The sequence below is a fragment of the Streptosporangium brasiliense genome (genome assembly GCF_030811595.1).
GTDB classification, from domain to species: domain Bacteria; phylum Actinomycetota; class Actinomycetes; order Streptosporangiales; family Streptosporangiaceae; genus Streptosporangium; species Streptosporangium brasiliense.
In genome coordinates this window covers 6,891,593-6,947,314 of the sequence record NZ_JAUSRB010000002.1, presented here as the reverse complement: position 1 = coordinate 6,947,314, position 55,722 = coordinate 6,891,593, and the positions used below count along the sequence as shown (strand labels likewise).

The 55,722-nt window shown below is 69.5% G+C and carries 53 protein-coding genes, 8 pseudogenes and 2 riboswitches (2 of these 63 only partly in view); of the genes and pseudogenes, 31 read left to right on the top strand and 30 right to left on the bottom strand.

Annotated elements, in window-relative coordinates:
- Positions 1-408: pseudogene (locus J2S55_RS40500) on the top strand (IS256 family transposase) (its annotated part extends 591 nt beyond the left edge of the window); the annotation flags it as partial.
- A gap of 105 nt (positions 409-513) precedes the next feature.
- On the opposite strand, the pseudogene J2S55_RS40495 reads toward J2S55_RS40500, so the two are convergent.
- Positions 514-762, bottom strand: a pseudogene (locus tag J2S55_RS40495) (transposase); the annotation flags it as partial.
- Positions 763-860: 98 nt separating this feature from the next.
- Between J2S55_RS40495 and J2S55_RS40490 the strand changes: the two are divergent.
- From J2S55_RS40490 to J2S55_RS40480, 3 genes and pseudogenes are all read left to right on the top strand, one after another.
- Entirely contained in the window at positions 861-2,516 is a 1,656-nt protein-coding gene (locus J2S55_RS40490; protein ID WP_306872215.1) for an IS1182 family transposase, read from the top strand.
- Between the two features lie 23 nt (positions 2,517-2,539).
- A pseudogene (locus J2S55_RS40485) lies at positions 2,540-2,788 on the top strand (transposase); the annotation flags it as partial.
- 52 nt (positions 2,789-2,840) lie between these two features.
- Positions 2,841-3,152, top strand: a complete 312-nt coding sequence (locus tag J2S55_RS40480; protein WP_306872213.1) for a hypothetical protein — start codon at positions 2,841-2,843, stop codon at positions 3,150-3,152.
- Positions 3,153-3,217: 65 nt separating this feature from the next.
- Here J2S55_RS40480 and J2S55_RS40475 read toward each other — a convergent pair.
- Positions 3,218-4,032, bottom strand: a protein-coding gene (locus tag J2S55_RS40475) for an IS5 family transposase (RefSeq protein ID WP_370879812.1) whose coding sequence is annotated in 2 segments (ribosomal slippage) — positions 3,218-3,678 and positions 3,678-4,032 — 816 coding nt in all. Because the reading frame shifts where the segments join, the coding sequence is not laid out codon by codon here.
- A gap of 174 nt (positions 4,033-4,206) precedes the next feature.
- On the opposite strand from J2S55_RS40475, the gene J2S55_RS40470 reads away from it, so the two are divergent.
- From J2S55_RS40470 to J2S55_RS40450, 5 genes are all read left to right on the top strand, one after another.
- Entirely contained in the window at positions 4,207-4,788 is a 582-nt protein-coding gene (locus J2S55_RS40470; RefSeq protein ID WP_306871840.1) for a helix-turn-helix domain-containing protein, read from the top strand.
- On the top strand, positions 4,785-5,339 hold the full coding sequence (locus J2S55_RS40465) for a transposase (protein WP_306872211.1): 555 nt from the start codon (positions 4,785-4,787) through the stop codon (positions 5,337-5,339). The genes J2S55_RS40470 and J2S55_RS40465 overlap by 4 nt, the downstream gene beginning before the upstream one ends.
- A 130-nt stretch (positions 5,340-5,469) precedes the next feature.
- Positions 5,470-5,985, top strand: coding sequence for a hypothetical protein (locus J2S55_RS40460; protein ID WP_306872209.1), 516 nt, complete (start codon positions 5,470-5,472; stop codon positions 5,983-5,985).
- 343 nt (positions 5,986-6,328) lie between these two features.
- Positions 6,329-6,499, top strand: coding sequence for an NUDIX hydrolase (locus J2S55_RS40455; protein WP_306872207.1), 171 nt, complete (start codon positions 6,329-6,331; stop codon positions 6,497-6,499).
- Between the two features lie 96 nt (positions 6,500-6,595).
- Positions 6,596-7,867 carry a serine hydrolase domain-containing protein gene (locus tag J2S55_RS40450; protein WP_306872205.1) on the top strand — a complete coding sequence of 424 codons (1,272 nt, stop codon included), beginning with the start codon at positions 6,596-6,598 and terminating at the stop codon, positions 7,865-7,867.
- 2 nt (positions 7,868-7,869) lie between these two features.
- Here the strand turns inward: J2S55_RS40450 and J2S55_RS40445 are convergent, their stop codons facing one another.
- Both J2S55_RS40445 and J2S55_RS40440 read right to left on the bottom strand, forming a co-directional pair.
- On the bottom strand, positions 7,870-8,523 hold the full coding sequence (locus tag J2S55_RS40445; RefSeq protein WP_306872202.1) for a response regulator: 654 nt from the start codon (positions 8,521-8,523) through the stop codon (positions 7,870-7,872).
- The gene (locus J2S55_RS40440) at positions 8,520-9,659 is read right to left on the bottom strand and encodes a sensor histidine kinase (RefSeq protein WP_306872199.1); all 1,140 of its coding nucleotides are present in this window, start codon (positions 9,657-9,659) and stop codon (positions 8,520-8,522) included. The genes J2S55_RS40445 and J2S55_RS40440 overlap by 4 nt, the downstream gene beginning before the upstream one ends.
- Positions 9,660-9,790: 131 nt before the next feature.
- Here J2S55_RS40440 and J2S55_RS40435 point away from each other — a divergent pair, with 131 nt between their 5' ends.
- From J2S55_RS40435 to J2S55_RS40420, 4 genes are all read left to right on the top strand, one after another.
- Complete coding sequence (locus J2S55_RS40435; RefSeq protein ID WP_306872196.1) at positions 9,791-11,185, top strand: MFS transporter; 1,395 nt, start codon at positions 9,791-9,793, stop codon at positions 11,183-11,185.
- Positions 11,182-13,263, top strand: a complete 2,082-nt coding sequence (locus J2S55_RS40430; protein ID WP_306872194.1) for a S9 family peptidase — start codon at positions 11,182-11,184, stop codon at positions 13,261-13,263. Before J2S55_RS40435 ends, J2S55_RS40430 begins: the two co-directional genes overlap by 4 nt.
- Complete coding sequence (locus J2S55_RS40425) at positions 13,260-14,579, top strand: serine hydrolase domain-containing protein (RefSeq protein ID WP_306872193.1); 1,320 nt, start codon at positions 13,260-13,262, stop codon at positions 14,577-14,579. The genes J2S55_RS40430 and J2S55_RS40425 overlap by 4 nt, the downstream gene beginning before the upstream one ends.
- 185 nt (positions 14,580-14,764) lie before the next feature.
- Positions 14,765-15,298 (top strand): hypothetical protein, encoded by a 534-nt coding sequence (locus tag J2S55_RS40420; protein ID WP_306872190.1) that lies wholly within the window; start codon positions 14,765-14,767, stop codon positions 15,296-15,298.
- 393 nt (positions 15,299-15,691) lie between these two features.
- Here the strand turns inward: J2S55_RS40420 and J2S55_RS40415 are convergent, their stop codons facing one another.
- The 6 genes from J2S55_RS40415 to J2S55_RS40390 form a co-directional block, all read right to left on the bottom strand.
- Positions 15,692-16,690, bottom strand: coding sequence for a serine hydrolase domain-containing protein (locus J2S55_RS40415; RefSeq protein ID WP_306872187.1), 999 nt, complete (start codon positions 16,688-16,690; stop codon positions 15,692-15,694).
- A 424-nt stretch (positions 16,691-17,114) separates the two neighbouring features.
- On the bottom strand, positions 17,115-17,519 hold the full coding sequence (locus J2S55_RS40410) for a cupin domain-containing protein (protein WP_306872184.1): 405 nt from the start codon (positions 17,517-17,519) through the stop codon (positions 17,115-17,117).
- A 101-nt stretch (positions 17,520-17,620) separates the two neighbouring features.
- Positions 17,621-19,306 carry a SulP family inorganic anion transporter gene (locus tag J2S55_RS40405; RefSeq protein WP_306875799.1) on the bottom strand — a complete coding sequence of 562 codons (1,686 nt, stop codon included), beginning with the start codon at positions 19,304-19,306 and terminating at the stop codon, positions 17,621-17,623.
- 68 nt (positions 19,307-19,374) lie between these two features.
- On the bottom strand, positions 19,375-19,716 hold the full coding sequence (locus tag J2S55_RS40400) for an ArsR/SmtB family transcription factor (protein WP_306875797.1): 342 nt from the start codon (positions 19,714-19,716) through the stop codon (positions 19,375-19,377).
- Positions 19,716-19,910 carry a hypothetical protein gene (locus J2S55_RS40395; protein ID WP_306872181.1) on the bottom strand — a complete coding sequence of 65 codons (195 nt, stop codon included), beginning with the start codon at positions 19,908-19,910 and terminating at the stop codon, positions 19,716-19,718. The genes J2S55_RS40400 and J2S55_RS40395 overlap by 1 nt, the downstream gene beginning before the upstream one ends.
- 252 nt (positions 19,911-20,162) lie before the next feature.
- A complete protein-coding gene (locus tag J2S55_RS40390; protein WP_306872179.1) occupies positions 20,163-20,402 on the bottom strand; it encodes a hypothetical protein in 240 nt (79 codons plus the stop codon).
- A 107-nt stretch (positions 20,403-20,509) separates the two neighbouring features.
- On the opposite strand from J2S55_RS40390, the gene J2S55_RS40385 reads away from it, so the two are divergent.
- Complete coding sequence (locus J2S55_RS40385; RefSeq protein ID WP_306872176.1) at positions 20,510-20,977, top strand: hypothetical protein; 468 nt, start codon at positions 20,510-20,512, stop codon at positions 20,975-20,977.
- A complete protein-coding gene (locus tag J2S55_RS40380) occupies positions 20,974-21,378 on the top strand; it encodes a GntR family transcriptional regulator (protein ID WP_306872173.1) in 405 nt (134 codons plus the stop codon). The genes J2S55_RS40385 and J2S55_RS40380 overlap by 4 nt, the downstream gene beginning before the upstream one ends.
- Before the next feature lie 15 nt (positions 21,379-21,393).
- Here the strand turns inward: J2S55_RS40380 and J2S55_RS40375 are convergent.
- The 7 genes and pseudogenes from J2S55_RS40375 to J2S55_RS40350 all read right to left on the bottom strand — a co-directional run.
- Positions 21,394-21,711, bottom strand: a pseudogene (locus J2S55_RS40375) (transposase); the annotation flags it as partial.
- A gap of 6 nt (positions 21,712-21,717) precedes the next feature.
- A pseudogene (locus tag J2S55_RS48490) lies at positions 21,718-21,828 on the bottom strand (IS5-like element ISDge16 family transposase); the annotation flags it as partial.
- Positions 21,829-22,184: 356 nt separating this feature from the next.
- Complete coding sequence (locus tag J2S55_RS40370) at positions 22,185-22,457, bottom strand: DUF4158 domain-containing protein (protein ID WP_306872170.1); 273 nt, start codon at positions 22,455-22,457, stop codon at positions 22,185-22,187.
- Between the two features lie 286 nt (positions 22,458-22,743).
- Positions 22,744-23,388, bottom strand: coding sequence for an iron reductase (locus J2S55_RS40365; RefSeq protein WP_306872168.1), 645 nt, complete (start codon positions 23,386-23,388; stop codon positions 22,744-22,746).
- 106 nt (positions 23,389-23,494) lie between these two features.
- The gene (locus J2S55_RS40360) at positions 23,495-24,292 is read right to left on the bottom strand and encodes an ABC transporter ATP-binding protein (RefSeq protein WP_306875794.1); all 798 of its coding nucleotides are present in this window, start codon (positions 24,290-24,292) and stop codon (positions 23,495-23,497) included.
- Positions 24,293-24,303: 11 nt separating this feature from the next.
- Positions 24,304-25,386 carry a FecCD family ABC transporter permease gene (locus J2S55_RS40355; RefSeq protein WP_306872164.1) on the bottom strand — a complete coding sequence of 361 codons (1,083 nt, stop codon included), beginning with the start codon at positions 25,384-25,386 and terminating at the stop codon, positions 24,304-24,306.
- Entirely contained in the window at positions 25,383-26,372 is a 990-nt protein-coding gene (locus tag J2S55_RS40350) for an ABC transporter substrate-binding protein (protein ID WP_306872162.1), read from the bottom strand. Before J2S55_RS40350 ends, J2S55_RS40355 begins: the two co-directional genes overlap by 4 nt.
- 186 nt (positions 26,373-26,558) lie before the next feature.
- Positions 26,559-26,752: riboswitch (cobalamin riboswitch) on the bottom strand.
- A 130-nt stretch (positions 26,753-26,882) separates the two neighbouring features.
- Positions 26,883-27,100, top strand: a riboswitch (cobalamin riboswitch).
- Between the two features lie 118 nt (positions 27,101-27,218).
- Between J2S55_RS40350 and metE the strand changes: the two genes are divergently transcribed.
- Together metE and J2S55_RS40340 are read left to right on the top strand one after the other, a co-directional pair.
- Positions 27,219-29,453 (top strand): 5-methyltetrahydropteroyltriglutamate--homocysteine S-methyltransferase, encoded by a 2,235-nt coding sequence (gene metE, locus J2S55_RS40345; RefSeq protein WP_306872159.1) that lies wholly within the window; start codon positions 27,219-27,221, stop codon positions 29,451-29,453.
- 301 nt (positions 29,454-29,754) lie between these two features.
- On the top strand, positions 29,755-31,233 hold the full coding sequence (locus tag J2S55_RS40340; RefSeq protein WP_306872155.1) for a hypothetical protein: 1,479 nt from the start codon (positions 29,755-29,757) through the stop codon (positions 31,231-31,233).
- 571 nt (positions 31,234-31,804) lie between these two features.
- Here the strand turns inward: J2S55_RS40340 and J2S55_RS40335 are convergent.
- Both J2S55_RS40335 and J2S55_RS40330 read right to left on the bottom strand, forming a co-directional pair.
- Positions 31,805-32,248, bottom strand: a complete 444-nt coding sequence (locus J2S55_RS40335; RefSeq protein WP_306872153.1) for a hypothetical protein — start codon at positions 32,246-32,248, stop codon at positions 31,805-31,807.
- Positions 32,249-32,325: 77 nt separating this feature from the next.
- A complete protein-coding gene (locus J2S55_RS40330) occupies positions 32,326-32,805 on the bottom strand; it encodes a substrate-binding domain-containing protein (RefSeq protein ID WP_306872151.1) in 480 nt (159 codons plus the stop codon).
- An 18-nt stretch (positions 32,806-32,823) separates the two neighbouring features.
- Here J2S55_RS40330 and J2S55_RS40325 point away from each other — a divergent pair, with 18 nt between their 5' ends.
- From J2S55_RS40325 to J2S55_RS40310, 4 genes and pseudogenes are all read left to right on the top strand, one after another.
- Positions 32,824-33,192: an MFS transporter gene (locus tag J2S55_RS40325; protein WP_306872150.1), complete on the top strand. Its 369-nt coding sequence runs from the start codon at positions 32,824-32,826 to the stop codon at positions 33,190-33,192.
- Positions 33,162-33,563 (top strand): annotated as a pseudogene (locus J2S55_RS40320) (hypothetical protein); the annotation flags it as partial. The gene J2S55_RS40325 and the pseudogene J2S55_RS40320, both read left to right, overlap by 31 nt.
- 76 nt (positions 33,564-33,639) lie before the next feature.
- The gene (locus J2S55_RS40315; RefSeq protein ID WP_306872148.1) at positions 33,640-34,755 is read left to right on the top strand and encodes a glycoside hydrolase family 3 C-terminal domain-containing protein; all 1,116 of its coding nucleotides are present in this window, start codon (positions 33,640-33,642) and stop codon (positions 34,753-34,755) included.
- A 2-nt stretch (positions 34,756-34,757) separates the two neighbouring features.
- Positions 34,758-36,430: pseudogene (locus tag J2S55_RS40310) on the top strand (FAD-binding dehydrogenase).
- Positions 36,431-36,889: 459 nt separating this feature from the next.
- Here J2S55_RS40310 and J2S55_RS40305 read toward each other — a convergent pair.
- Positions 36,890-37,576, bottom strand: a complete 687-nt coding sequence (locus J2S55_RS40305; RefSeq protein ID WP_306872145.1) for a GNAT family N-acetyltransferase — start codon at positions 37,574-37,576, stop codon at positions 36,890-36,892.
- Entirely contained in the window at positions 37,567-37,767 is a 201-nt protein-coding gene (locus J2S55_RS40300) for a hypothetical protein (RefSeq protein WP_306872143.1), read from the bottom strand. Before J2S55_RS40300 ends, J2S55_RS40305 begins: the two co-directional genes overlap by 10 nt.
- A 230-nt stretch (positions 37,768-37,997) precedes the next feature.
- Between J2S55_RS40300 and J2S55_RS40295 the strand changes: the two genes are divergently transcribed.
- From J2S55_RS40295 to J2S55_RS40285, 3 genes are all read left to right on the top strand, one after another.
- A complete protein-coding gene (locus J2S55_RS40295; RefSeq protein WP_306872141.1) occupies positions 37,998-38,240 on the top strand; it encodes a hypothetical protein in 243 nt (80 codons plus the stop codon).
- A 259-nt stretch (positions 38,241-38,499) separates the two neighbouring features.
- A complete protein-coding gene (locus J2S55_RS40290) occupies positions 38,500-41,829 on the top strand; it encodes an NPCBM/NEW2 domain-containing protein (RefSeq protein ID WP_306872138.1) in 3,330 nt (1,109 codons plus the stop codon).
- 809 nt (positions 41,830-42,638) lie between these two features.
- Positions 42,639-42,929, top strand: coding sequence for an SbtR family transcriptional regulator (locus tag J2S55_RS40285; RefSeq protein WP_306872137.1), 291 nt, complete (start codon positions 42,639-42,641; stop codon positions 42,927-42,929).
- A 315-nt stretch (positions 42,930-43,244) separates the two neighbouring features.
- On the opposite strand, the gene J2S55_RS40280 is transcribed toward J2S55_RS40285, so the two are convergent.
- The 4 genes and pseudogenes from J2S55_RS40280 to J2S55_RS40265 all read right to left on the bottom strand — a co-directional run bounded on the left by J2S55_RS40280 (position 43,245) and on the right by J2S55_RS40265 (position 47,245).
- Positions 43,245-44,204, bottom strand: a complete 960-nt coding sequence (locus tag J2S55_RS40280) for an alpha/beta hydrolase (protein ID WP_306872136.1) — start codon at positions 44,202-44,204, stop codon at positions 43,245-43,247.
- 159 nt (positions 44,205-44,363) lie between these two features.
- Positions 44,364-44,900 (bottom strand): annotated as a pseudogene (locus J2S55_RS40275) (transposase family protein).
- Between the two features lie 317 nt (positions 44,901-45,217).
- The gene (locus J2S55_RS40270) at positions 45,218-45,829 is read right to left on the bottom strand and encodes a hypothetical protein (RefSeq protein WP_306872133.1); all 612 of its coding nucleotides are present in this window, start codon (positions 45,827-45,829) and stop codon (positions 45,218-45,220) included.
- 975 nt (positions 45,830-46,804) lie between these two features.
- Positions 46,805-47,245 carry a DUF3995 domain-containing protein gene (locus J2S55_RS40265; RefSeq protein WP_306872130.1) on the bottom strand — a complete coding sequence of 147 codons (441 nt, stop codon included), beginning with the start codon at positions 47,243-47,245 and terminating at the stop codon, positions 46,805-46,807.
- 83 nt (positions 47,246-47,328) lie between these two features.
- Between J2S55_RS40265 and J2S55_RS40260 the strand changes: the two genes are divergently transcribed.
- Both J2S55_RS40260 and J2S55_RS40255 read left to right on the top strand, forming a co-directional pair.
- Positions 47,329-47,793, top strand: coding sequence for a hypothetical protein (locus tag J2S55_RS40260; RefSeq protein ID WP_306872127.1), 465 nt, complete (start codon positions 47,329-47,331; stop codon positions 47,791-47,793).
- A complete protein-coding gene (locus J2S55_RS40255) occupies positions 47,790-48,278 on the top strand; it encodes an RNA polymerase sigma factor (protein WP_306872125.1) in 489 nt (162 codons plus the stop codon). The genes J2S55_RS40260 and J2S55_RS40255 overlap by 4 nt, the downstream gene beginning before the upstream one ends.
- A 50-nt stretch (positions 48,279-48,328) precedes the next feature.
- Here J2S55_RS40255 and J2S55_RS40250 read toward each other — a convergent pair whose 3' ends face one another.
- Positions 48,329-48,706 carry a DUF4345 domain-containing protein gene (locus J2S55_RS40250; RefSeq protein WP_306872122.1) on the bottom strand — a complete coding sequence of 126 codons (378 nt, stop codon included), beginning with the start codon at positions 48,704-48,706 and terminating at the stop codon, positions 48,329-48,331.
- A 76-nt stretch (positions 48,707-48,782) separates the two neighbouring features.
- Between J2S55_RS40250 and J2S55_RS40245 the strand changes: the two genes are divergently transcribed.
- Positions 48,783-49,571, top strand: a complete 789-nt coding sequence (locus J2S55_RS40245; RefSeq protein WP_306872118.1) for a TetR/AcrR family transcriptional regulator — start codon at positions 48,783-48,785, stop codon at positions 49,569-49,571.
- Positions 49,572-50,310: 739 nt separating this feature from the next.
- On the opposite strand, the gene J2S55_RS40240 is transcribed toward J2S55_RS40245, so the two are convergent.
- Complete coding sequence (locus J2S55_RS40240) at positions 50,311-51,024, bottom strand: aldo/keto reductase (protein ID WP_306872116.1); 714 nt, start codon at positions 51,022-51,024, stop codon at positions 50,311-50,313.
- Complete coding sequence (locus tag J2S55_RS40235; RefSeq protein WP_306872113.1) at positions 50,921-51,193, bottom strand: aldo/keto reductase; 273 nt, start codon at positions 51,191-51,193, stop codon at positions 50,921-50,923. The genes J2S55_RS40240 and J2S55_RS40235 overlap by 104 nt, the downstream gene beginning before the upstream one ends.
- A gap of 173 nt (positions 51,194-51,366) precedes the next feature.
- Here J2S55_RS40235 and J2S55_RS48485 point away from each other — a divergent pair, with 173 nt between their 5' ends.
- A complete protein-coding gene (locus tag J2S55_RS48485; RefSeq protein WP_370879811.1) occupies positions 51,367-51,717 on the top strand; it encodes a helix-turn-helix domain-containing protein in 351 nt (116 codons plus the stop codon).
- Positions 51,624-52,175, top strand: a complete 552-nt coding sequence (locus J2S55_RS40230) for a transposase (RefSeq protein WP_306872110.1) — start codon at positions 51,624-51,626, stop codon at positions 52,173-52,175. Before J2S55_RS48485 ends, J2S55_RS40230 begins: the two co-directional genes overlap by 94 nt.
- A 7-nt stretch (positions 52,176-52,182) precedes the next feature.
- Here J2S55_RS40230 and J2S55_RS40225 read toward each other — a convergent pair whose 3' ends face one another.
- Positions 52,183-53,154 carry a helix-turn-helix transcriptional regulator gene (locus J2S55_RS40225; RefSeq protein WP_306872109.1) on the bottom strand — a complete coding sequence of 324 codons (972 nt, stop codon included), beginning with the start codon at positions 53,152-53,154 and terminating at the stop codon, positions 52,183-52,185.
- 82 nt (positions 53,155-53,236) lie between these two features.
- On the opposite strand from J2S55_RS40225, the gene J2S55_RS40220 reads away from it, so the two are divergent.
- Together J2S55_RS40220 and J2S55_RS40215 are read left to right on the top strand one after the other, a co-directional pair.
- Positions 53,237-53,911 carry an alpha/beta fold hydrolase gene (locus J2S55_RS40220; RefSeq protein ID WP_306872106.1) on the top strand — a complete coding sequence of 225 codons (675 nt, stop codon included), beginning with the start codon at positions 53,237-53,239 and terminating at the stop codon, positions 53,909-53,911.
- Between the two features lie 91 nt (positions 53,912-54,002).
- On the top strand, positions 54,003-54,788 hold the full coding sequence (locus J2S55_RS40215) for a transposase (RefSeq protein ID WP_306872103.1): 786 nt from the start codon (positions 54,003-54,005) through the stop codon (positions 54,786-54,788).
- Here the strand turns inward: J2S55_RS40215 and J2S55_RS40210 are convergent.
- Positions 54,739-55,722, bottom strand: the 3' portion of a protein-coding gene (locus tag J2S55_RS40210) for an IS110 family RNA-guided transposase (protein ID WP_306872100.1). Its footprint extends 123 nt past the window's final position; only the last 984 of its 1,107 coding nucleotides appear in the window; its start codon lies beyond the right edge, outside the window; the stop codon is at positions 54,739-54,741. The genes J2S55_RS40215 and J2S55_RS40210 overlap by 50 nt on opposite strands.

The following is a 55,722-nucleotide window of genomic DNA, read 5'->3' as shown; positions in this document are numbered from 1 at the left end:
ATCCTCGGCCTGGAGGTCAGCTCATCAGAGGACGGCGCCGGCTGGCTGGCCTTCCTGCGCGGCCTGGTCGCCCGCGGCCTGTCCGGGGTGCAGCTGGTCATCTCCGACGCCCACGCCGGGCTGGTCGGCGCGATCGGCGCAACCCTGCCCGGAGCGTCCTGGCAGCGCTGCCGCACCCACTACCTGCGCAACCTCTTGACGACCGTTCCGAAGTCCGCCCAGCCCTGGGTGGCGACCCTGGTGCGCACCATCTTCGACCAGCCCACCACCGAGCAGGTGCGCACCCAGCACACCTGGGTGATCGACGCCTTGGAAGCCAAGTACCCAGCCGCGTGCGAGCACCTGGACGCCGCCCGAGACGAGCTCCTGGCCTTCACTGCCTTCCCGCGCGAGGTCTGGAAGCAGATCTGACACTGTTGGCGAATCCGCGAGACTGCCTGCGCGGAGAGTGACGGGGTCACGTCCAGCGAAGTGGTGTATGAGTTGATCTTCGCGTGATCCTGTTTCTGCAGGTTAAGCGGTAAGTGTCTGCGGGATGGGGTTCTGTTGCGGTGTGTCGCCGGAGATCACGCGTAGTCGGGTCTTGGCCAGGACGTCCAGACCCATGTAGCGGCGGGCCTCGGTCCACTCATCGGTCTGCTCGGCCAACACCGCACCAACGAGCCGGACGATGGAGCCGCGGTCGGGGAAGATCCCGACGACGTCGGTGCGGCGGCGGATCTCCTTGTTCAGCCGCTCTTGCGGGTTGTTCGACCAGATCTGACACTGTTGGCGAATCCGCGAGACTGCCTGCGCGGAGAGTGACGGCGGTGGGATCATGATCCTTCTGTTAGATCGGGGCTGCTGCCGAGGAGGTTCGGTTGTCCCTGCGCCCGATCGAGGATCATGACATTCCCGAAGAGACCGCCCGCATCTGCGCAGCAGCCTTCCCGAAGGGAAGCCTGCCGATCCGGTTGCGGGACGCTCTGGGACAGGTGTTCCAGGATGCCGAGTTCATCGGCATGTTCTCCCGGCGCGGACGGCCTGCGGTGTCGCCGGGCCGATTGGCGCTGGTCAGCGTGCTGCAGTTCCTGGAAGGGCTGTCGGACCGGCAGACCGCTGATGCAGTGCGGGGACGGATCGACTGGAAATACGCCCTGGGTCTGGAGTTGACTGATCCAGGGTTCGACTTCTCGGTGCTGAGCGAGTTCCGATCACGTCTGATCGAGGCCGGGCCCGATCGGCTGCTCGATCTGATGCTTTTGCGGTTGCAGGCGGCGGGGCTGGTGAAGGCCGGTGGCCGCCAGCGCACCGATTCCACCCATGTTCTCGCCGCGATCCGCGCAGTCAACCGATTGGAACTTGTCGGCGAGACGATGCGGGCCGCGCTCGCCGCTGTGGCCATCGTCGCTCCCAACTGGCTCGCCCCGCTGATCGAGCAGGGCTGGGCCCAGCGTTACGGTCATCGGGTAGAGGAGTACCAGCTACCCAAGGACGACGCGAAACGCCTGGCCTATGCCGAGACGATCGGCGCCGACGGAGATCGGCTGCTTGGCTGCATCGACTCCGACGAGGCTCCGGCTTGGCTTCGTGAACTCCCGGCCATCGGGGTGTTGCGGCGGGTCTGGGACCAGCAGTTCCGCCTCGACGAACAAGGCCGCCGCCGCTGGCGAGAGCCGAAGGATCTTCCTCCTTCGGGCGAGCGGCAAGCCTCGCCCTATGACGACGATGCCCGCTACGGAGTCAAACGCGGCAGCGGCTGGGTCGGCTACAAGGCTCACCTGACCGAGACCTGCGAGCCAGACGTCCCGCACGTGGTCGTGAACGTCGCCACGACCGCCGCGCAGGTCGCTGACAACGACCTGATCCCCGTCATCCACGCCAGGCTCACCGAACGTGATCTCTTGCCGGATATCCATCTGATCGACTCGGGATACACCGGCGGCGAGCTTGTCGTGACCAGCCGGAATACCTACGGCATCGACCTGTTGGGGCCCGCCCGGGAAGATTGCAGCTGGCAGGCCAAAGCCGGGGAGGGCTTCGACAGCTCTGGGTTCACCATCGACTGGCACAACCAGACGGTCACCTGCCCACAGGGTAAGACCTCCACCAGTTGGGCGCCCTGGCGAACCAAGGCCGGCGAGGAGTCCATCCACGTCGACTTCTCCAAGTCCGACTGCACCTCCTGCCCGGTCCGCGCCAAATGCACCCGCGCCAAACGCGAACCCCGTCAGCTCACCCTCCACGCACGCGAAGTCCACGAGACCTTGCAGCGCAACCGGGCCGCCCAACAGACCGAAGCCTGGAAACAGCAGTACGCTCTGCGCTCCGGCATCGAAGGCACCATCTCCCAGGCAGTGCGCGGCTTCCAGCTGCGCAGATCCCGCTACCTCGGCTTGGCCAAGACCCATGTGCAGCACGTCCTGACAGCAGCCGCGATCAACTTCGTCCGCATCGACGCCTGGCTCACCGGCGTCCCTCTATCCACCAGTCGCCGCCACCATCTCGAAAAGCTCCAAACCGCGGTCGCCGCCTGACCACCGGGATTGGCCAACAGTGTCAGATCTGGTCGAACAACCCGCAAGAGCGGCTGAACAAGGAGATCCGCCGCCGCACCGACGTCGTCGGGATCTTCCCCGACCGCGGCTCCATCGTCCGGCTCGTTGGTGCGGTGTTGGCCGAGCAGACCGATGAGTGGACCGAGGCCCGCCGCTACATGGGTCTGGACGTCCTGGCCAAGACCCGACTACGCGTGATCTCCGGCGACACACCGCAACAGAACCCCATCCCGCAGACACTTACCGCTTAACCTGCAGAAACAGGATCACGCGAAGATCAACTCATACACCACTTCGCTGGACGTGACCGCGGCGCAGCAGTGTGCTCGCCGAGTTCGGTCATTTCCTGGGGGATTCTCGGGCGCCCTGGCCCATCCGCGGGTTCCGTGCTGGCTGATCGACCAGGCCGCCACCGACCCTGACTCCTGGCTGCGCGCCAATGCCGCCTCCAACCCCGACCTCAGCGCGCCGCTGCTGGCCGCGCTGGCCGACGACCCCGACAGCACGGTGCGCACCGCCGCCGCCGGCAACGTCCGCCTGCCGACCGCGCTGTTGCACCGGCTGGCGTCCACCGACCCCAGCATCTGGGTCCGGTCTGCCCCCACGAGGTCTTGACGCGGCTGGGACGGGATCGCTCCGCGTGGGTCCGCTAGTGCGCGGCATGGGGCCAGTAAGAACTCCTAACGCAATGAGCTAAGACGGCGCCAGCAGATCAGGGCGCAACCGAAGCTGAGGAAGGCCTCGTGGATGTCGTCGCGAATCTCCCAGCGGATGCGCAGGCGGCGGAAGTGGTGCAGCAGGGCGAAGGGCTGCTCGACGACCCAGCGGTGTTTGCCCAGGCCGGAGCCATGCTCGGTGCCGCGTCGGGCGATGATCGGGCGTATGCCGAGGGCGCGGACCTGCTTGCGGTACTTGTCGTGGTCGTAGCCGCGATCGGCCAGGACGACGTCGGGGCGCCGGAGGGGCCGGCCGCGCTTGCCACGCACCGGTGGAACGGCCTGCAACAGCGGGACGAGCTGGGTGACATCGTTGCGGTTACCGCCGGTCGGGATCGCCGCCAAGGGGATGCCGGTGGCGTCGACGATCAGGTGGTGCTTGCTGCCGGTCCGTCCTCGATCGACCGGGGACGGACCGGTCTGCGCCCCCCTTTTAGCGCTCTGACGTGGGAGGAGTCCACCGAGGCCCGGGAGAGGTCGATGGCATCGGCCGCTCGGAGCCTGGCCAGGAGCACCTCGTGCAGGCGCTGCCAGACCTCGGCCTTGTGCCACTCGTTCAGCCGCCGCCAGCACGTCATGCCCGAGCCGTACCCGAGTTCCTGCGGCAGATGCTCCCAGGCGATGCCGGTGTGCAGCACGAACAAGATGCCCTGCAGCGCCAGGCGGTCATCCAATCGCTTTCGTCCTGGCCAGCGGGCTCGCCGCTGGTGTTTGGGCAGCAGCGGTTCAATAGCCGCCCACAGCTCGTCGCTGACCTCCCACGGCTTCAGCCGCGCCAACGTGCTCACCCTCCCGCTGTCGTTACAGCGAGAGATCAAACCACAACAGAGATCATTCTGTTAGGAGCTATAAGTTCGGTCGGAGCGTCTGGGTCAACCCCTAGTGCTCCATTCCTGAATGGGAGTGGAGATCCCTATCGACCTGGGGTGATGATGGTCTCAGGGGGGATTGCCATGCCGAAACTGCTGTACGCGCGTCCGCCGGTGGACGCCGAGGAGGACCGGCAGATCCGCAAGCTGGCCGGTGCCCGTCATGCCCCGGCCGACTGGATCATGAGAGCGCAGATGATCGTGTTCAGCTGGCAGGGCCTGCGCACCAGCGCCATCGCGGCCAAGCTCGGCTGTCACATGCAGACCGTGCGCGAGCGGATCGAGCGATTCAACGCCGAGGGCCTGGCCGGACTGGGCGACCGGCCCGGGACGGGTCGCAAACCACGGATCACCGAGGTCGAACGCGGACAGCTCATCGCGTTGGCGCGCTCGACCCCGCCCGGACGCCTGACCCGCGACGCGGCCGGCGACCTGGCCGCCACCGACGACAGCGGCCCGGCGCAGTGGACGCTGGACAGCCTGACCGCCGCCGCCCGCGCGCAGGGCATCGTCATCGCGCGCAGCCAGGTCCGCCGGATCCTGCGAGCGGAGAAGGTCCGCTGGCGACACACCCGCTCCTGGACCGAATCGACCGATCCGGACTTCGCCCCAAAAGAGCCACGATCATCGGCCTCTACACCCAGCCGCCGGCCGCGACCACGGTGATCTGCGCCGACGAGCTGGGGCCGGTGACCCCGCGCACCTTCGCACCCGCGCCCGCCTGGTCTCCCGACGGGCACCGGATCAAAGCCAGGTTGGAGTATTCACGCGGCACCGACAAGACCTGGGTCTACGGCGCGCTGCGCATCCGTGACGGCACCGAGCTCACCTTCTGCGCGCCCTCACGCAACAGCGACGGCTGGATCCAGTTGCTGGCCCGCATCGCAAAAGCCAACCGGCGTGGCGCGATCGTCGTCATCACCGACAACCTGTCCAGCCACTTCAGCTGGAAGGTCGGCCAATGGCTGGTCCGTCACCCGCGGATCCGTCAGGTGTTCATCCCGGTCAAGGCGTGCTGGCTGAACCTGGCCGAGGGCTGGTGGCGACTGCTACGCAAGGCGGCGTTCGCCGGGCAGACCTTCGCCGACGCCGTCGAGATCGCCCACGCGGTCGCCCTTGCCACCGCCCAGCTCAACGCCCACGCCCAGCCCTGGATCTGGGGGCGACCACCGCCACGGCCCCGGATCCTGCGCCGCAAGTTCGTCTACCTGCTTTGAGGAACGCAGCACTAGTGCCGCATCAGGCAACGTTCGCCCTGGCGATAGCCCTACGCATGCCCTTCGATCTTGTCTGCGGTACCTGACCGGGGAACACGCTCGCCTGCCACACAGATATCGAATACAGCTCGTGACAGTTGCCCCGCATGGTTATGTGACGGTCATGTTCAGTATCACCGTGTCACGGGCACTCACCGTTGCCGACGTGGTTGCCACATTCGTGGAATTGATCCCGCCTGGCCTGCAGTTGGTGGTTCAGCCGGACGACGCCGATATTCCGGACAATATGGGAGACCTGTGGATACGCCTGGTGGGCAACGAAGATCCGGCGTGGCCGCTTTCCTTGGATGTGCTGGGCGGATACGACTGTGGACTTGGGCCGTACCCTGACCTCCGCGTCGCAGAGCACATGGGAGAGCGACACGGCGTCGACGTTTTGTGTGGCGTCGATCCATCCCTCGTCGATGTCGACCCCCAGGATCCGTACTACCGGCTGGCGCTGGTCGGCGGCCGGTGGTACCTGGCCAGCACTGCCGGCACACGGCTCATGGGACCGTACACCGTGTGTGACGCCGACGGATTCCGGAAGGAACCGGGCGAAGAGCCCGTCAAGCTGATCCGGCAGGTCGTGGTTGACACGCGCTGAGCCGTGATCGACGGCATCCCCTGGGCGGGTGCCGCAGACAAGGCTCTTGACCAGGGGATCACCCGTGAGAGCAAAGAGCAGACAGCACAGGGCAGTTCTGAGTGGCGCTCCAGCAGCGTCCGGGCCGTCAAGCTGTGCAGGTGGTAGAACGAGGCGCCGTCCCGCATCAGTGCGGATCGAGGGGTGTCGTCAGCCCCGTCGCCCAGGGGGATGACGGCTAGAGCGGTCTCGTCGCGGCTGCGGGCGCCCTCCAGGAAGCGATGCAATTCGTCCCCGCCTCCGCTGGGGAAGTCGCAGGGAACCCATCCGGGCGGTGAGTGAACCGCCCTGGGTTCGGTGAGACTTGATCTCTTGCCGGACACCCGAGTGCTGGCGAGGATCCGCCGAGCCGGGCAAGTGCGACGCGCTGGAGTGGCATCCGCTGAACCGGCTGCCCGACGGCATGGTCGACTACCCGGCGGCGGCACTGCGGGAGATCGGCGACGGGCGGCCTTTCGCCCAGTTCGGCTTCTGAAAGGCCACACCAAAGTACGGTCCTGCCGTGGCGAAGGTGGGCTGCGCCCGCCATTGCCTTGATGGGGGAGGGGCGGGCGGCCGAGACTCGGTCGCCATGGAAGAGATGCTGACCGAGGCCGCCCGCCGGATGGGCGTCACCGGCGCGCAGGTCGCCGTGCTCGCCGACGGCGAGTTGTGCGAGGCCGCCACCGGGGTCGCCAACGCCGAGCTGGGCCTGCCGATGGACCCGCGCACGCTGATCCAGATCGGCTCGACGACCAAGCTGCACACCGCGGTGCTGGCGATGACTCTGGTCGACGACGGGCTGCTGGACCTGGACGAGCCGGTCGTGCGCCACCTGCCGGAGCTGCGGCTGTCGGACGGCGCCGCCACCGCGTCGGTGACCGCGCGCCACCTGCTGTCCATGAGCAGCGGGATCGACAACGGGCACTACGACGACCCGGCCGACTACCTGGCGACGCTGGCCGGCATGGAGATGCTGTTCGCCCCGGGCGACGGCTACTCCTACAGCAACGCCTCCACCGTCGTCTCCGGCGCGCTGGTCGCCCGGCTGACCGGGGCGAGCTGGGACGAGGCGTTGCGGCGCAGGGTCTTCGAGCCGCTCGGGCTGCGCGAGTGCCTGACGTTGTGGGAGGAGCTGCCCTATCACAGGGTCGCCGTGGGGCACGCGCCCGACGGCTCGGTGGTGCGGCCGTGGACGTTCTCGCGCGCCTCGGGGCCGGCGGGCAGCACGCTGTGCTCGACGGCCGCCGATCTGGCCAGGTTCGGCGAGCTGTTCGTCCGGGCGGGCGCCGGCGTGTTGTCGGCCGAGGCGTGCGCCGCCATGCAGGTGCCGCAGGTGTCGCTGCCGACCAGGAGGTTCGCCGACAGCTGGTGTCTGGGGCCCTACCAGCGCGACTTTGGCGGGACGACCGTGCTCGGCCACAGCGGCACCAATCTCGGCGGCTCGTCGACGCTGCTGTGGGTGCCCTCCACCGGCGTGGTCGTCGCGGTGGTGTGTAACAGCCCGCACGCGGGCTATCCGCTGGCCGTCGCCGTGGCCGCCGAGGTGCTGGGGGCTCGGCCCGCCGACGTGGAGCCCGTCACGCGGCTCACGGCCGACGCGGGGCCGTACGAGGGCCGGTACGCCGCCTGCGACCTGCGCTACGAAGTGACCGCGGTGGACGGGGTGCTGACCGTCACGCTGGAGGACGTGGCCTCGGGCGCGCTCAGCCCGCCGGTGGCGCTGCTGCCGCTGGACGAGCACCGGTTCCTGCCCGAGCAGGACCTGTCCGGCGGGCGGGGCTGGGATCTGGCGTTCGTGGTCAGGGACGGGCGGGCGGTGCGCCTGGTCAGCGGCGGCTTCGCCGCCCGCAGGGTCGTCTGAGCTCAGGCTCGGCTGACCAGGCCGGCGTCGTAGGCCAGCAGCGCGGCCTGGGTGCGGTTGGTGCAGCCGAGCTTGCCGAGCAGCCGTGACACGTATCCCTTGACCGTCGTCTCGCTCAGGAACAACCGGCTGCCCGTCTGGGAGTTGGACAGCCCTTCCGCCAGGCAGACCAGCACCTCGGTCTCGCGCTCGGTCAGCCCGTCCACCAGCGCCCTGGCGGCGCGCCTGGCGGGCTCGCCGGGCGCGAAGGCCGACACCAGGCGCCTGGTCAGTTCGGGCGAGACGACGGCGTGCCCGTCGGCGGCGACCCTGACGATGCCGGTCAGATCCTCGGGGTCGGTGTCCTTGAGCAGGAAGCCGACCGCGCCCGCGCGCAGCGCCCTGACCGCGTACTCGTCCAGGTCGAAGGTGGTGAGCATGATGATCTTCGGCGGGTGGGGCAGCCGGCAGGCGCGTTCGGCCGCGGCCAGGCCGTCGACGCCGGGCATCCTGATGTCCATCAGCACGACGTCCGGCGCCAGCCGGACGATCGCCTCGATCGCCTCGGCGCCGTCGTGCGCCTCGCCCACCACCTCGAGATCGTCGGCGCGGGACAGGATCGCCCGCAGGTGGGCGCAGACCATCCGTTCGTCGTCCACGAGCAGGATCCTGATCATCGGGCGCTTCCCCTTCCCTTTCCCGGCAGTGTCGCCAGCACTTCGAATCCGCCGGTCTCGGTCGGGCCGGCGGTGAAGGCGCCGCCGACCAGCTCCACCCGCTGCCGCAGGCCGAGCAGCCCGGTGCCGGACGGCGGCAGGCCGAGGCGCAGGGGATCGGCGGGCGCCGGGTCCGCCGCGCGGTTGCGCACCTCGACGCGGACCCCGCCGTCGTGGTGGCTCAGGCGGACGGAGACCCGTGCGCCCGGCGCGTGCTTGCGCGCGTTGGTCAGCGCCTCCTGCACCACCCGGTAGGCGGTACGGCCGAGCGGGGCCGACACCTCGATCTGCTCGTCCTGGCTCAGCGACACCGGCAGCCCCGAATCGGCGACCAGGCGGGTGACGTCGAGCAGGGTCGGCGGCGGGGCGAGGTCGGCGGGCTGCCGGTCGTGCAGCACGCCGACGACCTCGCGCAGTTCCCCGAGCGCGCGCCGGCCCGTGGCGCGTAGTTCCTCGGCCGCGTCGCGCACCTCGGGCGACGGCGCGGCCATCCGAAGGGACCCCGCCTGCAGCACCATCAGGCTGACGTGGTGGGTGACGACGTCGTGCATCTCGCGGGCGAGCCGGGTGCGCTCCTCCGCCCTGGCCTGCTCGACCAGCAGTCGCTGCTCGCGTTCGGCCCGTTCGGCCCGCTCGGCGAGCGCCGTGTTGAGCCGCCGCTGACTGTCGGCGTAGAGGCCGAGCAGCGTCGCGGGGATGACCACCAGGCCGCAGATCGCGATGAGGTGCAGGGCCGTGGCGAGATCGGCGGCCTCCCACAGGTGGGTCAGCACGAGCAGCGCCAGCCCGGTCACCGCCACGAGCAGCCGCCGATCGCCGCGGTGGGCGCCGAGCGCGTACAGCGCGAACGGCATGGCCACCGGCACCTCGATGAAGCCGAGCGGGATCATCGCCAGCGCCACCGCGAGGGGGAAGCGCCGCCGCCCCAGCAGCGCGGCCGCACCCGCGACCTGCACCCACAGCCCCTGCCACGGCACGTCGGGCACCAGCGCCATGGGCACCGCGCCGCTGATGGCCAGATCGCTGCCGACGCCCACCACGCCCACGGCCACGGCGAGCGCGACGTCCCCCGACAGCCTTCTGACCCGCGCGTTCATACCGCACACGCTACCGATCCGCATGGGCGGGCCGGATCCGACGAAAGTAGGGTGCCATCGCCTACGATCGCCACGGGGAAGCCCCCGTTCGGCGCTCGTGCGCGCGTGCCGTACCGCGTGATCCTCGATGCGTGAACGATCTTCCAGGCGAACACGCCTCCTTGAGCAGGCAGGACGCACGCGCGGTCCTGGGCGTCACCGGCAGGGAGGGCGACACCGCTCCTCTGCTGCGCACGCTCAGGGAGCACGGCACCGGCCTGTCGTTCCTGGTCGCGATGACCGTGCTGGCCGTCGTGGACAGCTTCCAGACCCAGGTGTTCGGCGTGCTGGCACCCGAGATCGCCGCCTCGCTCGGGATGGACGCGGGCTCGCTGTCGGGAATCGTGGCCGCCCAGGGCGTGGCGGCGGGGCTCGCTCCGTTCGCGGTGGCCGCGCTGCTGCGCCGCTACCCCCACCGGGTACGGCTGGCGGTCGGCACCGGGTTCGCCTGGAGCCTGACCACGCTGTTCACCGGGTCGGTGGCAGGACCGCTCTCGCTGGCCGCGCTCATGCTGGTCAACGGGGCCACCACCGGCACGGTGGCGGTGCTGCATCCGCCGCTGCTCGTGGACGCCTACCCACCGCCCGCCCGCATACGGGTGATGTCGCTGTACTCCGCCTCGTCGCCGCTGGCCGGCGTCCTGGGGCCGCTGGTCGTCGCGGCGCTGGTGTCGTGGCTCGGCATGGACTGGCGGGCGGTGTTCGCGACGCTCGGCGGGCTGTCGCTGGCGGCCTGCCTGTACGCGCTGCGGTTGCGCGAGCCGGTTCTGGGCCGCTGGGACGTGGCCGAGCTCCAGGCCAGGTCGGGTGCCCCCGCGCCGGCCGCGGACGAGGGGACGACCGGCTTCGGGGCGGCGCTCGTGCGGACCCTGCGCGTCCCGACCATCCGCCGGATGTGCGTGGGATTCACCGCGATAGGGGCGCTGGCCGCGCCGTACGGCGTGGTGGTCTCGACCCTGCTGGAGCAGGAGTACGCGCTCACGCCCGGCCAGCGAGGGCTGTTCACCGGTGCCGCCGCGGCGGTGTCGATCGCAGCGCTGGCCGCCTTCGGGGCCAGGGCGGAGGCGGCCTACCGGGCGGGACCGGCGCGGTTCATGGCGCTGTCGGGCGGGGCGCTGGCCGCGGCCGCCACGGCGTTCGCCCTGTCCGCGGTCGCGCCGGCGCTGTGGCTGCTGCTGGCCCTGCTCGCGCTGGGCCAGGCGTTCCTGGCGGTGATCGGGCCGTGCCTGTTCATCGGCGCCCTCTCAGTCGTCCGGCCCGCCGACCGGCCGCACGCCATGGCCGCGCTGGGGCTGATCGTCGCGGTCGGCGGCCTGGCGGGCGCGGGGCTGCTGGCCCTGGCCACTGCCTTCCTCGACCTGCGCGGCGCGCTGCTGTTGCTGCTCGTCCCCGCGGCCCTCGGGTCGTGGTTCATCGCGACCATCCGCAAGACCCTCATGGGCGATCTCGACGCCCTCATCGACCACGCGATCGGAGAGACCACATGATCGACGCCTATCGCCGCGCCGAGGCGCTGCACGTCTCGCAGGAGGCGAAGCTGGTGCACCGCTCGGCCGTGACGCCCGTCTGGGAGGAGGACTCCTTCTGGTATCTGGTCGGCACGTCCGAAGGCCCGCGCCAGGTCCGGATCTTCCCGGAGCGGAAGGAGCGGGTGGAGGGCCCGGCGACCCCTCCGGCGGCCGAGCCGGCCCTCCCGCCCGAGCTCACCGGCGCCCAGACCTCGCCCGACGGCCGCTTCACGGTCACCTGCGAGGCCGGCGACCTCCTGGTGAACGGCGCCCCCCTCACCCACGACGGCGAACCGGGACACGCCTACGGCCTGCCGAGCGACCAGAACCGGCTGCCGATCGTCGCCACCCAGCAGGGGATGACCACACCCCCGCTGCTGGCGTGGGCGCCCGACGGCCGCAGGTTCATCACCCACCGCGTCGACCAGCGGCACGTGCCCACGCTGACGATCACGCAGTCGTGCCCTCCCGGGGGCGGCCGGCCGCTGGCGCACACGATGCACTACGAGATGCCCGGCGACCCGCTGCCGACCTTCACGCACGCGATCTTCGATGCGGAGACGGGCGAGCGGGTCGACGTCGCCGTCGAGCCGCTGGCCTTCACCCACGACGCCCCGCTCAACCTGGGCCGGATCTGGTGGGAGGACGACGACACGCTGTGGATGCTGTACGGCACGCGCGGCCACCGGGGCGCCGTGCTCTACCGCGTCGACGCCAGGACGGGCCGGGCGGAGATCGTCCAGGAGGAGCACGCCGAGACGGTGATGTACACCGCCCCGACGATCGTCGAGCCGCCGCTCGTGCGCACCCGCGGCGACGAGGTGCTGTGGTACTCCGACCGCTCGGGCTGGGGCCACCTCTACCTGTACAGGGGCGGCGAGCTCGGCAACGCCGTCACCGCCGGCGAGTGGCTCGTCCGCGAGCTGCTCCAGGTCGACTGGACGGCCAGGCAGGTGCTGTTCCTGTCGGGCGGGCACGGCTCGAACCCCTACGACCGCCGTCTGTGCCGGGCCGACCTCGACGGCGGCGGGGTCACCGTGCTCACCCCCGAGGACGGCGACCACCACGTGCACGTCTCCTCCGACGGGCGCTGGCTGGTCGACACCTACGCCACGCCCGGCACGCCGAGCGTCACCGTGCTGCGCGACACGACGGGAGCGGTCGTCATGGAGCTGGAGCGGGCCGACCTGACCCTGCTGGAGAAGGCCGGATGGCGGGCGCCCGAGCGCTTCACCGCCAAGGCCGCCGACGGCGTCACCGACCTCCACGGCCTGCTGTTCCTGCCCGGCGACTTCGACCCGGGCAGGCGGTACCCCATCCTCGACTCGATCTACAACGGGCCGCAGATCGCCCGGCAGCTCCGCACCACCCTGCGCGGGTACACGCTCGACCCCTGGCTGCTCGATCCCGCGGGCGGCGCGCCCTCGCTGGCCGCGCTCGGCATGGCGGTCGTGGTGCTCGACGGGCGCGGCACGCCGTACCGGGGGAAAGCCTTCCAGGACGTCTCCTACGGCGACCCCGCGGTGTCGGCGGGGTTGGAGGACCACGTGGCGGCGATCACCCAGCTGGCCGCCGAGCGGCCCTACCTCGACCTGGAGCGGGTGGGGGTCATCGGGCACTCCGGCGGCGGCGCTGCGACGGCCAGGGCGATGCTGACCCATCCCGGCTTCTTCCGCGTGGGGGTGGCCTCGGCGGGCGACTACGAGCACGACGGTTACTACGCGATCTGGGGCGAGACCTACCAGGGGCCGCCGCCGCAGGACTACGCCGCCGGCTCGATGCTGCCGCACGCCAGCAGGCTCGCCGGCAAGCTGCTGATCATCTTCGGCGAGATGGACGACAACTGCCATCCCGGCCTGTCGCTGCGCCTGGTCAACGCGCTGGTCGAGGCCGACGCCGACTTCGAGATGCTCATGGTCCCCAACGCCGCCCACGGCTACCTGCACGCCGAAGCACACGTGCTGCGCCGCCAGTGGGACTTCCTCACCCGCCATCTGATCGGCGCGGAGCCGCCGGCCGGATACCGCATCGACCCTACGTTCGGAGCCGCCGCATGAGCCTCGACCTCCCTGACCTGCAGGACGATCTCGACGCGCTGGCCGGCGCGCACGGCATAACCGGTGCGGTCCTCGCGTTCGCCGCCGGCGACGAGGTGGCCATGGCCGCGACCGGGGTGCTCAACACCCGCACCGGCCAGCCCGTCACGACCGGCTCGCTGTTCCAGATCGGCTCGGTCGCCAAGGCCTGGACGGCGACGCTGGTGCTCCAGCTCGTCGGCGAGGGGCGGCTCGACCTCGACCAGAGCGCGCAGTCGGTGCTGCCCGAGCTCACGCTGCCCGAGCCGGTGACGATCCGGCAGCTGCTCGCGCACACCGGCGGGTTCGAGGGCGACGTCTTCGTCGACACCGGAAGGGGTGACGACGCGATCCAGAAGCTGGTCGCGCTGCTCGGCAAGGTGCCGCAACTGTCGCCGCCCGGCGCGATCTGGTCCTACAACAACGCCGGATACGTCATCCTCGGGCGCGTCGTCGAGGTCATGCGCGGCCTGCCGTACAACCAGGCGCTGCGCGCGCACCTGATCGGCCCGCTGGGCCTGACGCACACCGCCACCAGCGCCGACGAGGCCATCCTGTACGGCACGGCCGTCGGGCACGCCCACGGCGAGCCGGTCTCGACCTGGTCGTTGATGCGCTCGAACGACCCGGCGGGGGCCAGCCTGGCGATGAGCGCCGGCGACCTGCTGACCTTCGCCCGCGCGCACCTGGCCGACGGCGCGGGGATGCTGCCCGCGCCGCCGGCCAGGATGATGCGGGAGCCGCAGGTCGTCCTTCCCGACCTCGGCAGGCCCGCAAGTTGGGGGCTCGGCTGGGAGCTGCAGGAGTGGGCGGGCGGCACGGTCGTCGGGCACGACGGCTCCACGCCGGGTCAGGCCGCGACGCTGAAGCTCGTGCCGGAGGCGGGGGTGGCCGCGGTGCTGCTGACCAACGGCGGCGACCCCGACCCGCTGGTGGCCGAGCTGCTCACGCCCGTGCTCGGCCGCCTGGCCGGGGTCAGCGCGCCCCCTCCTGTGGCGCCGCCCGCCCCGCCGCTCCCGTTCGACGTCGATCGCTATGCCGGGCGCTACGCCTCGGACGTGACGGCGTGGGAGGTGACGGGCGACCCCGAGGGCCGGCTGTGGGTGACCGTCACGCCGCTCGGCGCGATGGCGGAGCTCGGCGAGCCGCAGACCTTCGAGCTGGCCAGGCTGCGCGCGGACACGTTCGTGTTCGCGCAGGCCAGGGGCGGAGTGCATGCGGCGGTCGCGTTCATCGGCGAGGGCGAGCGAGCCGGCTATCTGCACACGGGGCGGCTGAACGTCCGCGATTCCCTGTGAGGAATTGTCGGTGTTCCTCCCGTTCCCGAGGATCGGGAGGAACGCCGACACGAGGAGAAGCGGTGACCGATATCCGTGCCCGTGCCCAGGACCTGGCCGACCGCTACGTCGCGCTCTGACTCGAACCGGACGCCGAGCTGCGCCGCAAGGCCGTCCAGAAGCTGTGGGCCGAGGGCGGCGAGCATGTGCTCCACCCGCCGCAGGAGATCCGGCAGGCCGCCCACGACCTGGGTTTCGAGCCCACCACCCTCGAAGCGCACGGGTACGACGCGATCGAGACCAGGGGGGCACGCAGCTATGAGCAGTCCGTCGCGACGGGGCAGTTCACCTTCAGGAGCAGGGGCGACGCCGTGCGCCTGCACGACGTCGTCACCTTCCAATGGGAATCGGTGGACCTCCGCGACGCGGGCGCGGTGACGGGCGGTGGCCTCGAGGTCCTCGTACTCGACGAGGACGGCCGTATCGTCACCGACTACATGTTCCCGACGAGGGCGCCAGGACGCCAGCAGCGCCGCCGTGGCGGCGTCCGCAGGCAGGAACGCCTCCAGCTTCACCTCCGCCACGGTCACGTCGAGCGCGGTCGCGAACGTCGTGATCGTGGTCGTGAGCCGCAGCTCCTGTGGGCGGCCGAGTTCTTGGCACCCACAGGGACAGATCGACACTCGATGACACCACCGAACAGTGAGCCCTTTTCGTGCGCCCAGCAGAGCAGGGGGTGAAGCCGTGACGTAGCGGTGGATCCTGTTGTCCGTAAGCTCGTCGTCGCTTGCCGGTAGAAGTCCGCTCCAGGTAGCTGCCCTGCTGAGCTTGCCGCACCCCTCGTGCACGTCCTGATCAGTTGATCCTTTGAGCGCGCCACCGATTGGTCCAGCGGTTCAGGTCTTCCTCACGGCCGTGTTGCCTGTTGCGCCCGATGAGGAGCGCCGCGATCATGGCCAGGGCCAGCAGTGCCCACTGCGACGGCGGCCACGCCGATCCAGGAAGCCGCACTGCTGATGACGTTGAGCGCCTCTGGCGCACCAGGCACGTCGTTGGCACCGGCGATGACGCGGCCGGCCCCCCACACCAGCACTCCTCCAACGGTCATGACCACCGGGATCCGCCAGGGGCGGTCAATCGAAGGTGAGCGCGCAGAAGGCCCTGCGGATACGAGAGAGGGGTTTGCGGTCCCTGCTGTAGTACAGCTTGTTGGTCAGCAGAACGGCCCACCGATTCTGTTTGCGAGAGATCCACATGCCGGTGCCCGTGAAACCGTAGTGAACATAGATGTCGGCTTCAGGGGCGGTGCCGGAGGCGGGATACCAGAACAGGCCGCGGGCCGGGGCCAGGTCGCCGGTGTGGATCTGGAGGGACTCGGCTACCCAGGCGGCGCCGAAACCGACCGGATCCGATCCGGGGGTGGGGGCCAGGAGGTGGCGCTGGAAGAGCGCCAGGTCGTCTGCGGTGGAGAAGACGCCGGCGATGCCGCATACGCCGTTGAGCAGGCGGGCGGAGAAGTCGTGGACGACGCCTTTGAGGTGGACGCCGGTGTCGGGGTCGAGTTCGGTGGGGGCGCACCGCCCGATGAGCTCGCACGCCAGGGGGCCGAAGCAGGTGCCGGCCATGCCGAGCGGCTGCCAGATGCGGTGCCGGGCGAGGCGGTCCAGCGGCCGGCCGGACAGGTACTCGGCGAGATAGCCCAGAACCAGGGCGGCCCGGTCGGTGTAGTCGACGGCTTCGCCGATCGGGCGATGCAGTTCCTCGTGCAGGACACCGTCGCGGACGGCTTGCGGGTCGGTGCCGTACAGGTGCTTGAGGTTGGCACGCAGCGGCATGCCGGCGGTGTGGGTGAGCAGATGCCGGGCGGTGACCTGGCCGAGCGGATGGCCGGCGACCTTTGGCCAGAAGGTGGCGAGCGGGTCATCCAGCGGCAGCGCGCCGGCTTCCCAGAGGGAGCCGATGCAGGCCCAGACGGCGAGGATCTTGGTGAGGCTCGCGACGTCGAACAGGGTGTCGGGCCGCATCGCGGAGGCGGGGTCGGTGGGGTCGGCCAGGCCGCAGGTTCCCGACAGGAGCGTGCTGGTGGCGTCGCCGATGGCCCATACCGCGCCGGGGAAGACCCGCTCGCGCACCCATCGTTGAGGAGCTGGGTGATCTGGTCACGCGGGTGGGTCATGGATACTCCTCGAAGTCGCCGACGCCGTGGTTGCCGATGAGGTGTGCCCGCTCAGATCATGGGGGGTGCTCAGCGCGGATACCCCAGTACGGGCCGCCCGGGGCCAGGGCATGTGGCTGGTCCGGGGCGAGCGGGTGTTCATCTCGCTGAAGGTAGTACGGCCGGCGCTGGTATCGAGGGGGATAGGCCGCCTCCCTGCTCTGTCATGACGGCCTCTTTCTCCGAGGTCGATACGGCTGCTCTGCTACCGGCCGGTCAGCAACCAGTCGTGGCGAATTTGCCAACAGGCCGCTCAGCCTCGCCGGATCCGATCAACGGCAGACTTTCAAGAGCAGCCGGGAAGATGGTCGTGCTGCCGCGTGGTCGAAGCCCTGATGTGTCTACTGAACCGGGGCGACTCCAGGCGACCGAGCCTCATCGTGTTGTGTCACTGCGTAGCCGGGTACGGACGGCCACCGAACCGTCAGCACCACCGACTCTTCTTCTGCGAACCAGGAGTGGTCGACGCCGTGACCCCACACGACGAAATCACCCTGCTCTTGCAGGAGAACGCTGCGACCGGGGAGTTCGACACGGAAGCGACCGCTGATGAGCACCAGGAGCGCCGTTCGTTCCTCACCTCTCACCCATTGCAGCCGTTCGTCGCCACGCGGGTGGAGGCCCCATTTGATCTCTACGGCCTCGCTGTGGCGAGGATCATCGGTGTCCTTGAAGTGCCCGAGGAGCCACCCCCGGTCCAGCGCCGCATCCTTGCCCGCGTTGCCCACGTACACGCTGTCGCCCATGCGTCCGGACGTTAGCAGCCGCCCGCGTAAGCGCAATCGGTGCTTTCGCAGGCAGTCCCGAGAAGCTCAGCGGCTCTCGAACCTCGGGATGCCCCTCTCCTTCAGAGGGGGCGCCGCACCCGCCCCCGAGTACGGCCGTCACCGTGGTCGCCGGCGCCGGCCGGGGCGTGGCTGTCGACGGGCAGGAGCCCCACCTGGCGCAGGTGATCACGGGCGGCGGCGATGGCCTGCGGAGTGGTGGTCAGGACGCGCCCGGCCTCATCGAGGCGCGCAATGACGCCGAGCGCCTGCAGGGCCTGGTGGTGACCGTCACGGATGCCGGAGATATAGACGGTGATGCCACGACGCTCGAGCCGGGTGATCGCATCGCCCAGGACGAGCGCGCCGCTGGCGTCGAGGGTGGTGACCCGGGACATGCGCAAGATGACCGCTGAGACGTCGGCCACTTCCGACAGTTCCAGCAGGAAACGGTGGGCGGCGGCGAAGAACAGAGGACCGTCCAGGCGGTAGGCGACGATGTGCTCGGCGAGCAGGGCGTGCTCTTGCTCGGTGTGGTCGCCGGACAGGTCCGGACGCAGCGGCATCACGTCCAGGCGGACGTTATGGGCGATGGCGCGCAAAGCCAGTGCGCCGGCGACGATCAGGCCGAGGATGACCGCGGCGACCAGGTCGAGGGCCACGGTGGCGACGGCGGTCAGCGCCAGCACGAGCGCGTCGCTGCGGGTGGAACCGATCATGGCCTTGACCGAGCCGACCTCGACCATGCGCACCGATGTGGCCAGCAGCACGCCGGCCAGCGCGGCCAGCGGGATGCGGGCGACCAGGTCGGCGGCCAGATAGACGATCACGGCCAGAATGCCCGCGTGGGCGAGTGCGGCCAACCGGGAGTGGGCGCCGGAGCGGACGTTGACCGCGGTGCGGGCGATGGCACCGGTAGCCGGGACGCCGCCGAACAGCGGGACGAGGAGGTTGGCCAGACCTTGGCCGAACAGTTCGCGATCCGGGTTGTGGCGGTGGTTGACGCTCATGCCGTCGGCCACGGCGGCCGACAGCAGCGACTCCAGTGCTGCCAGGGCGGCGACCGCGACCGCGGGGGCGAGCAGCGAGCTCAGCGCGCTCGCATCGAAGAAGGCCAATGACGGGGCGGGCAACCCGGCGGGTAGCTGGCCGATCCGGGCCAGCGGCAGGCCGGCCACTTCGGCGGCCAGGGTGGCCGCCGCCACGGCGAGTAGGGAGAACGGAACGGTGGGCCGCCAGCGCGCCCCCGCCAGCATCAGCACGGCCACCGCCAGCGCGACGGCGGGCGCCCACCAACCGGGGCGGGCGGCGAAGTCTTGAACGGCCTGCCAGGCCACGGCGACGACCTTGTCGCCGGCGGGGGTCGGCACGCCCAGGGCAGCCGGCACCTGCTGTAGGCCGATCACGCAGGCGATACCGATGGTGAAGCCCTCCACCACCGGCGCCGGCACCAGAGCCATGTACTTGCCCGCCCGGCCCAGAGCCAGAGCGATCAGTATCAGCCCGGCCAGCACCCCGACCGTCAGCACTCCGGACGCGCCGTGCTGGTGCATGATCGGCACCAGCACCACCGTCATCGCTCCGGTCGGCCCCGAGACCTGCAGACCCGAGCCGCCGAACAGCGCGGCCAGCGCACCCGCGACGACCGCGGTGGCCAGGCCGGCCTCAGCACCCATCCCGGAGGAGATGCCGAACCCGAGCGCCAGTGGCAGGGCCACGATCGCCACCGTCAGCCCGGCCAGCAGGTCACGGCGGGGACCTCGGCCCATCACGGCCAGCTCACCGCGTTCGGGCAGCACTGAACGCACCCGGGACCAGCTCGAGGAGACAAAGGAGTTCACGAGGCGCCGGTCTCCGTCTGTTGTAGTTCACTCAGCAGCTCATGCTGCCCGGTGAGCATCTGCGTCAACAGGGTGCGGGCCGCGCGCAGCAGTTCGGCCACGTTCCCGCCGGCCAGAGCGTAGACAACGGTAGAACCCTCGCGATGAGCGTTGACCATGCCCGAACGGCGCAAAACGGCCAGGTGCTGCGACAGTCCGGTCGCCTCCACCTCGATGGCGGCCAGCAGATCCCGCACCGGCATCGGTCCGTCCTGCAACAGTTCCAACACCCGGATCCGCACCGGATGACCCAGCAGCCGAAACAACTCCGCCTTCGCCTCATACAACGGCACCGACATCACGCAACCGACCCTTCACCCGGCTCAGCCGAGCCGACCGGGACGCCATGCCTACGGGCGGTATGCCGCGCCTCCTCCCATTCCGCCTCGGCCAGCATCACCTCCTCGATATCGCCACTGAGACGTGCCGCCGCCAATGCCGCGTCCGCCCGCCGGACGCGATCTCGCACCGCGGCGGCAAAAGACTCACTCACAGCACCCTCCATCTGATCTATCCCGGTGAACCCTTATCAGGATGTACTAAATTGCGAATATTCGCAATTTAGAGATCACGAATGATGAGCTGGATTCCGCTATCACGTACATGAGCCATCCGCGATCATGGTCACCGACCAGGGGGGTGCGGTCCAGCGCGGCGAGCATGGCGCGCAGGCTGGGTGGGGCGGTTACGGACGGGACGTCGGCGCAGGAGTACCGGACATCCGGGAGGCGGCAGGGGTGCCGGGTTACAGCCCGGCTCTGCCCATGGGGTTGTCCTTCCAGCGGTCGACGTCGCCGAGCGCCAGGTGGGCCTCGGCCCGACGCGCCAGATAGATCGCCGTGCCCCGGGCTTCTTTCTCCGTGTCGTACGGATCATGATGGGATAAGGCGGCGTCGAAGTGCCGCAGCGCCCGCTGGGGTTCGCCCAGCGACAACGCCGAACTCGCCGCGACCTGATGCAGCTCGCCGGCGGTCACCCAGTACATGGCGGGCAGGTCCTCGACGGCCGGGCCCGCGTGTTCCGCTGGCCGCTGCGCTGCTGCCCAGAGGGGTGAGCGACTACATCAGGGGCTCTGTGCTTGTCTTGATCCGGGTGATCGCCCTGGCCACGGTCGCGGTGGGAGTCCTGGCGCACTGGGTCTATCCCGGCCGCATCGCCGAGTCCTTCCGGTTCGGTCCGGGGTCGGCGGTGGCGGCCGCCGCGGTCCTGGTGACGACAGAGGCCGCGCTACGGTTCATGACGCATCGGCGTCAGCCCGTCGGTTCCACGTCACAGCTGACCCTGGACGATGCCCTACGCTCCACCTCGATCCACCGCACCGCCGGCGCGGGCCTCGCGATGCTCTTCCTGCTTCTCGGGTTCGAGCTGTTCAGCCTGGGCGGCGGCACCGACATCCCGGCCTTGCGGGTGACTCTGCCGTGGGTCGGCTTGGTCTGCGTCTTCTTCTGCGCACCTGCGAGCTGGCTGCACATCGGGCATCCATGCCTTTGGCTCATCCGGCGCAGCGCACCGCGAAGGGCGAATACTCCGACGGAGGCACAGAGCCGGACGGAGACATGATCCTCCATCTCGATCCTGCCTCGCCGGTCCCTGCGTACGAGCAGCTACGCACGCAGATCACCACCATGGCCGCGACCGGCGTGCTCTGGCCGCGCACCCGACTGCCGAGTATTCGCCAGCTCGCTCGCGATCTCGGTCTGGCCACCGCGACGGTCGCACGTGCCTTTCGTGAGCTCGAACGGGATGGGGTCATCGAGACCCGGGGGAGGCACGGCACTTTCGTCTGCGAGGCTCCGGATCCGGCCGCGACCGTGGACGCCGAGCAGCGCTTGGCCGAGGCTGCCCAGACCTTCGCGATCCAGGCGCGACAACTTGGCGTCGACGCCACGCATGCGCTGCAGCAGGCCAAACTGGCTCTGGAGGCGGTGGCCATGGCCACCGCCCGGGCCGAAGGTCGCTAGGTTCTGTTTTGTGGATCATCTGAGCCATAGCAGCAGGCAGGCGATGGTCACGGCCGATCGGTAGTGGGCGGCGAGCTTGTCGTAGCGGGTCGCAATGCCTTTGAAGTGCTTGAGCCGGTTGAAGCAGCGTTCGACGACGTTACGCCGCTTGTAGCGGACCGGGTCGAAGGCGCAACGCCGATGCTTGCGGCGGGCTCGCCCGGCCAGTTGGTCGGCGCGCTCGGGAATGGTCGCGCCGATGCCGCGCCGGCGCAGGTAGGTGCGGATGGCGCGGGAGCTGTAATCCTTGTCGGCGATCACGTGATCGGGCCGGGTGCGGGGCCGGCCGGCGCCGGTGTGGACCTTCCAGACGATGCCGCCTGGTACCTGGCGGTGATCGCGCCAGCGGCCACCGCGTTCAGGGTCGGCCGGCAGCAAGGGGGCGATGTGCTCCCAGGCTTCATCGGTCAGTTCATGGCGACGGACTATGTTGTTCTATCCAGCCACATCATCGGTGCCGCGTCAGGCGAATCGGTCGGCGGCCGGGGAGTGTGAGGGGTTGGAAGGCCCCTCGCCTGGGGCTTGGGACGAAGCCCCAATCAGACACGGTCCGAGCGTGATGCGCGCGCAGCGCGAGGACCCAGCGAGGTCCAAGACGCGGGCCCTGCCATTCAACGTTCAGTGATCCACAAAACAGAACCTAGCCCTGTGGCCGGAGGCATCCAGCGGGTGACGGCACTCGTCGCAACGCAGCGGTGCGGGTGCGGCAGGAACGGCGAGCAGTCGTGAGGGGTCTCCTGTGAGAGAGCGCACCATGGCCTGGTCCATCATGGATGCAGCCCTCGCCCGCTAGCCTCCGCCTCGCGCCGGCCCCCGACATCCTCACTCTCTACGTCAGGGATCTCGTCCGGGGACGGGAAACGCGCCATCCTCTGAAAGCACTTCAACGCCGGCACCAGCGCGAAGCACGATTCGGGGCTGCCGGTGCGCTGGTCGGCCCAGGCCACCTCCTCCGGCGGCGGCGTAAAGAACACGTGCAGCATCCGCGCCGACGTCAGCCGTTTGAACTGTGGATAGGCGGTCCGCTCGATCCACGTCATCCCAAGCCGTCCCTCGCCTCGATCCCGGCGTCCAGACACCGAAAACCGTAGCGGTGATCAATCCTGCCGAACGGCCGTGTTCATCAAGCCGTAACCAAACCCAGACTGAGGGTCACATCATCCGACAAGCACCCTCTGAGCAGCACCTCAACACCCCGCTGTCCCTTTCTCCCGTACTTGGTCTGCCCCCCTCGAACGGCGCGTCCACCGCGAGGGTGTGGGACTTCAGGCACGTCTCCAGGCCCTCGGGCTCGGAGAAACCGTGGTGCGTCATGTGCGTCCTCCTTCAGTCGTCACATTTGGCCTCGTCGAGCACCCGGTAATAAAGGCGGCATGTGGTTCGGCGGAATGCCAGATCGGGCGAGGTGACCGCGCCCTTCCCCGTCAGGGCGCCCCGGCCGAGCAGATCGGTGACCAGCCGGGTGGCGGGCGCGGCCAGGCCGGGGCGGGCCGCCACGATCGCCCGGCCAGCCTCCGCCAGCGCCGAGGCGGCGTTGCCGTAGAGCAGTCCGGGCGCGACCTTGACCCGCAGCCCGGCCGCCAGCGGCTCCAGGTGGCCGCGCACGACCATGTCGTATATCAGGTCCATGACCTGGTCTTCTGGTCCTGTGTGCCATCCGGACGCCGTGGGCAGACACAGTCGCGGCCCGTCGTCGGCGCGCTCCAGCCGACGCAGGTCGGGCACCACCCCGTGGCCGAGCACGGCCGCGAGAAGCGGCGACCATAGCCGTGCCGCATGCCCAAGTTGCGCGATGGAGGCGCCGATGCGCAGCTCGCCGGTGCCGTACTGGGTGGCGGTCGCCTCCACCGGATCGGTGAAACCGCGTGCGTAGTCGGAATTCACGCTGTGCCAGCCGGTGCCGTTAGCTCCGATGTCGATCGTGAAGAAGGAACCGAATTCCGCCCCCTTGCGCAGGGCGCTCAGAGTCAACTTTGGAGGAGCCGGTCGAAGTGATTCCATAGCGCTGCTGCTCCATTCATCAAAATCGCACAGCGAAAAAGCCGGACGACGTGCCCAGCGAACTCGAAAAGAAAGGTCAGGTCATCGGATGGCTCCCTCCGGTGGTCAACGTCACATGGGGGATGCCGGTCCGCGGGTGTGCGGAGACCTCGGCATCGACCCGGTAGACGTCCCTGAACAGCGCCGGTGTCAGCACCTCGTGTGGAGTCCCCAGCGCCACGACCTCGCCCGCGTGCATGACACAGATGCGGTCGCAGAACGCGGCGGCCAGGTTGAGATCGTGCAGCGCGATCACCGCGGTGACCCCGAGGCCGCGTACCAGGCGCAGCGCGTCGAGCTGGTGGCGCAGGTCCAGATGGTTGGTCGGCTCGTCCAGCACCATCGTCCCCGGCCGTTGCGCCAGCGCTCGGGCGATGAGCACCCGCTGCTTCTCCCCGCCCGACAGCCGGTCGAAGGGCGCGTACGCCAGATCGGCCACGTCCAGGCGTTCCAGGGCGTCGGCGATGATCGCCCGGTCGTCGGGGGCGTCCCCGTCGAAGGCGCGCTTGTGCGGGGTGCGGCCCATGGCCACCACGTCGTAGACGCTCAGCTCGAAGTCGCCGCCGCTCTCCTGCAGCACCGCCGCCAGCCTGCGGGCCAGCCATCTGCCCGGCATCCGCCACACGTCGTACCCGTCGAGGAGCACCTGACCGGAGGTGGGGCGCTGCGCCCGGTACAGGGTGCGCAGCAGGGTCGACTTCCCTGCGCCGTTAGGACCGGCCAGGCCGAGCACCTCACCGGAGGGCACCTCCAGCGTCACATCGCGCACGAGGTCCTTGCCGTCGATGCGCACCGAAACCTGCCGTACGGTCAGCGCGGCCGCCCGCTCCGTCATCGCCTCTTTCGTCACGACCGCCTCCGCATCAGCCACATGAAGAACGGCCCGCCCACCAGCGCCGTGATGATCCCCACGGGGATCTCCTCGGGGGCGATCAGCGTCCGCGCGACCAGGTCGGCCACGATGAGGAACGCCGCCCCGAGCAGCGCCGTGGCCGGCAGCGCCCGCCGGTGGTCGGCCCCGACGAGCAGCCGTACGACGTGAGGCATGATCAGCCCGACGAACCCGATGGCGCCGCTGACCGCGACGATGGCGCCGATCATCACGGCCACCAGCACGAACAGCGCCGCCCTGAACCGGTGCACGTCCAGCCCCAGGGAGGCAGCCGCCTCCTCCCCGGCCAGCAGCAGGTTCAGCGGGCGGGAGACGCCCAGCAGGACGACGGTGCCCACCAGCACGGCCGCCGCGGGCACCCACACCATCGTCCACGTCGTCCCCGCCAGGCCACCCAGCATCCAGCGGACGGCCGACTGCGTCTTGTGCGGGTCGCTGGAGGTCACCATCAGGAAGCTGGCGACCGCCGACAGCACCTCGGCCATCGCCACCCCGGCCAGCACCAGGCGCATCGTGGTCATCCGCCCGCCCGACCGGGCCAGGAAGTAGACCGCGACCAGCGCCGCCAGCGCCCCCGCGAACGCGGCGACCGGCAGCGAGAACGCCCCGAAGAAGGTCAGGCCGAACACCACCACGGCCACCGCGCCGACGCTGGCCCCCGAGGAGACGCCCAGCAGCATCGGATCGGCCAGCGGGTTGCGCACCAGCGCCTGCAACGCCATCCCGCAGACCGACAACCCCGCGCCGATGACCCCGCACAGCAGCACACGCGGCAGCCGTACGTCCATGACGATGGTCTCCCGGACCGGAGCCCAGACCGGCTCGGCCAGCGCGGGATGGAGCCGGTGCAACAAGATGCCCCACACCTGCCCGGCGGGCAGGCTGATCGACCCGGCCGCGATCCCCGCCGTGGCCGCCCCGCTCAGCAACAGCGCGCACAACAGCAGCACCAGCAGGTACGGCAGGCCAGGGCGCCGCGCGAGAGGTGCGGTGACTCGGGCGTCGGCGGTCCGGGAGACCTTGGTCAGCTCGCTCACTTGAACCGGCCGGCATGGATCTGCCGGGCCAGCGACTCCACCGCCGACGGCGCCCGGACCCCGAGCACGACCGACGACAGCGGCAGCACCGCGAACCGCTGCTCCTTGATCGCCGGCACGTCCGCGAGCGCCGGGTTCGACAGCAGGAACCTCTTCTTGTCGGCCACCGGCTGGTCGCCGTAGTCGTAGATGACGATCCAGTCGGGCGCCCGCTCGGCGACCTGCTCGAACGACACGTCACCCCATGCCTTGTCCACGTCGGCGAACAGGTTCCGCGCGCCCGCCAGCGTGATGACGTCGTTGCCGACGCCCTTGCCGCCGGCGGTGAACGCGGTCTTGTCACCGCTGTCGTAGACGAACAGCTTGACCGGGCTCACCCCGGCGAGCTTCTCCTTGACCTGTGCCAGTGGCGCGCGCAGGCGGGTGATGAGGGACTCGGCCCGATCGCGCACACCGAAGATCGCGGCGACGTTGCGGATCTCCTGGTCCATCAGGTCCAGGGTCACCGGGCCGGTTGGGCAGTCCTCGATGTTGAGGTAGGTGTCGATCCCGGCCTTGCCCAGCGCGTCGCGGCTGCGGCCCTCCTTCTCGTCGAAGGTGCTGGAGAAGCCGCCGTAGACGAAGTCGGGCTCGGCAGCCAGCAGCGCCTCGTGAGAGGGGTACTCCTTGGCGAGCACCTTGATCCCGTTGTAGGCGGCCTGGTACTCGGGAAGGATCTTGTCATCGAGGTAGCCGGTGCCGATCATCGCCTGCTGTAGCCCCAGCGCCAGCATCACCTCGGTGGCGTGCTGGTTGAGCGAGACCGCCCGCCGCGGCGGGCGCTCGTACGTCGTCTTGACGCCGCAGTTGTCGATGGTGACCGGGAACCCCGCCGCGACCGGTGCGGTGGACGCCGCGGCGGAGGCCTTCACCTCAGCGGGCGCGCCGCCGCAGCCGGCGAGGAGTACGGCGGAGAGCAGCAGGGACAAAGGGCGTCTGCCCGTCATGGATGGTTCCTCTCACGGAATCTGCACCATGGGGCGGTCCTGTCGGAAGGCGGCGGAAACCGGCCCGGGAGACGTCTCCGGGCACGCGTCGGCGCACCGGCCACGCGGCACCGCCACGCGGCGCGCTGTTCATCGGCCCATCGGGCATGCCGACCCGCTCCTCTCCGGGGAGATCCGCCCCAGTTCTATCGAGGAGGCGACCGCGTGAGTCTCCTGGCTCTCGGGTCGAGGCTCGTCCCCGCCTTCCCACCCCGGAGTGGGGCAGTGGCCGTATGGGGATCCGCTCGCCGATCACAGTGGCGGTACCGCGCCGGATTCACACCGGCTTCCTCGACCGCGCTCGCCTTTCCGTCATCATTACACGAAGCCATCAATTCACTGAATACCGGTGATGTGGTGAATCGCATTCGGAGCACCGCACGGTTCTTCTCAGCCGGTCAGCGCGACGGAGGCGCCCGATCGGCCGGTCTACCCTTACGACGGCGGTGTCCGTTCAGCGCACCGGCTGGCTAGAATCCCGCTGTGGATGGTTCGTCCGTGCCCGACCGGGTGCGGACGTCGTAAGAGGGAACCCGGTGGGAATCCGGGACTGCCCCGCAGCGGTGAGTGGGAACGACCGCCGTCATACGCACTGGGCCTGTGGCCTGGGAAGCGACGGTCAGTAGGTCACGCCTTGTTCAGGTGTGGTGCCCGCGAGTCCGAAGACCTGCCTTCCGCCCGTGCACCGACCGGTGCGCGGTGGTTCGCGGCCTCGTGGGAGGGCCTGGGACGCGCCCGCAGGACCTGCCTGCTGTGCGCTTCTTCCTCCTGCCCGGCCGCATCCTGGCAATAGCGAGGGAAGCTGCCATGACAACGACGATCCTCGGGTATCCGCGCATCGGCGCGCACCGAGAGCTCAAATTCGTCACCGAGGAGTACTGGGCCGGGCGCGTCGGCGAAGAGGAACTGCAGTCCACGGCCTCGACGCTGCGGCGGGCGGTGTGGACCGAACTGCGGGACTCCGGCCTGGGGACGATCCCGTCGAACACCTTCTCCTTCTACGATCACGTGCTGGACACCAGCGTCATGGTCGACGCGGTCCCCGACCGGTACCGGGCGCTGTCCGGCCTGGAGCGGTATTTCGCGATGGCGCGCGGCACCGCAGACATCCCGGCGCTGGAGATGACCAAGTGGTTCGACACCAACTACCACTACATCGTCCCCGAGCTGTCCCTGGACGCCCGGCTCCGGCTCGCCGACGGCGCGCAGGCGAAGCCCGTGGCCGAGTACCTCGAGGCCAAGACCCTGGGGGTCGAGACCCGGCCGGTGCTGGTCGGCCCGCTGACCTACCTTCTGCTGGCCAAGGCCGCGCCGGGCTCGCCTGAGGGGTTCGTGCCGCTGGATCTGCTGGGCGCCCTGGTGGAGGTCTATGCCGAGCTGCTGGAGCGGCTCGCCGGAGCCGGCGCGCAGTGGGTGCAGCTGGACGAGCCGGCACTGGCCGGGGATCTCGGCGCGCGGGAGGTCGAAGCACTCGAGCGGGCCTACCGCCGCCTGGGCGGGCTGTCCAGCCGCCCGAAGATCCTGCTGGCCACCTACTTCGGCACCGTCGCGGCCGAGGCGTTGAAGGTGGTCGCCTCCACCGCGGTCGAGGCGATCGGGCTGGACTTCGTCACTCGCCCGGACACCCTGGAGGTGGTGGCCTCGGCCGGCGGGCTGCCCCACAAGACCGTCGTCGCCGGCGTGGTCGACGGCAGGAACGTGTGGCGAACCGATCCGGCGCGGGCGAGGTCGACCTACGCGGTGCTGCTCGGGCTGGTTGGGCAGGTGCAGCTGAGCACGTCCTGCTCACTGCTGCACGTGCCCGTCGACCTTGACAGCGAGCCGGCCCTGGACCCGGCGGTCCGGGCGCGACTGGCGTTCGCGCGTCAGAAGGTCACCGAACTGGTGGCACTCGACGCCGAGCTCCGCTCCGATGCCCCGCAGGCGGCACCGGCCTCCGCCGCGGGGGTCGACGCCGAGGTCCGGGCCCGGCTGGAGGCCCTCGGCGACATCCAGCGGGCCGATCGCAGGACCCGCTCCGCCGCCCAGCAGGCGAAGCTCGGCCTGCCTGACCTGGCCACGACCACGATCGGGTCGTTCCCGCAGACCGCCCGGATCCGCAGGGCCCGCGCCGACCACAAGGCCGGCCGGATCGACGACGCCGCCTACACCGAGGCGATGCGCGCCGAGATCGGGCAGGTGATCCGGCTTCAGGAGGACCTCGGCCTGGACGTTCTCGTGCACGGCGAACCCGAGCGCAACGACATGGTCCAGTACTTCGCCGAACAGCTGTCCGGCTACGCGGCCACCGACCACGGCTGGGTCCAGTCCTACGGGACGCGCTGCGTCCGCCCCCCGATCCTGCACGGAGACGTCTCCCGCCCCGAGCCGATGACGGTGAAGTGGGCGGCCTACGCGCAGTCCCTCACGGCCAAGCCGGTGAAGGGCATGCTGACCGGCCCGGTGACGATGCTCGCCTGGTCCTTCGTCCGCGACGACCAGCCGCTGCCGGAGACCGCCCGCCAGGTCGCCCTGGCCCTCCGCGACGAGATCGCCGACCTGGAAGCGGCCGGGATCGGCATCGTCCAGGTGGACGAGCCGGCACTACGAGAGCTCCTGCCGCCGCGCAGGGCCGACCAGGATGCGTACCTGGCCTGGGCGGTGGCGGCCTTCCGGCTCGCCACCTCGGGAGTGGCGATCTCCACCCAGATCCACACGCACATGTGCTACTCGGAGTTCGGCGAGATCATCACCACGATCGCCGACCTCGACGCCGACGTCACCAGCGTCGAGGCGGCCCGCTCGCACATGGAGCTGGTCGCCGACCTGCGCGAGGCCGGATACGCCAACGGCCTCGGGCCCGGCGTGTACGACATCCACTCGCCCAGGGTCCCAACCGTGGAGGAGATGGAGGCCAACCTGCGCCGCGCCCTGAAGGCCGTCCCGGCCGACCGGCTCTGGGTCAACCCCGACTGCGGGCTGAAGACCCGCGGTTACGCCGAGACCGAGGCGGCCCTGGCCAACATGGTCGCGGCCGCACGGAACGTCCGGGCCACCCGCTGAGCCACCCGCGGCCGCCCCTTTTCGCAAGGGGCGGCCGCGGTGACGGCGCCTGGGACCTCGGCGTCGGATCGGAAACAGGCCGGCGCGTGAAGGGGCGGCTGGGATGAGCAGGCGCCCGCAGCATCAAACGATCATCGTGAACGAGCAGCGGAGGGTGGTGCTGTCCGAGGGAGATCTCGGGGTTGAGGAACAGCGGTACAGCCGTTGTCGGTGTGATTGATCTTGTCTTTGGTTGGACCGATCCGACCTCCCCTTAGGTCAGATCTCCACAGTACGAGGGGAGGATCACAGGGGTGCTTACGTGTGGAACAACGACCGCGACACCGCCTCCATCCGCCGCCCCGACGCCCGCCTGATCGACTCCTGCTCCTACACCTCGACCCGCACCGACGTCATCGCCTGCCCGCATCACCCTCGATGGAGATGGAGACTGACGGGTGAAAATCTGGCATGGTTCCCTAACATGAGTGATCGTCGTACCCTAGGCCGCCGCCTATCGGTCCTTGCTGTTCCTATGATCTGTCTGAGTTCGTCAGCGATGGCCTGGGGGATGACCGACGCCCTGTCGACGCAGGCGACATTGCCTTCCTTGTCGAAAGTTTCCTCGTCGGTTGGGAATCCGCAGATCACGACACCAACATCGCCAAGGTCGAGGACGATCAACGACGGAACAGGACAATGGCACATCGTGAAGGGAGCGAAGATCTCCTCCGCCAGCGCGCTGATGGAGGTGGCCGCGACTAGCGAGCACGATGTGTGGGCGGTCGGCGAAAAGGGCGGCACGGAGGACGACTTCGGTGACCCGGTCATCGAGCGCTGGGACGGTTCGCGCTGGCGTCAGGCCACCGCTCCGGCTGGGAGGTCCCAATACATCGACGGCGTCAGCGTGAAAGCGGCCGATGACGTGTGGCTGGCCGGGAACGGGATCATCGCCTGGGCGGCACATTGGAACGGCTCCCGCTGGAGGGAACACCACCCATACAGAAACAAGAGCCTCGACACCGACATCCTGTTCTCCGACGTAGCCGTCTCCGGAAAGCGCCCGTGGTTCGCCGGCAACACAGACCTCGTATACGGCGTCCTGCACCCCGGGAAAGGCCACAGCAAGGCCACCGTCCTGAGCTGGACGAAGAGCAAGGGGTTCGCCACGCAGTTCAGAACCCCGGGCTCACTGCAGGCGATCACCGCGCACAGCAAGACGGGCGACATCTGGGCGGTCGGCTCAGCGGGCGACTACTGGGCGGTCGGCTCGGCGGACAACCGGCCGCTGGTGCTGCACGGCACGGACGGCGGCACCAAGTGGAACGTGAGCACCACCCCGCCGATCTCCGGCGGCCAGCTCACCCAGGTATGGCAAGTGGCCGAGAACAACGTCTGGGCGGTCGGCCACAGGAACTCGCCCGACCCAGACAACAAACGCCAGACGCTGGAAATGCCGATCTCACTGCACTACGACGGAACATCCTGGCGCCAGGTGCCGGTACCGGTGGAGCGGGGACACCTCTCCGGCCTCACCGCCGACGCATCCGGGACCGTATGGGCCAGCGGCGTCGACCTGGCCCACCCCAAGCAGGTGCTCTTCCTCCGCTACACAGCCGGTGAGTGGGCCGTCTCCTACAGTCCCAGCCTGCCCATCCCCGACCAGGACGAGGCCGCCTGGAACCGGGTGACGAGGACATCGATCACCCGGGTGCCGGGGTCGAACACGCTATGGGCAGTTGCCTCCACCGGTGCGGATGCCCATGAGAAGGGGTTCATCCTCCGCCGGCACGGAGAGTAGGGCCACAGCCTGGTGACAACCGAGAGTTCGATCCGATACAAGTACGCCGCGGACTTCTCGAACAGTTTTCGAGAAGTTGAAGAGGTAATGATGAGTGATGCATGCACTCACATGTAATTCGTAAGTGCATGCATCACGGGCCGGAGGTTGCGGGCCGGGTGGACAGACGCTCGCGGGCCAGAAGAGGCAGCGGCTGAGCAGGTCATTGGCGCCGTACCCACGAGGCCGGGACTGAGTGGGAGCCCTCATGGGGTGGGCAGGTTAAGGGCTCGCCGACGTCCGTCCTCCTGCTCGCATCGGCGGGTCAGACGAGGAGCACTACAGCAGGTCGTCGAGGGGGAGGCGTCCCAGCAGTCGACCTCGTCCATGTAGCCGAGCAGCGCCTTGGAGCCATCCGCCCAGCCGCCGGTGCGGCCGATCTGCAGCAGGTCGGCGCCGGCGCGACGGGCGGCGGTGGCGAAGCCGCGGCGCAGAGAGTGGCCGGACCAGTGCGGGAGCAGGCCCTCGGCGTCGGCGGGGGGCAGACCGGCGCGGCGGGCGGCGGCGATGATGGGGTCGACGGCCCGGACCGTCAGGCTCCCGGCGGGGTCGCCGATGGGGCGGCCGTGCCGGGGCCTGGTGATGCCGAGGTGACCGTGCTGGTCGATACGGACGAAGATCGGGCCGCCGGTGCGGCCGTGCTCGGCCAGGGCGCGGCCTCCAGCGTGGCGATGCGGTTCTGCTGCTCGGCGGCCGCCGTGATGGCGCGCTGCCGTTCGGCGGTCAGCGTGGCCTGCAGGCCATCGCGTTCGGCTGCGATCTGGGCGGCGTCCTTATCCGCCGCGACGCGTGCCTCGGCGTGCTCTCGACCCTCACGCAGTGCCTGACGTTCGGTGGCGGCCGCGGCGGCGCGCTGGTCGGCGGCCTCAGCCTCGGCCCGCTCGTCGGCCTGCTCGGCGCTGCGCTCCAGTTCGGCGGTGCGCGCCAGCAGCCCGTCTCGAGGCGCGCCTCGACGCGCTGACCGTCTCGGTCTCATGGCACGCGCCCGACCGGCCCAGGACTGCCTACCTGCGCAGGCGCTGGACCGAGATCATGCAAGGGTCCCGGTGAACGTCACGCGGACTCGCGGATCACCAGTTTCGGGCGGGCGGCGGACAGGTCTGTGCTCAGCTCGCCTCCCTGGAGGAGGGAGTCGATCGCCCCGGCCGCGGCCGCCGCGGCCGGGGCGAGGTCGAGGTAGGTCGTGGTCAGGTGCGGGCGCAGGGCGGAGCCGAGGGGAAGGTTGTCGGAGCCGACCACCGCGATGTCGTTCGAGACGCGCAGCCCGGCGTCCTCGAGTGCCTGGATGAGGACGAGAGCGTACTCGTCGTTGTAGACGTAGACGTAGACGTAGACGTAGACGTAGACGTAGACGTAGACGTAGACGGCGCCGGGTCGCCGATCGGGGTCGCGCCAGGAGTGGACGGTCCGGGCGAGGCTCTCGGTGTCCAGTGTGCAGTCGACACGCTGGACGGGAACGCCCGCACGGCCGGCGACGGTGGTGACGGAGTCGAATCGCGCCCGGGCGAGCTCCGCGATGTCGCCTTCCGGCACGAGACAGGCGAGCTGCCGGTGACCACGATCGAGCAGGTGCCGGGTGGCGAGCTCGGCAACTGTGGCCCGGACGACAAGGCGGCTGTCCTTTCTCTGGTGCTGTCGGTGGGAGCCGCTGTGGCGCTGGTGGCGCAGAACGTGTTCGGGCTGCTGTCGGACCGTACGGCGAGCCGGTTCGGCATGCGGCGGCCGTGGATCGTGGCGGGGGCCCTGCTGGGGGTGGCGAGCCTGGGCCTCCTGGCCACCGCGGCCGGCGTCGGCACGCTGGTGGCCGCCTGGGCCCTCACCCAGCTGACCTTCAACATCCTGCTCGCCGGGCTGAACCCGGTGATCCCCGACCAGGTGCCGTCGGCCCAGTGGGCAAGGTCTCGGCCGTGGTCGGCATAACCTCCCAGCTAGGAGCGGTCGGCGGGGTCTTCCTCGCCCAGCTGTTCCTGCCGAACCTCGCTTTGGCGATCATGGTCCCCGGACTGTTTTGCCTGGTCGGCGCCGGTGTGCTGGTGGTGGCGCTGCGCGACCGGCGCCTGGCCCTCGCCGAGCGGCAGCCGTTGCGGGCAGCAAGCTGGCTGAGGGCGTACTGGGGGAGCCTGCGCAAGTATCCCGACTTCGCGTGGGCCTGGCTGTCACGCTTCCTCGTCCAGTGCGGGAACGTCACCCTGATCAGTTATCAGACCTTCTTCCTGATGAGCAGGTTCGGCTACACAGAGGAGAGCGTCGGTCCGGTGCTGGTGAAGGTCCTGATGGTCCACATCGCCTGCATCGTTGTGACGGCCCTGGTGTTCGGCCCGATCTCGGATCGGGTCCGGCGGCGCCGACTTCCAGGCACTCGGCTCGGTGGAGATCACCGGTACGTTCACCCCCGCGGAGAGCGGCACGCACCACTTCGGCACCAAGGGCATCGGCGCCTTCCGCCTGGCCATCGACGGCACGGTCCTGTTCGACGGCGTCCACCGGCCGGAGAACGGTGACCCGCTGGAGGCGCTCACCGGCCGCCCGATCGAGCGCGGCTCGATCAGCCTGGAGGAAGACAAGCCGGTGACCGTAAGTCTGCTGGCGGCGGAGCCGAAGCTGTCCTACGGCCCCGTCGAAGGGGTGGCATTCGCCCTGGCCCACCGGCCACCTGACGGGCACGGCGAGGCGCTGATCGAGGAGGCCGTCGCCATCGCGCGGACGGCGGACGCCGCGATCGTGGTCGTCGCGACCACGGAAGCCGTGGAGAGCGAGGGCTTCGACCGCACGAGCCTGAAGCTGCCGGGCATCCAGGACGAACTCGTCCACCGCGTCGCAGCCGTCAACCCGCGGACCATCGTGGTGGTCAACTCCGGCGCTCCGGTCGAGATGCCCTGGCGTGAGGAGGTTGCGGCCATCCTGCTGTCCTGGTTCCCCGGGCAGGAAGGCGGAGACGCACTCGCCGAGGTGCTCCTGGGAACCCAGGAGCCGGGTGGCCGTCTGCCCACCACCTGGCCCGCCGCCCTCGCTGACGCGCCCGTCAGCACGGTGACGCCCGAGCACGGGATCCTGCGGTACGACGAGGGTCTCTTCATCGGCTACCTGGCCTGGGAGCGCCACCCGATCGCCCCCGCCTACCCGTTCGGCCACGGTCTCGGCTACACCACCTGGGAGTACGAGGACATGGAGGCCACCGCTGAGCATGTTCGCGTACGGCTGCGCAACACCGGGCCCCGGCCCGGACGCGAGACCGTCCAGATTTACGCTGCTCCCGTCGACGCCGCCGAGGACCGGCCCGCCCGCCGGCTCGTCGGCTTCGCCACCGTCACCGCCGAGCCCGGCCAGAGCGTCGAGGCAGAGATCGCGCTCGCTCCGCGGGCCTTCCAGGTCTGGAACGAGGAGGCGGGCAGGTGGAGCCTGGCTGCTGGGCCATACCTGCTCCACGCCTCCCGCAGCGCGACCCACGACCTCCTGACCACATCTCTCGTAAGGAAATCTTGACCATGCAGGCCGATGTCATAGTCGTCGGAGCCGGACTCGCCGGCCTGGTGACGGCCCACGAACTGACCAGCCGGGGACGGAAGGTCGCCCTCGTCGACCAGGAGGGACCGGCGAACCTCGGCGGCCAGGCGTACTGGTCCTTCGGCGGCCTGTTCCTCGTCGGCTCGCCCGAGCAGCGGCGCATGCGGGTGCGGGACTCCTCCGAGCTGGCCTGGAGCGACTGGCAGGCAAGTGCCGCATTCGATCGGCTCGACGACGAGGACGCGTGGGCCATGCAATGGGCTCGCGCCTATGTCGAGTTCGCCGCCGGGGAGAAGCGGTCCTGGCTGACGAGTCACGGCATCGGCTTCCTGCCGACCGTCGGCTGGGCCGAGCGCGGCAGCCTGCGCGCCGGCGGCCACGGCAACTCCGTACCCCGGTTCCACGTCGCCTGGGGGACCGGGCCCGGCGTCCTCGAGCCCTTCGTCCGGTATGCCCAGCAGGCGGCCGCGGCCGGTCTCCTCACCTTCCACCACCGCCACCGCGTCGACGAGCTCGTCGTCGACGGCGGTGCGGTGTGCGGCGTGCGGGGACAGCGGCTGGCCGAAGACGACGCCCCACGCGGTGTCGCCACCAGCCGGGAGGAGACCGGCCCGTTCGAACTGACCGCCCAGGCTGTCATTCTGACCACCGGCGGCATCGGCGCCGACCACGACCTCGTCAGACGCCACTGGCCCGCGCGCCTGGGGAGTCCGCCTTCGCGCATGGTCACCGGGGTCCCGGCGCACGTGGACGGGCGGATGCTCGACATCAGCGCCCGCGCCGGTGCGCGGCTGGTGAACCGCGACCGTATGTGGCACTACACCGAGGGACTGCGGAACTTCGACCCGATCTGGCCCGCGCACGGCATCCGCATCCTCCCGGGCCCCTCCTCGATGTGGTTCGACGCCCTCGGTCGGTGGCTGCCCGATCCCTGCCTGCCGGGCTACGACACGCTCGCCACCCTGCGATACCTCCGGACCACACCGGACATCGCCGCTTACGATCATTCCTGGTTCATCCTCACCCAGAAGATCATCGAGAAAGAGTTCGCACTCTCCGGCTCCGAACAGAACCCCGACATCACCGGCAAGAACCGTGCCGCCTTCCTGCGCACACGACTGCTCGGCAAGGGCGCCCCCGCCCCCGTCGAGGCGTTCAAGCGGCACGGAGCCGACTTCGTCGTGGCCGGCACCCTGGACGAGCTGATCGACGGCATGAACCAGCTCACCGACCGCCCCCTGCTCGACGCCGACCGGGTCCGGCAGCAGATCGAGGCCCGCGACCTCCAGATCACCAACCCCTACAGCAAGGACTCACAGGTCCAGGGCATCCGCAACGCCCGCCGCTACCTCGGCGACCGCCTCGGCCGCACCGCCGTACCCCACCGGATCCTCGACCCCGCGGCGGCCCCCTGATCGGCGTGAAGCTGCACATCCTGACCCGCAAGACCCTCGGCGGCATCCAGACCGACCTTCACTCCCGCGCGCTCGGCCCGGACGGCGTTCCCATCGACGGTCTGTATGCGGCCGGCGAGGTTGCGGGCTTCGGCGGTGGAGGCGTCCACGGCTTCAACGCACTCGAAGGGACCTTTCTCGGTGGCTGCCTTTTCAGCGGGCGACAGGCCGGTCGCGCCGCGGCCGAAGCGGTTGCCTGACCGACCCCACGGGGTGCGGGCAGACAGCAGCCCACACCGCGACAGAACTGGGTGACTCGTCCGGGCGTCGTCAGGGACTCGAACTCCGGACCCGCTGATGAAGGCCACCCCGCCGCGGCGGGTCTGCTGCTGGCGCCGGTAGGTGCCGCTGACCAGGCTGGCATACGGCCAGTCGTCACGCTGGCCGCGGTGTGCCGGCCCACAGGGCCGCATGGGCGGCGACATGGGGTAGGAGCTGCTGTTCCGGGTCGGCGGAAGCGTCCGTCGCGGCGGTCATGACCCACCCTCGTGGAGAAGGGTGGTCAGCGCGCGCTCGCGCTCCAGGTGGCGGGTATGGTCGGCGTGCGCGGCGCGGTCGCGGCCGGTGAGACGGTCGGACATGTTCGTCGTTCTCTCTCCCTGTGAAAGCAGGGTGGGGTCAGAGTGGACCGGCGGGAACCCGGCGGACAGCGGGCGCGCTCAGCGTCGCGGGCGCCCGCGCGGCAGTACAGACCACGGTGGCGTCGCGGATGGGCGTGCCGGGGTGACGGCGAGGTAGGTGCCGGTACGGGTGCTGCCGCGGTGGACCTGCTGGGTCGGATCCAGGGATTTGACCGCCAGTCGGTAGCCGTCGCCACCGTCATCGAAGGCGATCATCGCTCCGTCGACGTCGATGGTGACCGGCTCGCCGGGGACGGCCGGCAGGTAGCCGCGCCGGCGATACCAGCGCAGCACCAGCCGATCACCGGCACCGACCTTGGCGAGCACCAGGCGGCAGCCGCCGGAGCGCAGCCGCGCTTCCATGGCGGCGAGCAACGCCGTGCCGACGCCCGCGCCGCGGGCGTGCTCGGCCACCGTGAGCAGTTCGAGTTCGGTCAGCACACCGGCCAGGCGCCGCTGCCCGTGGCGTCCCAGCTCGGCGTAGTGCTCGATGAGCCGCACCGGCGCGCAGGTGTAGGTCAGCCCGATCGGTGTGCTCTCGGCGGCTTCGGCCACCAGTGCGCATCCGGTGCCGTGCGGGAGGCTCAGGCGGCCGCCGTGCCGGTCGATCGCCGCGGCGAACGCCCCTGGTCCGACCGGCGTCGCGGCGTCCGCACCGAGCGCCACTTTCGCCAGCGCCTCCACCGCGGGCCCATCACCCGGCCGTGCCAGGCGGATCACCGCCATGGTCGTCGCTCCTGCGGGTCGAGGTCGCTGCCGGAGACGGTCAGGGCGGGCGGGGGCCGCAGGTCACTGGCCCGGCCGGTCGGCGGATACGCCTCCACCAGGACCCGCAGCCCCGCCCACCGGTACTGGTCGGGACCGTCGAGCCAGTGCCACGACGCCTCACCGTCCAGCCTGCCGGGCGGCTGCCCCATCCTCGACGGTCTACCGCAGACAACTGCCGAGTATCTGCGGCTTCTGGCCTCACACTCCCCGTGGAGCGTGGACGGGAGACCTTCGGGGATGGCTGACTCCACATGGTCATCTGCGATAACGATCTCGGTCTGCCGTGTGAGCGATCACGCACATGCAGGCCCGATTCCGCCCGCGCGCAGACCCGTCTCGAAGCTCCTCGATGCCCGGCTCGGGGAGCTCGACCTCGACGGTGACCGAGCGCGTCGTGGTGGTGTTCGTAGACATGGGTCCGGTTTCCCAAGGTGATGTCGGTCGCGTTCAACTCGGCGCTACTACGGTTCCGCTCGTTCGTACGGCTCGGCTTCTTCCTGCCCATCGTCACCGGCCCGATCGCCGACGGCCGCGGCTGTTCGTCCAGGGGGCGCTGTCGGTCATGTGGCCCGCGCTGACCGCCATGGCCACCTACCTCTTCCTCTGCCAATCCATGGAGTGACTCCTGCGGGGCGTGGTGTTGGCCAGGACGTTACACCCCCTCTTGCAAGAGTTCAATGAAAGTTTTCGCTCGATCGAGCTGATCCATGCCGAGAGGCAGGCTGGCTCGACGCATACGCATATGGACGCGCGGAGGATAGCCGCCCGCGTCCAACTAAACAACTGTTGACATTGATCTTTGTGAAGCACTCAATAGGCCCCATAGTTCAACATCTTCCAACGCAGCGCCCCGGCTCCTCGTCGAAAGGGATCGATTTCAGATGCGCCGTCTCACCCATGCGCTCCTGGCCTTACTGGCTTCGACCCTTGCCGTGTCCGCCCTCCCCGGATTACCCGCCGGAGCGGCGCAGTCGTACGTTGTCGAGGCCGAGAGCATGGCGCTGTCCAACTTCACGACAGCCAGCGTGGAGCACACCTTCAACGGCGCGCCGGTCGAGACCGTGAATTACGTCCAAGGCGTTTCCGGCCAGTCGAGCACCGCCACCAAGGCATTCAGCGGCGCCACCGGCACCTACGACCTCATCACGCGCTACAACGGAAAAACCGCAGGTGGAGTCACCTACACGCTCGCGGTGAATTCCACCACCGTGGATTCGTGGGCCACGTCGCAGCGAAACGGCCGCGACTACACCGATCCCGCGAACATCGACACCCACACGTCGAGCAAAGTCACGCTCAACAGCGGTGACACCATCAAGCTGACGGCCGCGTCCGCCAACGAGACACCGCGCGTCGACAAGATCACAATCCAGGAGTACGTGGGTCCGCCGGCCAGCACGCTGAGCATCGATTCACCGAACGCGGCGCTGAACGAGGGCTTCACCTGGGGCAAGAGCCGGGCTTTGGGTATGACGTTCTACCCCGGGAACCCGATGATGGGGCATGAACCGGAGTGGTGGCGGCTGAAGGATTCCATGCACACCACGGTGATGCCTGGTTACTGGGGCGCCTATCTGAACCGGGAGTCCTTCTACAACAGGGACATCGCCCATCAGTCGGACGGCGCGCACGCGCTTGGCCTGGACAATGAGACCTTCGCCATGCTGAAGACGTTCGCCGGCGATGCCGACGATCCGGGTCAGAACGGCTGGCCGCTTTGGGCGCACAGCTCCTACGGGAGCATGTACTACATCGACGGCACGGGATTTCGGGAACTTCCGTCGCCGTTCAACGTGATGGCCAAGGCCTACAAGCAGTACCAGTGGACGGGAAACCAGAACTGGATCAACGATCCGACCCTCTCGGCGTACTACGACTCGACCATGGGTCCGTTTCTGACCAATCACGAGGTGACGTGGAACGACGCGAATCCCTCCGGCGAGCAGCCGGTCGCGAAGATGCAACCCGGCGAATACACGGCGACATTCTTTGAATTCCCGAACGAACATCTCGTCTCCGCCGCCGATGCGCTGGGCTACCAGTACCAGTCGATGATCGCGTATTCGGCGATCCTGAAGGAAAAGGGCGACAACGCCAACAGCACGAAGTGGGCCGACCGCGCCCAGCGGGTACGCGACCACTTCGAGAAGAACTGGTGGGATCCGGCGACCAACCGCTACATCCGCGGCAAGGACGCCGACGGCAAGGGTTACAGCAGTTGGGGGCATGAGGCCAGCTTCCTGATGATGTTGACGGGGCTGGGCGACCACGGCGCCAGGACCGGTGACTACCTGGACTTCATCGCCGCCAATGACGACGACCTGAACGTCGAGGCGACCTCCTATCTGCCGGAGATGTACTACCAGTACAACCGGCCTTCACAGGGTTGGGCGTGGCTCAAGAAGCTCATGGCTGACAAGAACGGATATCCGGAAATTTCGTTCACGGTGGTCAGCAGCACCATCGACGGCATGATGGGGGTGCAACCGGACGCCCCGCACAACAAGGTGGCCACCGTCCCGCGGTTGACCTCTGAGGTGCCGTGGGTGGAAATCAACCACCTCAAGGTCGGCGGCAACGACCTCAAGCTCAAGCACACCGGCACGACGGCCTCCACGCTGACCAACAACTCCGGCTCCACCATCACCTGGGAAGCCCAGTTCTACGGGACCCTCTCCACGATCAGCGTGAACGGCACTCCACAGACGCCGCAGACCAAGTCGCTGTACGGCCGGACGGTTTCGTACGTGACGGTGCCGGTGACCGCCGGCGCGTCGGTGACCGCGACCGCCGGAAGCCCAGGGGGTGACACCACGGCCCCCACCGCGCCGACCCACCTCGCGACAGGCAAGGTGACCTCGAACAGCGTGGATCTGAGCTGGGCGGCGTCGACCGACAACGTCGGTGTGACCGGCTACGGTATCTACCGCGGCACCACGCTGATCGGCTCGTCGACGGGCACGAGCTTCACGGCGACCGGCCTTTCCGCCTCGACGCCGTACACGTTCACGGTGAAGGCGAAGGACGCGGCCGACAACAGCTCGGCGGCCAGCGACCCGGTCAACGTCACCACCGCCATCAGCGGAAACGGGCAGACAGCCGATCTGAGCGATCTCACCTGGGTCAATGCCGTGAGCGACTTCGGCACCGTTCAGAAGAACAGAAGCGTCGACTCAAACCCCATCAAGCTGGCCGGGACCGCCTACACCAAGGGCATCGGCACGCACGCCAACAGCGCCATCACCTACACCTTGAACGGCGGGTACGCGAAGTTCCAGGCGGAGGTCGGCGTGGACGACGAGATCTCCGCGGGCGCGTCGGTCAGGTTCCAGGTCTGGGGCAACGGCGTCAAACTGTACGAGAGCCCGTCGGCGCTGACGGCGTCGAGCCCGACCCAGTCGATCGACGTGAGTATCGCCGGAGTGACCTCGCTGGTGCTGAAGGTGACGGATGCGGGAGACGGGATCAACAGCGACCACGCCGACTGGGCGAACGCTCGACTTGTCAGTGCGGACACCCAGGCGCCGACGGCGCCGACCAACCTGGTGTCGAGCAACGTCACGTCGAGCAGTACCCGGCTGAGCTGGACGGCATCGACCGACAACGTCGGGGTAACGGGCTACGACATCTACCGCGGGACGGCACTGGCCGGCTCGTCGACGGGCACGAGCTTCACGGCGACCGGGCTGTCGGCTGCGACGCCGTACACGTTCACGGTGAAGGCGAAGGACTCCGCCGGGAACGTGTCGGGTGCCAGCAATGCGGTCACGGTCACCACCTCCAGCGGCGCTGCGGTGTTCCTCAGCGATCTGAACTGGACCGGTACTCCCACCATCGGGTGGGGCACCCTTCACAAGGACCGGAGCGTCGATGGGCACACCATCACCCTGAACGGGACCACGTACGCCAAGGGGATAGGCACGCATGCGACGAGCAGCATCACCTACTCCCTGAACGGCGCCTATTCCCGATTCCAATCGGATATTGGGGTCGATGACGAGGTCGGCGCGAATGCGACGGTCACGTTCGAGGTCTGGGGCGACGGCGTCAAGCTGTACCAGAGTCCGTCGGCGATGACTCCGTCCAGCGCGGCAGCCTCCATCGACGTCAGCGTGGCCGGGGTGACCTCGCTGGTGCTGAAGGTGACGGATGCGGGAGACGGGATCAACAGCGACCACGCGGACTGGGCGGGAGCAAAGCTGACGTCATAATGCGCCAGACCGGCGGGGAGCCCTTCCAGGGCGACCCGTCGGAGGCGAAAGGCGTGCCCACGACGGCCGCCAGGCACTCCTCCGGCCCTTGAACCTCGGATACCAGGGGATCTGCCCGGCCCTGATGCGGCGGAAGAACGCCTCGAACAGACCCACCGCACCCAGCTCGAACCCTGAACAGCCATAACGCCATCATCAACGCATACCCCACCGCCAACCAGGCGGGTTTCTCATACGGTTACCTGCCTGCACAGCGCGGACCCAGAGATCAGGGCTGCCGCGACGTCCGGTCATCTCTGTGATCGCATCATCGAGCCGAGCGGCCCACAGTCAGGCAAGACACGCCCCCAGATCACAGACTCTGTCCGGTCACTGGGACTGCATCACCGCAGGTCACCGCCCCGCTGCTGGTTCCCATGCCATTTCGGTCCCGTGCGCTGGGCGGCGGCCCGTCGCCGAAACCCTGATCTCTCGGAGAGCGCAAACCCTGCCGAGAACTCGCGGGAGGCGGTACAACGCGGAGAGGCTGGGATCCCGGTTGAGCAGGGACGACACCACGAGATCGTTCTCAGCGCTAACGGCTGTCCGCCGGTTCCTCACCCCCGGGTAGGCGCGCAACGCGTCGCGGGCGGCGGTGGTGTGCGGTCTGGCCAGGCCCGCCTTGCCGTGCGCGGACGACACACAGGCCAGCGCCTGGTCGATGGTGGCCGGGGCCAGGCCGCGCCCGGCCAGTTCGGCGACGAAGGAGGCCAGGGTGGCGGCGGTGGCCGGCAGCGGGGTGCGGCCGGTATCCGCGTGCCGAGCTGCTGATGGCCGTCTGCGGCCGGGCGCAGGCCGCCTCCACCCGGATCATCGAGCGCGCCCAGCGGGCCGGCTCCCTGCGCCCGGACTTCACCAGCGAGGACCTTCTGCTCGTCTTCGGCAGCAGCGCTCTGCTCGCTCGCGCAGCCGCCGGCGCCGCGCCCGGCGCGTGGCGCCGGGGCGTCGCCTTCCTGCTCGACGGGCTGCGTACGGAGGCCGTCCGAGGACCGCTTCCCGTCGCGCCTTTGACCACGCAGCAGATGTACGACGTGCTGGGCGGGCTCACGGTGAATCCGTGAACCCCTTGGCCCCCTCGGCGTGAGGTACGCCGGGTGCGTGGGCGGCTTTCGCATCGCCTTCCTCTACGCGCCGGCCGGCACGCCGGTGGCAGCCACGGGCCGGTTGGCCGCCGCGCCCGGCAAGGCCACGAGCGAGCAGACGACGCAGACTATGGCAGCCGCAGAGTCCGTGGCCGACACCCCGGTATTCCGCGGCCACGGATGTCGGTCCTCGGTGGCCGGGGCACACACCGGCGCAAGCCCGCTGCGGCCACCGCGGCCCGACCTGGCGCTCGCGTCCTGTGGGCCGCAGGCTGCGGCGTCAGAAATGCTCAGTCAGAGACTGTCGAGGAAGTCCTGGAGGAGGCGGTTGACGTCGTCCGGGCGTTCCTGCTGAATCCAATGGCCGCAGTCCAGGAGATGGCTTCCCCTCAGATTCGGGAGAGTACGGGGGTAGGCGTCGATGGCGCCGGACAGCCACATGGTGGAGGCGTCCCGCTTGCCACCGACGAACAGGGACGGCTGCTCGATCGGGGCCCCGGCGTAGGAACCCAGGTCCTCCCAGTCACGGTCCATGTTGCGGTACCGGTTGAGCGCTCCGGTCAGGCCCGTCCGCTCGAACTCCGCGGCGTAGAACTCGAGATCCTCCTGCGTCAGCCAGGACGGCAGCGCCCCGGTGGGGAACCGCTCGCGCAGGGTGCCGCCCTCGCGGGTGACGAAATGCGGGTCGGGAGCGTCGGGGCCGGCCATGGTGTCGCCGGACAGAGCGCGGTAGAACCCGGCAAGCCAGCCCCGCACGTCGGGCTCGATCTCGGACTCGGCCCGGTCGGGCTCCTGGAAGTAGGAGACGTAGAACTCCTCCAGCCCGCCCATCTGAGCGAACGCCTCGCTCGGCCGGGGACCGCCCGGCGGCGCGTAGGGCACGCTCAAGATGCCGACCGCACGGAACACCTCCGGTGCCAGCAGCGCGGAGTGCGCCGCGATCGTCGCCCCCCAATCGTGGCCGATGATCACCGCCGACGACTCGCCGAGCGCCCGCACGACCGCGACATTGTCGGCGACCAAATCGAGCATCCGGTAGGCGGCCGGATCCCGCGGCTTGGACGAACGCCCGTATCCCCGCACGTCGAGAGCGACGGCCCGGTAACCCGCCTGCGCCAGCACAGGCATCTGCCGCCGCCAGGAATACCACGACTCGGGGAACCCGTGCACCAGCAGCACCAGCGGCCCGCTGCCCTGCACCGCCAGGTGAATGCGCCCCGCGCCCGCTTCCAAGATCCGATGCTCGACTGTCATCACGCCCCCCTGACCTGCACTTCCTTGATCTGGCTAACCATAGGTCCGCAGTTTCCCAGGGGGCAAGATCCGTTGCCATATCAGCAAACGCGCGTTTCCCGGCCGCGTACGGGTGGTGCCCGGCGCGCATCGGCCCGCGACCGAGGCCAGGAGCCGTGATCAGGGTAAGAGGTCGCGCGGATAGGCGATCGTGTCGGCGAGGTCGAAGAGTGCGTCGATGACGGTGGTGCGCCGCTCGCGGCAGCGGGCGAGCCGGCAGAAGGCGTTCTACCCGGCGTGAGTGCGTTCGACATGCCAACGCTGACTGGCCTGGATGGGCGCCTTCTCCCCCTTGTGTGCGATGCGTTCGTGCAGGCCGCGTCCGTTGAGCAGAGCGCGGGTCTTGTCCGGGTCGTAGCCGGCGTCCAGGTGCACGGTGATGTCGTCGGGCAACGGTCCCAGGTCGTCAAGACGGTCCAGGGTCGGGGTAGGAGTCCAGCGCTATCTGCTTGAGCCGGGCGAACACGCCCAGGCGTATCCACTCGTCGCGACGGCTGCGGATCGTGGTGGCCGAGCAGGTTGTGTCGGCAATCGCCTCGTAAGAGCAGCCGAAACGGAGCAGTTGCAGGAGCTTGTCGAAGATGACCCGGTCACTGATGCGCCGACGGTGGCAGCCGAGCGGATGGCCGGGGGGTAGTCCGGCCGCTCGGGCAGCAAGGCTGCGAATTGGCCCTAGAGCGGTTCTGTCAGCCATGATGGAAGCGCGGGCACAAGTCTCCCCAGTGATCACAGAGCGTCGCAACTCCCTGATCGTCGGCACCCGTGGCTGTCCTGCTGCCGGGCCCCACCATCGAGCCATGGCCTTGACCCCCGGCGTCTCTGTGCGCGATCCGCACCCGACGAGCATGAAGTGCTGGGTGTAGATCGCCGTGACGTGAAGACGGGCGGGCGTGGTTCGTGCGGATCAGTGGGCGCTGCATTCGATGAGCAGTGCATCGGTGAGGACGAGTCGGGGTCAGAGGGCGCTGAGCGGCTCAGCCGTGGAGAGTGACGTGGGGCAGCGGACGGCCGGTGGCGTCGAACAACGCGGCTCCACAATCGCAGCGCTCGTCGGCCAGGGCCTGGTCCGCCGACAATTCCCAGGCCAGTATCTGCGAGCAGTTCGGGCAGTCCAGGCTGACCAGGGTCTCTTCGGGTTCCGAGCCCCAGGCCCGCACCGGGAGGCCCTGGTGCATCAGCCCGGTCGGCTCACGCTCATCGGTCAGCGCGACCAGTACCTCGTAGGTGTCGGTGCCGTTCTCCCACACCATGAGCGTGCAGCGGAGATCTGCCAGCACACCGGACAGGTGATCGAGCTGACGGACCGGCAGATCACCGCGGCGCAGAGTCGGGTCGGTCTCGGCCGCTCGGTAGACGACGTTGGTGTCGAGGTCTGTCGGCTCCGCCCCGAAGGCCCGTACTCGACCAGCCACGAACGCAGCCAGTTGGCCCGGGTAGTCCTCACCGGCCCAGTCCATCGTGAACATCACGCTGTCGACGTGAACCCCCCGGGCCCGTTCGCCGGGGCTCAGGACCAGCTCTTCCAGTTCTGCCACGACGATCACGCTATCAACTGCCGGGCGGCGGACGGTGCCGTTGTCGTGCATGACCAACATCAGCCTCTGCACCTACCTGCGCGACCTCTAAGCACGCCGTAGCGGAGCTCGTCCGCAGGGTGTGCGCCACCGACGACGTGACCGTGGCCGCGCTGGCAAGCGGACCGATCGTGACGACGGCGCTGTTACACGAGGGATCCGTACCCGGCCGTCCTCCACATACAGCAGCGCGTGGATGCCGTCCCACTTCATCTCGACCGCCCGGCGGTGCTGTGCCCGCCTGGGCGATCAGCGGCGGCTGCGGCGTGTTCCTCGGCAGCCTTGCGCTCCAGGTCGGCGGCATCCTCGGCCCGGCCCACCGCACCCACCAACCGGCACATCAGCCTGCGGTTCCCTCAGATCAGGGCAGGTCAGGGGCATATCCGTTGGATTTTCCGCGATTACTGCCGGGACCGGGTCTATGAGACCCAACGGCGAGACCGCCCCCGGCTCAAGGCCGAGCGCGGCCGACAGTCACTCCGCGGACCCGAACGACAACCGGCTCTCGCCGAGTGTCTGCTTGAGCCTGATCAGGTCGAGATCTTTCTGGTCATCCATGATCAACAGGTACCGAGCCGTGCGCTTGCGGTCACCAGGAACAGACTCTTCGTCCGCACTCCTTCGTATCCCTCGATGAACGCGTCGGCCTCCTCGGTCGATCGCGCCTCTTCGTGTTCGACGAGGGAGAATACGATCCCGGCTGCGTCGAGCGCCCCAGTGATGTCACTGCGAGTAATCGTGCATGCCCCGTGATCGCTAGGTAAATTGCCCGACAGGCCGGCCGAACCCCCCGAGTCACTCCCACGGCCATCATGACTGTCTCGACCAGTGCCAGGCTCGCATCACTGTGTACGCCCCGCAGGAAGCCTCGTGTGGCCAGGCGGGTCACCATCCCCGACGGCGCACCTTCGAGGCCGGCGCCCCCACACGTACAGTAACGGCGGTGACAGTGAGGCGGGGCTGGCACCGGTGGGCTCGACACGATCGTCAGGCAGGCCACCTGGAGCTGATGCGGCCCTTCAGGGTCACGGCCGTGGTGGTCGCAAGCGCGAAGCAGAGCGGGGTGTAGAGCAGGAGGTTGAGCCAGTAGAACGGGGTCGCCGGATCGGCGCCCAGGCCGAAGGCCCACACCAGGCCCGCAAGGCCTCGGAGCGAAGCACCTGTCGCCACCGCCGCGGTGACGAGGGTGGCCGCTCGGCCGCCTCGAGTTCGGGCACGGATGAGCACCGCTGTGGCGGCGGTGATGAGCAGCACGATGAGGGGCACCAGCACCCGGGGGATGAAGGGGACCTCCGCGTTCAGCACCGCCAGGGACAGGGTGCGGGTGTCGGAGGCGGGCCAGGTCAGGCCGGTCAGCCAGATCGCGTGGACGGTCGCGTCGGCGAGCAGGATCCCGGCGGCGATGGCGGCGGGGCGTGGGGTTTTCATGTCCTGGAGGAGGACGCGACCCGCTGAGAAGTTCCCTCCATCCGTGTGGGAACCTTTCGCGTTCTGGGTGCCTCTGGAGAGTTATGAGCTGGCCTTTTGCTGAGTTGGATGCCGTGCGGCGGCTGCGGGTGCTGGCGGCCGCCATTCCCGGGGCGCACGTCGCCGAACGATTCATCCCCGCGCCGTTCGCCGAGGTGTGGGCGGTGGCCGGGAATCTGGAGCGCGAGTTCGGGACGTTCGAGCCGGACATGCGGGCCCTGACCCTCGAACCGGGCGGTCTCGGTGGGCGGTTGGTGGCCAGGGCTCGGAGCCGGTACGGCATGCGGGCCAGGTTCGACGTGGACCTGTCGCCCGGATGGTGCTGGATGCAGAGCCGGTTCCTGCTCATCGGCCTCGCGGCGACAGCCGTACCCGGGGGGACTCTGGTGGCGCAGACTGGTGGTGTGCGGGTGCCGGGGCGGGCCGCGCTCGTGCCGTGGGGGGTGCGAGCGGCCGGGGAGAAGGCGCTGGGACGGCTGGCGGCGCGGTTCGGCGAGCAGGTGTCATGAGCAGCGCGCTGGTGATGGCGGCCCAGCGGGGTGACACGATGGCGATGAACGACCTGCTGGCCGAGCTGACCCCCTATCTGGGCCGGGTGTGCGGGCCAATCGCGCTGGACAGCGGGCCCGACGCGGTGCAGGAGGCGTTGATTGCCGTGTTCCGGCACCTGCGGGAGTTGCGGGAGCCCGAGGCGTTGCACGGCTGGGCGCGGGCGATCGCCGTGCGGGAGGCGGTGCGGATCGCCAAGCGCGACGCTCGTTCGCGTCCTGAAGAACTGGGCGAGTTGCCGTCCCGTGAGGATGTGGAGCGGGCGGTGGACGTCCAGGACGTGCTGGAGCGGCTCTCCCCCGAGCATCGGGCGGTGTTGGTGCTCCGCGATCTCGAAGGGGTGCCGGAGGAGGATGCGGCGCGCTCGCTGCGGGTGGCGCCGGGGACGGTGAAGTCCCGGCTGCACCGGGCCCGGGAGAACTTCCGCCGCGCCTGGAGCTCATAACAGAGCGCGCCTCGGGTGACGGAGCGCGCTCCTCTCGGGCGTAAGCCTCTTCAGGCGCGTTCCTCCTTGTCGGCCAGCCAGAAGAACACCGGCGGCAGGACCAGTTCGATCACCGTGAGCACGATCTGAAAGCCGTGCGGCCGGCCGTACACGGCGAGTGAGAGCAGCCGCCCCACCCCGCCCAGCAGGAAGACCGCGGCCAGCCAGCGCACCACCCCCGCCGGGATGGGCCGCCGGCGGGCGGCCCACAGCCAGGCCAGGCCGTAGCCGGTGAAGGCGGCGCCCATGAAGCGCCCCCAGCTGTCGATCGTTGCTCCGGCGTCACCGGCTCCGGGGATCGCCGCGTTGCCGAGCACGACGTGGAGCAGCCCGATCAGCACGCACGACCACCCCATCACGACCGTGAGGATCCGGAGCGTCTTGGCCATGATTTCTCCCGACTCAGTAGACATATGTCTACTACAGTGGTCAGTCTAGTAGACGTGTGTCAACTAGACTGATCCCATGCCTCCTCGCCAGCGACTCACGCCCGACGGGCGTCGCGCCCAGCTCCTTGCCGTCGGCGCCCGGCTCTTCGCCGCGCACCCGTACGCCGACGTGCTGATGGAGGAGGTCGCCGATGAGGCGGGCATCTCGCGGGCCCTGCTCTACCGGCATTTCCCCAGCAAGCAGGCCCTCTTCGCCGCGGTCTACCAGCAGGCGGCCGACCAGCTCCTCGCCGACACGCGGCTCGATCCCGCGCGCTCCCTGCGTGAGCAGCTCCTCCAGGGCATGGACGTCCATCTCGACTACTTCGTGGCCAATCGCAACGCCGTCCTCGCCGCGAACCGGGTCCTCGCAGGCGACCCGGTCATCCAGACGATCATGGCGAACGAGCTGGACGTCCTCAGGGAACGACTGCTGGGCGTCCTTCCACTCGCGGGCGACGACGCGCGCGAGGCGGTCTCCGGGGTGCTGAAGGCGTGGCTGGTCTTCGTTCAGGTGCTGTGCGTCGACTGGCTCACCCGCGAGACGTGCACCCGCGACCAGCTGCGCGACATCTGCGTGGGCGCGGCCCTGGGCGCCCTCGGCCCGCTGCTCTCGCCTCCGTCGGAGTGTCGGTCAGGACGCGAGCTGGGTGTGGCGGTCGGCGACGCCGATCAGCGCGAGGGTGAACCCTGTCAGCGAGGCCTCCATGACGGCCCGAGAGATAGTCGCAGCTCCCCGGAAGCATCACGTACGCACTGTGACGCGTCCACTGACTTCATGACGCCTGGACTGTCATCTGCTGTCGTTTCCACTGACCCCTCGTGAAGCCCAACGCCCCCGCGCTCCTTGATCCCTCCTCCTCTCCTGCCACAGTCGTCTCACAAGATCACAACTGGGTGGACCAAGGCATCTCCGATACGGAGGCAGCGACCAGCGGGGCGGCGTCTGCGACCCCTGCCGCCACTATTTCACCGAAACATGGACGCCTACTACGGCTTCCCCGGCGTCCTGGCCACCCCCTGACCTGACCATCGGTAGGCGAGCCCTCGCAGGACCGGAGGGCGTGTCGGCCGACGAGGGGGAGTACCTGCCCTCCCTGGGGAAACCACAGCGGGACGGGAGAGCCCCCGCCGCCGACTTCAGCACCGACACCGTCCCGCCCGTCTGGACTCGCCGATTTCGCGGGGCATGACGAGGATCCGAACGGAAAGTCCCGTTAGCGGAGCGGCCTCCAGCGGCTTACCGTGACATTCCGTTCGGATGCGCTTCGCGGGTGGATCTCCGCAGGTCAAGACCCGTGCAACGAGGCAAGCGAGGTGTAGACACCCCGGTTCAGAGGGGGAAGCGGGCCACCCCGGGGTTGATACTGGTGGGCTCGCCTATTCAACTGTCATGAGTTGTCGTTCCCATGTGGCTTGATGGTGACGGTCCGTGTTCTCCGGCGGCGTAGCGGCTCCATGCTCCGCTGTTCTCCCTGAGCGCGCCGATCCCCACGGACTTGGCCACCATCTCGCCGCACATCACGCCCGTTGTTCCTGCTCGCTGACGAGCCTGGGCTGGGTTATCATAGGAGGTCGAGCTCGTCCTGGGTGAGGTGGAGTTCGCCGGCGGCCAGGTTCTCCATCAGGTGGGCCGGGTTGCCCGTACCCGGGATGGCCAGGACGTTGGGGCCTTGGTACAGGGTCCAGGCCAGTCGTATCTGCGCGGGTGACACGCCGCGTGCGGCGGCCAGTTCGGTCACCGCGTCGTTCTGTTCGGTGCCTGGCCCCTGTTCACGGCCGGCGCCGGCCATGGCGAAGAAGGGCACGAAGGCGATTTCCCGCTCTCCGCAGGCGCGGACGAATTCCCGTTGTCGTTCGGGGGCGTCGACGCCGAAAGAGTTCTGTACGCACACCACGGGTGCGATGGCCTCGGCTTCGGCGAGTTGCGCGGGGCTGACCTGGGAGGCGCCCAGTTCTCTGACCAGTCCTTCCTGCCGAAGGTCGGCCAGGACGCCGAAGAGGTCTGCGATGGAGTCGCGGGTGTTGGCGGCGCGCAGGTTGACCAGGTCGAGGTGGTCGGTGTCGAGCTGGCGGATGTTCTCTTCGACCTGGCCGCGCAGTTGTTCGGGTGTGGCCCACCACCAGTTTCCCGCTGGGTCGCGGCCGGGGCCGACTTTGGTGGCGATGACCAGATCAATCGGGGTACGGCGCGAGTGCGCGGTTGATGAGCTCGTTGGCGGAGCGGAGCGGGGAGAAGTAGAAGGCGGCGGTGTCGATGTGGTTGACGCCGTGGTCAACGGCCAGGCGGAGGACGTCGAGTGCAGGCTGGCGGGGCCGTACCTGCCCGAGGTCGAAGGCAGCTGTACCGGTGAGGCGCATGGCGCCGAAGCCCATCCGGTTGACGGTCAGTTGGCCGAGCTTCCACGGGTCCCATGGCGGCCCTTGCTCATCAGCCGCCGATGTCATGACGGTTGGGCAGCGGGGTGGGATGGGCGCCCTGCCGCTTCGGCTGTGCGCCGTCCGCGCCCGTCTTCTTGGATCGCAGCTGACCAGAGACCTACTCAGGCCACGGGCGCCGCTACGGCCAGCCTGGAGATCTCGGCGGCGACGACGCCCAGGTCGAGCGGGTACGTACCGCGCTGGAGCAGGGCGCTCAGGCCCATGGTTTCGAGGCTGATCTGTGGACCTTGGAACGGGTCGGCTGCGTGGTCGAGCGCGTGTGCGGGGTGCGGCTGTCGCGGGCGTCGGTGTGGCGTCTGCTCACAGGACGGCTGGACTGGAGCCTGCAGCGCCCCGAGCGCCGGGCCGTGGAGCGTGACGAGGCCGAGATCGCCCGGTGGGTCGACTTCGAGTGGCCACGCATCAAAAGGGGGCCCTGGAAAACCGGGGATGGATCGTGTTCTTTGACGAATCCGGCGTATCGCTGCTGCCGCAGGTGCGCCGCACGTACGCCCCTCGCGGCCGCACGCCCACGTTGCGGCACCGGCTGAACTGGAAACGCGCCTCGACGGCCGCCGCCTTGGGCGACCACGCCGCCGATACCGGGCGCGGTGCGCGTTTGTGCTTCCACCTGCGGCCCGGCAGTTACGACACCGAAGCACTGATCGACGTGCTCACCCAGGTTAAGACGTTCTACCAGGGCGAACGGGTGGTGCTGGTCCGGGACGGGCTGAGCGCGCACCGGAGCCGCGCCATGCGCGCCTGGGCCGCCGGGCAGGACTGGCTCACCCTGGAGCGGCTGCCCGCTTACGCCCCCGAACTCAACCCGGTGGAGATGCTGTGGTCCAGCATCAAAACACGCGAACTGGCCAACCTCGCCGGCGACCACCTCGCTGATGTCGGCGACGCCGCCGAAGGCGGCATCAACCGCATTTTCCAGGACGAACGACTCGCATGGTCGTTCTTAGCCCACACTGGCCTGAAGATCCCCCCAACCCCACACAACTAACGAAAACTCAGTAAGCCATCGTCTGGTCGTCCCGGTCCGCCAGGGCGGTGGTGAGTCGTGCCGCGAGCTTCGCGACTGCGGTGCGGAGTTCGGGTCCGCCTTCGACGCGGAAGGCGAACGGCACGGTCGCCAGCCACTCCTGGGCGTACATGGCCGGGTTGTTGGTGCTGCCGGTGAGCACGCACCCCTCGCCCACCGGTTCCAGGCGCCCCATGGGCGGCCGGATCCACGGCGCCACCTCGGCCGGCGGGGCGTCGAACACCACGCGGGTGGCGAACGACCATCCAGTTCCCAGGTGCTCCTCCAGCGTCGCGACCGGGTCGAGGCCGTCGGGCGGCTCGAAGCCGTAACCAGTCTGCTGGGCGGCCAGGATCCGGTCGACGCGGTAGGTGCGGAGCGCGGCCGCGCGATGGGAGTGGCACAGGAGATACCAGCGTCCGTGGCGAACGACGACCGCCCAGGGGTCCACCTCGGCCTCCCACTCCTGGCCCGCGCCGCTCCGGTAGGTGACCAGCACGCGGCGCCGGATCGCGACGGCGGCGACGAGTGCGCTGATGATCGCGGGATCGGGGCGGGTCGAGCGCCGGTCCGGCGCGGCCGCCGCATGCTCGCGCAGCGCGGCCGCCTGCCGTCCGACGCTCTCGGGCAGTGCCTGGATGACCTTGCCCAGCGCGGTGCCGACAAGGTCGTCGTCGGCCGGCTGTCCATCGAGCACCGCCATGACCAGAACCAGCGCCTCTGCCTGCGTGAAGACGACCGGAGGCAGCCGCGTGCCGCGCTGTAGCCGGTAGCCACCGTGCGGGCCGCGGGCCGAATCGACGGCGATGCCCGCTTCCCGGAGGATGCCGATGTATCGGCGCGCGGCGCGCTCGGTGACCTCCAGCCGCTCGGCGATTTCGGCGGCCGTCGTGCCGGGGCGGGTCTGGAGGATCTCCAGGGCCCGCAGGGCTCGTGCGGTGGGGCTGAGATCGCTCGGCACCCTCGGAGAATACAGGAAGTGAATCGTCCGGAATTGGCTCTACGGTAGGGAACCGCACCTCACGGAAGAAAGCGAACAGATCATGGACATCCTGCTCATCGGCGGCCTCTGGCTCGACGGATCCGCCTGGGACGAGGTCGCCGCCGCCCTCGGGCCGCTCGGCCACCGCCCCGTGCCGATCACACTCCCGGGCCAGGGCGACGGATCCACCTCCGCCACCCTCGACGACCAGGTGGCCGCGGTGCTCGCCGCGTTGGACGCCGCGCAGGACAAGGTCATAGTGGTGGGGCACTCCGCCGCCTGCACGCTGGCCTGGCTGGCCGCCGACGCCCGGCCGGAACGGGTGGCCAAGGTCGTCTTCGTCGGCGGCTTCCCCGCCACCGACGGCGGAATCTACGCCGACTTCTTCCCCATCGACGAGGGCGTCATGCCCTTCCCCGGCTGGGGCCCGTTCGAGGGACCCGACGCCGCCGACCTCGACGAGGAGACCAGGCGGCGCATGGCCGCCGCCTGGGTCCCCGTCCCCGAGGGCGTGGCCAAGGCCGTGGTATCGCTGGCGGACGAGCGCCGATTCGACGTTCCGGTCGTGATCGTGTGCCCCGAGTTCACCCCCGCCCAGGCGCAGGAGTGGATCGACGCCGGTGACGTGCCCGAGCTCGCCAGGGTCAAGCACATCGACTTCGTCGACATCGACTCCGGCCACTGGCCCATGGTCACCCGGCCGACCGACCTCGCCCGGCTGCTCGCCGAGGCCTGACCGCGATGCCGTACACCATCCGGCCCCTGGACGCCTCGACGTGGGACGCGTTCGCGGAGCTGGTCGAGCGCAACAAAGGGATCTTCGGCGGGTGCTGGCGCATCGGCTACCACCCGGAGTGCGGCGAGCGGGGATCAGCCTTCGCGCGGTCAAGCAGGAGCGGGTCCTGACCGACCGCGCCCACGCCGCGCTCGTCCTCGACAAGTACGGCGCCGTACAAGGCTGGTGCCAGTACGGCTGGAATGGAGGGGTGCCGTTACTTACGCGCCCCCGTGCCCGCCGTCCCGCCGTCGTGATCGCCGCTCCGCCGGTGATGCGTGTGCCGCGCCCGGCGGCCTGGTGGATCCTCCCCGTGATCGTGCTGGTCGGCGCGGCCGTGGGCGGCACCTTGTGGTGGCTGCTGGCCGACCCCGCCCTGACCGTCCCGGCCCCGGGGCCCTCCGGGCCGTCCGGGGCCGGCACCGCACGGGGAGAGACCTTGCGCACCGCGCCGGCCGCCGGCGCCGGGGTCGGGGCCGCCGTCACAGGGAGAGGTCGGAGCATGGGAGAGACCAGACGCAGCTTCGATCCGGAGTTTCGGGCCGGTGCGGTGCGCATCGTGCGAGAGACCGGGAAATCGATCGCCTCGGTCGCCAAGGACCTGGGAATGAACGCGGGCACCTTGGCCAACTGGATGCAGATGGACCGCCTGGCCTGCGAGCGCGACGCCGAGGGCGAGCTGACCGGGTCCGAACGCGAGGAGTTGGCCCGGCTGCGCCGGCAGAAGACCGAATGGGCCAAAGAGCGCGCCGAGCTGGAGATGGAGCGTGATGAGGCCCCTATGCTTGTCAAGCCGCGATCGCTGGAGACTGCGCTGGTGACAGGGCCGCTGCGATGATCGGGAAGACCTCGCGGGCGACGTAGCGTTTGAGGCAGCGGATGATCTCCTTCTTCGATTTACCCTCGCCGGTGCGGCGTTCGGCATAGTCGCGGGTGCGCTGGTCGCGGCTCAGACGGGTCAACACGATGGTGTAGAGCGCGCTGTTGCCACGTCGGTCGCCCCCGAGGTTGAGTCGGTGGCGGGTGGTCTTGCCGGAGGATGCCTCGATCGGGTTGACCCCGCACAAAGCGGCGAAGGCAGCCTCGCTGGTCAGCCGGTCAGGGTTGTCGCCCGCGGTGATGAGCAGCGCGGCGGCGGTGTCCGGGCCGATGCCGTGCCGCTCCAGCAGCCGTGGTGCGCAGGCGGTGATGATGGAGCGCATGCGCTGCTGGTGGCAGCGGATCTCCTCGGTGAGCGCCAGAATCCGCCGCGCCAGGATACGCAGCACCTCGGTGGCGACGGTGGTGAGGTCGTCGGCTTGGGCGCTGGGCAACTCGGCGCAGCGGCGAAACAGCGTGGCTGGGCCCAGGCCGGCCAGCGATTCGCGCAGGTGCGGTTCGGTGCGGGCCACGATGGCGCGCAGTTGGTTGATGGCCTGGGTGCGGGCCTTGACCGCGGACTCTTTAGCTAGCTTGACCATGCGCAGCATCTCCACCGCCCCGTCACCGGACTTGGCCACGGCGCTGGCCTGCCCGGACAGGACCGCACGGGCGGCGTTTTCGGCGTCAATGGCGTCGGTCTTGCCGCGTCGGCGGCGCACCGCCCGGTCGGGCCGGTTCACCTCGATCACCTGCACCCGGTGGCGGCGCAGGTAGCGGGTCAGGGCGGTGCCGTGGGAACTGGTGCCTTCCACGCCGGCGCGGTGCAACCGCCCGTGGCTGCGAGCCCAGGCCAGCAGTTCGGCATAGCCGCAGGCGGTGGCCGCAAAAGGGCGGGTGCCGACCAAGACGCC

Excerpts from the sequence above, each read along its gene's own strand:
- J2S55_RS40470 (WP_306871840.1), top strand. The coding sequence starts at position 4,207 with ATGCCGAAACTGCTGTACGCGCGTCCGCCGGTGGACGCCGAGGAGGAC.
- J2S55_RS40450 (WP_306872205.1), top strand. The coding sequence starts at position 6,596 with ATGGAAGAGATGCTGACCGAGGCCGCCCGCCGGATGGGCGTCACCGGC.
- J2S55_RS40445 (WP_306872202.1), bottom strand. The coding sequence starts at position 8,523 with ATGATCAGGATCCTGCTCGTGGACGACGAACGGATGGTCTGCGCCCAC.
- J2S55_RS40440 (WP_306872199.1), bottom strand. The coding sequence starts at position 9,659 with ATGAACGCGCGGGTCAGAAGGCTGTCGGGGGACGTCGCGCTCGCCGTG.
- J2S55_RS40430 (WP_306872194.1), top strand. The coding sequence starts at position 11,182 with ATGATCGACGCCTATCGCCGCGCCGAGGCGCTGCACGTCTCGCAGGAG.
- J2S55_RS40425 (WP_306872193.1), top strand. The coding sequence starts at position 13,260 with ATGAGCCTCGACCTCCCTGACCTGCAGGACGATCTCGACGCGCTGGCC.
- J2S55_RS40410 (WP_306872184.1), bottom strand. The coding sequence starts at position 17,519 with ATGGGCGACAGCGTGTACGTGGGCAACGCGGGCAAGGATGCGGCGCTG.
- J2S55_RS40405 (WP_306875799.1), bottom strand. The coding sequence starts at position 19,306 with ATGGGCCGAGGTCCCCGCCGTGACCTGCTGGCCGGGCTGACGGTGGCG.
- J2S55_RS40400 (WP_306875797.1), bottom strand. The coding sequence starts at position 19,716 with ATGTCGGTGCCGTTGTATGAGGCGAAGGCGGAGTTGTTTCGGCTGCTG.
- J2S55_RS40390 (WP_306872179.1), bottom strand. The coding sequence starts at position 20,402 with ATGTACTGGGTGACCGCCGGCGAGCTGCATCAGGTCGCGGCGAGTTCG.
- J2S55_RS40380 (WP_306872173.1), top strand. The coding sequence starts at position 20,974 with ATGATCCTCCATCTCGATCCTGCCTCGCCGGTCCCTGCGTACGAGCAG.
- J2S55_RS40370 (WP_306872170.1), bottom strand. The coding sequence starts at position 22,457 with ATGACGTGGATCGAGCGGACCGCCTATCCACAGTTCAAACGGCTGACG.
- J2S55_RS40360 (WP_306875794.1), bottom strand. The coding sequence starts at position 24,292 with ATGACGGAGCGGGCGGCCGCGCTGACCGTACGGCAGGTTTCGGTGCGC.
- J2S55_RS40350 (WP_306872162.1), bottom strand. The coding sequence starts at position 26,372 with ATGACGGGCAGACGCCCTTTGTCCCTGCTGCTCTCCGCCGTACTCCTC.
- metE (WP_306872159.1), top strand. The coding sequence starts at position 27,219 with ATGACAACGACGATCCTCGGGTATCCGCGCATCGGCGCGCACCGAGAG.
- J2S55_RS40335 (WP_306872153.1), bottom strand. The coding sequence starts at position 32,248 with ATGAGACCGAGACGGTCAGCGCGTCGAGGCGCGCCTCGAGACGGGCTG.
- J2S55_RS40305 (WP_306872145.1), bottom strand. The coding sequence starts at position 37,576 with ATGGCGGTGATCCGCCTGGCACGGCCGGGTGATGGGCCCGCGGTGGAG.
- J2S55_RS40300 (WP_306872143.1), bottom strand. The coding sequence starts at position 37,767 with ATGGGGCAGCCGCCCGGCAGGCTGGACGGTGAGGCGTCGTGGCACTGG.
- J2S55_RS40290 (WP_306872138.1), top strand. The coding sequence starts at position 38,500 with ATGCGCCGTCTCACCCATGCGCTCCTGGCCTTACTGGCTTCGACCCTT.
- J2S55_RS40285 (WP_306872137.1), top strand. The coding sequence starts at position 42,639 with ATGGCCGTCTGCGGCCGGGCGCAGGCCGCCTCCACCCGGATCATCGAG.
- J2S55_RS40280 (WP_306872136.1), bottom strand. The coding sequence starts at position 44,204 with ATGACAGTCGAGCATCGGATCTTGGAAGCGGGCGCGGGGCGCATTCAC.
- J2S55_RS40270 (WP_306872133.1), bottom strand. The coding sequence starts at position 45,829 with ATGCACGACAACGGCACCGTCCGCCGCCCGGCAGTTGATAGCGTGATC.
- J2S55_RS40265 (WP_306872130.1), bottom strand. The coding sequence starts at position 47,245 with ATGAAAACCCCACGCCCCGCCGCCATCGCCGCCGGGATCCTGCTCGCC.
- J2S55_RS40260 (WP_306872127.1), top strand. The coding sequence starts at position 47,329 with ATGAGCTGGCCTTTTGCTGAGTTGGATGCCGTGCGGCGGCTGCGGGTG.
- J2S55_RS40255 (WP_306872125.1), top strand. The coding sequence starts at position 47,790 with ATGAGCAGCGCGCTGGTGATGGCGGCCCAGCGGGGTGACACGATGGCG.
- J2S55_RS40250 (WP_306872122.1), bottom strand. The coding sequence starts at position 48,706 with ATGGCCAAGACGCTCCGGATCCTCACGGTCGTGATGGGGTGGTCGTGC.
- J2S55_RS40245 (WP_306872118.1), top strand. The coding sequence starts at position 48,783 with ATGCCTCCTCGCCAGCGACTCACGCCCGACGGGCGTCGCGCCCAGCTC.
- J2S55_RS40235 (WP_306872113.1), bottom strand. The coding sequence starts at position 51,193 with ATGACATCGGCGGCTGATGAGCAAGGGCCGCCATGGGACCCGTGGAAG.
- J2S55_RS40220 (WP_306872106.1), top strand. The coding sequence starts at position 53,237 with ATGGACATCCTGCTCATCGGCGGCCTCTGGCTCGACGGATCCGCCTGG.